The organism is Halomonas cupida, assembly GCF_900142755.1.
GTDB classification, from domain to species: Bacteria; Pseudomonadota; Gammaproteobacteria; order Pseudomonadales; family Halomonadaceae; genus Halomonas; species Halomonas cupida.
The window spans coordinates 450,166-495,421 of sequence record NZ_FRCA01000002.1 but is presented as its reverse complement, the minus strand read 5'-3'; the positions used below and the strand labels follow the sequence as shown (position 1 = coordinate 495,421).

Annotated in this window: 37 protein-coding genes (1 of these 37 cut by a window edge); 14 read left to right on the top strand and 23 right to left on the bottom strand. The window is 60.1% G+C overall.

The genetic code is table 11. The features are described from left to right. On the bottom strand, positions 1-292 hold a 292-nt coding region (locus BUE38_RS06335; RefSeq protein ID WP_143166211.1), incomplete at its 3' end, for a transposase. 269 nt (positions 293-561) lie between these two features. Between BUE38_RS06335 and BUE38_RS06330 the strand changes: the two genes are divergently transcribed. Both BUE38_RS06330 and BUE38_RS06325 read left to right on the top strand, forming a co-directional pair. After that, a complete protein-coding gene (locus BUE38_RS06330) occupies positions 562-2,460 on the top strand; it encodes a DUF294 nucleotidyltransferase-like domain-containing protein (RefSeq protein ID WP_073434150.1) in 1,899 nt (632 codons plus the stop codon). Positions 2,461-2,467: 7 nt separating this feature from the next. After that, on the top strand, positions 2,468-3,190 hold the full coding sequence (locus BUE38_RS06325) for a 3'-5' exonuclease (RefSeq protein ID WP_073434149.1): 723 nt from the start codon (positions 2,468-2,470) through the stop codon (positions 3,188-3,190). A gap of 399 nt (positions 3,191-3,589) precedes the next feature. Here BUE38_RS06325 and BUE38_RS06320 read toward each other — a convergent pair whose 3' ends face one another. The 7 genes from BUE38_RS06320 to BUE38_RS06290 form a co-directional block, all read right to left on the bottom strand. Continuing rightward, complete coding sequence (locus BUE38_RS06320; protein WP_073434148.1) at positions 3,590-5,248, bottom strand: BCCT family transporter; 1,659 nt, start codon at positions 5,246-5,248, stop codon at positions 3,590-3,592. A 411-nt stretch (positions 5,249-5,659) separates the two neighbouring features. Beyond that, the gene (locus BUE38_RS06315) at positions 5,660-6,799 is read right to left on the bottom strand and encodes a PQQ-dependent sugar dehydrogenase (protein ID WP_073434147.1); all 1,140 of its coding nucleotides are present in this window, start codon (positions 6,797-6,799) and stop codon (positions 5,660-5,662) included. Between the two features lie 15 nt (positions 6,800-6,814). Beyond that, on the bottom strand, positions 6,815-7,699 hold the full coding sequence (locus BUE38_RS06310) for an AEC family transporter (RefSeq protein WP_073434146.1): 885 nt from the start codon (positions 7,697-7,699) through the stop codon (positions 6,815-6,817). 93 nt (positions 7,700-7,792) lie between these two features. Continuing rightward, the gene (locus BUE38_RS06305; RefSeq protein ID WP_073434145.1) at positions 7,793-9,889 is read right to left on the bottom strand and encodes an FUSC family protein; all 2,097 of its coding nucleotides are present in this window, start codon (positions 9,887-9,889) and stop codon (positions 7,793-7,795) included. A gap of 3 nt (positions 9,890-9,892) precedes the next feature. Beyond that, positions 9,893-10,756, bottom strand: a complete 864-nt coding sequence (locus BUE38_RS06300; RefSeq protein ID WP_073434144.1) for an efflux RND transporter periplasmic adaptor subunit — start codon at positions 10,754-10,756, stop codon at positions 9,893-9,895. Positions 10,757-10,759: 3 nt separating this feature from the next. After that, on the bottom strand, positions 10,760-10,972 hold the full coding sequence (locus BUE38_RS06295) for a DUF1656 domain-containing protein (protein WP_073434143.1): 213 nt from the start codon (positions 10,970-10,972) through the stop codon (positions 10,760-10,762). 71 nt (positions 10,973-11,043) lie between these two features. Continuing rightward, the gene (locus tag BUE38_RS06290; RefSeq protein WP_073434142.1) at positions 11,044-12,012 is read right to left on the bottom strand and encodes a LysR family transcriptional regulator; all 969 of its coding nucleotides are present in this window, start codon (positions 12,010-12,012) and stop codon (positions 11,044-11,046) included. 311 nt (positions 12,013-12,323) lie between these two features. Here BUE38_RS06290 and BUE38_RS06285 point away from each other — a divergent pair, with 311 nt between their 5' ends. The 5 genes from BUE38_RS06285 to BUE38_RS06265 all read left to right on the top strand — a co-directional run bounded on the left by BUE38_RS06285 (position 12,324) and on the right by BUE38_RS06265 (position 18,404). Next, positions 12,324-14,294 (top strand): ligand-gated channel protein, encoded by a 1,971-nt coding sequence (locus BUE38_RS06285; protein ID WP_084541766.1) that lies wholly within the window; start codon positions 12,324-12,326, stop codon positions 14,292-14,294. A 137-nt stretch (positions 14,295-14,431) separates the two neighbouring features. After that, positions 14,432-15,367, top strand: coding sequence for an ABC transporter substrate-binding protein (locus BUE38_RS06280; RefSeq protein WP_073434141.1), 936 nt, complete (start codon positions 14,432-14,434; stop codon positions 15,365-15,367). Between the two features lie 26 nt (positions 15,368-15,393). Then, positions 15,394-16,365: a FecCD family ABC transporter permease gene (locus BUE38_RS06275; protein ID WP_073434213.1), complete on the top strand. Its 972-nt coding sequence runs from the start codon at positions 15,394-15,396 to the stop codon at positions 16,363-16,365. Positions 16,366-16,414: 49 nt separating this feature from the next. Next, positions 16,415-17,500 (top strand): FecCD family ABC transporter permease, encoded by a 1,086-nt coding sequence (locus tag BUE38_RS06270; RefSeq protein ID WP_073434212.1) that lies wholly within the window; start codon positions 16,415-16,417, stop codon positions 17,498-17,500. 67 nt (positions 17,501-17,567) lie between these two features. Next, on the top strand, positions 17,568-18,404 hold the full coding sequence (locus BUE38_RS06265; protein ID WP_084541764.1) for an ABC transporter ATP-binding protein: 837 nt from the start codon (positions 17,568-17,570) through the stop codon (positions 18,402-18,404). 75 nt (positions 18,405-18,479) lie between these two features. Here the strand turns inward: BUE38_RS06265 and BUE38_RS06260 are convergent, their stop codons facing one another. Continuing rightward, the gene (locus BUE38_RS06260; RefSeq protein WP_073434140.1) at positions 18,480-19,100 is read right to left on the bottom strand and encodes a PRC-barrel domain-containing protein; all 621 of its coding nucleotides are present in this window, start codon (positions 19,098-19,100) and stop codon (positions 18,480-18,482) included. A gap of 356 nt (positions 19,101-19,456) precedes the next feature. On the opposite strand from BUE38_RS06260, the gene BUE38_RS06255 reads away from it, so the two are divergent. After that, on the top strand, positions 19,457-21,172 hold the full coding sequence (locus BUE38_RS06255) for a multidrug ABC transporter permease/ATP-binding protein (protein ID WP_073434210.1): 1,716 nt from the start codon (positions 19,457-19,459) through the stop codon (positions 21,170-21,172). A gap of 300 nt (positions 21,173-21,472) precedes the next feature. Next, the gene (locus tag BUE38_RS06250) at positions 21,473-23,575 is read left to right on the top strand and encodes a TonB-dependent siderophore receptor (RefSeq protein ID WP_073434139.1); all 2,103 of its coding nucleotides are present in this window, start codon (positions 21,473-21,475) and stop codon (positions 23,573-23,575) included. 70 nt (positions 23,576-23,645) lie between these two features. Here BUE38_RS06250 and BUE38_RS06245 read toward each other — a convergent pair whose 3' ends face one another. The 4 genes from BUE38_RS06245 to BUE38_RS06230 all read right to left on the bottom strand — a co-directional run bounded on the left by BUE38_RS06245 (position 23,646) and on the right by BUE38_RS06230 (position 28,061). After that, on the bottom strand, positions 23,646-24,212 hold the full coding sequence (locus BUE38_RS06245; RefSeq protein WP_073434138.1) for a peptide-methionine (S)-S-oxide reductase: 567 nt from the start codon (positions 24,210-24,212) through the stop codon (positions 23,646-23,648). An 84-nt stretch (positions 24,213-24,296) separates the two neighbouring features. Next, a complete protein-coding gene (fhuB, locus tag BUE38_RS06240; protein ID WP_073434137.1) occupies positions 24,297-26,282 on the bottom strand; it encodes a Fe(3+)-hydroxamate ABC transporter permease FhuB in 1,986 nt (661 codons plus the stop codon). After that, on the bottom strand, positions 26,269-27,165 hold the full coding sequence (locus BUE38_RS06235) for an iron-siderophore ABC transporter substrate-binding protein (protein WP_084541781.1): 897 nt from the start codon (positions 27,163-27,165) through the stop codon (positions 26,269-26,271). The genes fhuB and BUE38_RS06235 overlap by 14 nt, the downstream gene beginning before the upstream one ends. 128 nt (positions 27,166-27,293) lie before the next feature. Next, complete coding sequence (locus BUE38_RS06230) at positions 27,294-28,061, bottom strand: ATP-binding cassette domain-containing protein (protein ID WP_073434136.1); 768 nt, start codon at positions 28,059-28,061, stop codon at positions 27,294-27,296. A gap of 443 nt (positions 28,062-28,504) precedes the next feature. Here BUE38_RS06230 and BUE38_RS06225 point away from each other — a divergent pair, with 443 nt between their 5' ends. Continuing rightward, a complete protein-coding gene (locus BUE38_RS06225) occupies positions 28,505-29,116 on the top strand; it encodes a superoxide dismutase (protein ID WP_073434135.1) in 612 nt (203 codons plus the stop codon). 140 nt (positions 29,117-29,256) lie between these two features. Next, on the top strand, positions 29,257-31,071 hold the full coding sequence (locus tag BUE38_RS06220; RefSeq protein WP_073434134.1) for an ABC transporter ATP-binding protein: 1,815 nt from the start codon (positions 29,257-29,259) through the stop codon (positions 31,069-31,071). A gap of 38 nt (positions 31,072-31,109) precedes the next feature. Here the strand turns inward: BUE38_RS06220 and BUE38_RS06215 are convergent, their stop codons facing one another. From BUE38_RS06215 to BUE38_RS06200, 4 genes are all read right to left on the bottom strand, one after another. Beyond that, positions 31,110-32,411 (bottom strand): TRAP transporter large permease, encoded by a 1,302-nt coding sequence (locus BUE38_RS06215; protein ID WP_073434133.1) that lies wholly within the window; start codon positions 32,409-32,411, stop codon positions 31,110-31,112. Positions 32,412-32,486: 75 nt separating this feature from the next. After that, the gene (locus BUE38_RS06210) at positions 32,487-33,047 is read right to left on the bottom strand and encodes a TRAP transporter small permease (RefSeq protein WP_073434132.1); all 561 of its coding nucleotides are present in this window, start codon (positions 33,045-33,047) and stop codon (positions 32,487-32,489) included. 114 nt (positions 33,048-33,161) lie between these two features. Beyond that, on the bottom strand, positions 33,162-34,145 hold the full coding sequence (locus BUE38_RS06205) for a TRAP transporter substrate-binding protein (protein WP_073434131.1): 984 nt from the start codon (positions 34,143-34,145) through the stop codon (positions 33,162-33,164). Positions 34,146-34,340: 195 nt separating this feature from the next. Next, a complete protein-coding gene (locus tag BUE38_RS06200; protein ID WP_073434130.1) occupies positions 34,341-34,778 on the bottom strand; it encodes a VOC family protein in 438 nt (145 codons plus the stop codon). 237 nt (positions 34,779-35,015) lie between these two features. On the opposite strand from BUE38_RS06200, the gene BUE38_RS06195 reads away from it, so the two are divergent. Genes BUE38_RS06195 through BUE38_RS06185 form a run of 3 tightly spaced genes read left to right on the top strand, consistent with a single transcriptional unit; the run spans position 35,016 to position 37,548 of the window. Next, positions 35,016-35,768 carry a 5-oxoprolinase subunit PxpA gene (locus BUE38_RS06195; protein WP_073434129.1) on the top strand — a complete coding sequence of 251 codons (753 nt, stop codon included), beginning with the start codon at positions 35,016-35,018 and terminating at the stop codon, positions 35,766-35,768. A gap of 11 nt (positions 35,769-35,779) precedes the next feature. Beyond that, positions 35,780-36,514: a 5-oxoprolinase subunit PxpB gene (gene pxpB, locus BUE38_RS06190; RefSeq protein ID WP_073434208.1), complete on the top strand. Its 735-nt coding sequence runs from the start codon at positions 35,780-35,782 to the stop codon at positions 36,512-36,514. Further along, positions 36,511-37,548, top strand: a complete 1,038-nt coding sequence (locus BUE38_RS06185; RefSeq protein WP_073434128.1) for a 5-oxoprolinase subunit C family protein — start codon at positions 36,511-36,513, stop codon at positions 37,546-37,548. Before pxpB ends, BUE38_RS06185 begins: the two co-directional genes overlap by 4 nt. Positions 37,549-37,585: 37 nt before the next feature. On the opposite strand, the gene BUE38_RS06180 is transcribed toward BUE38_RS06185, so the two are convergent. From BUE38_RS06180 to fhuF, 6 genes are all read right to left on the bottom strand, one after another. Beyond that, the gene (locus BUE38_RS06180; RefSeq protein ID WP_073434127.1) at positions 37,586-39,061 is read right to left on the bottom strand and encodes a helicase HerA-like domain-containing protein; all 1,476 of its coding nucleotides are present in this window, start codon (positions 39,059-39,061) and stop codon (positions 37,586-37,588) included. Positions 39,062-39,180: 119 nt separating this feature from the next. Next, entirely contained in the window at positions 39,181-41,184 is a 2,004-nt protein-coding gene (locus BUE38_RS06175; RefSeq protein ID WP_234986802.1) for a TonB-dependent siderophore receptor, read from the bottom strand. Between the two features lie 488 nt (positions 41,185-41,672). Further along, the gene (gene rnk / locus BUE38_RS06170) at positions 41,673-42,086 is read right to left on the bottom strand and encodes a nucleoside diphosphate kinase regulator (protein WP_073434126.1); all 414 of its coding nucleotides are present in this window, start codon (positions 42,084-42,086) and stop codon (positions 41,673-41,675) included. 126 nt (positions 42,087-42,212) lie between these two features. Beyond that, positions 42,213-43,565, bottom strand: a complete 1,353-nt coding sequence (gene gdhA, locus BUE38_RS06165; RefSeq protein WP_073434125.1) for an NADP-specific glutamate dehydrogenase — start codon at positions 43,563-43,565, stop codon at positions 42,213-42,215. Positions 43,566-43,828: 263 nt separating this feature from the next. Further along, positions 43,829-45,034: a helix-turn-helix transcriptional regulator gene (locus tag BUE38_RS06160; RefSeq protein WP_159438861.1), complete on the bottom strand. Its 1,206-nt coding sequence runs from the start codon at positions 45,032-45,034 to the stop codon at positions 43,829-43,831. A 4-nt stretch (positions 45,035-45,038) separates the two neighbouring features. Beyond that, on the bottom strand, positions 45,039-45,256 hold the final stretch of the coding sequence (gene fhuF, locus BUE38_RS06155) for a siderophore-iron reductase FhuF (RefSeq protein WP_073434124.1). The gene runs 610 nt beyond the window's last position; only the last 218 of its 828 coding nucleotides appear in the window; its start codon lies beyond the right edge, outside the window — the gene reads right to left on this strand; its stop codon occupies positions 45,039-45,041.

The following is a 45,256-nucleotide window of genomic DNA, read 5'->3' as shown; positions in this document are numbered from 1 at the left end:
CTTCGGCCTTTTTTAGGATATCGATCTCCAGTTCCTTGCGTTCCAACTGTTTCCGCAACTGGCGATTCTCCCGCTCCAGGTCTGCCAGACTCTTCGAGGCTCCCTGGTTGGGGACGGGCTTCTGGTCTTTCTTGTGAGTGGACACGTACTCTCTCCTCCATCGACCAAGGACACTGACGGGAACATCAAATTCAGCAGCGATGACAGCTTGAGGGGCGGTCGACTCCAGAGAGTACCGGACCACATGTAACTTGTATTCCGACGTATACCGCCGACGTGTACGTAGAAGCATGACACCTCACCTCATGATGGAAAGTGAGGTGTCCACAAAATCGGGGGCATAGCATGGGGGCGGGTTGAGTCAGTGCCGGTATCTCGGAATTGAGGTTTTGAGTTCATGGAAACCAACCTGCTGGCGTTTCGGCACAGAATGGCTCGTGGCTCGCAACTCGATGCTCGAAGCCCAATGTTCCCGTGCTTTACACCACTGCCCGGTGGCCCCAGACTCGAGAAAAGGGCCTGTAGTGCCCGTCAGAATGATCTGCCGCCTGGAGGACGACCATGGAAGTGGAGTTGCTGGAAATCAGCCAGCATCTGGGGCGTTTTGCGCCATTTGATGCCCTGTCCGAGGAGTTGCTCGACGAGGTGGCCAGCCACGTTGAGGTCAGTTACTTCAAGGCGGACACGATGATTCTCGAGCTCGATTCGATGCAGACGGATCTGTGTTACATCCGCAGCGGTGCCGTTGAAGTCACCCGCCGCAATGGCGAGTTGTACAACCTGCTGGGTGAGGGGGATATCTTTGGCCACTTCAGCCTGATGCGTAACCATAAGGTACGCTTCCCGGCCCGGGCCATGGAAGACTCGTTGATCTACTTCATTCCCGAGTCAATCTTCCACAAGCTCTGTGAAGCCAGCGACTCCTTTGCCGACTTTGTTGAAGTGGAGCGCCCACGTCTCGAATCCACGGTCGAGGGGCAGAGACGCGACAACGATATGATGGGCACTCGGGTGCGCAAGCTGGTCAACCGCTACCCGGTAATGATCGAAGCACGAGCTTCTGTGCAGAAGGCGGCACAACAGCTTTCCGAGTTCCAGGCGTCGGCCGTGCTGGTACTGGACGAGCCGGGGAGCAGTCCGCGCTACAGTATCAAGGACAGTGAAGGCAAAGCCTGGCAGGTCATCGGTATCCTCACCGATACTGATTTTCGCAAGCGCGTGGTGGCGGAAGGATTATCGCCGGATACTCCGGTAGGGGAAGTGGTGCGCCACCGACTCATCGCGATACAGTCAGATGAGTCGGTGCAGGAAGCCATGCTCTGCATGCTGCGCAACAATATCCATCATCTACCCGTGATGCACCGGCGCGCTCCGGTGGGGATAGTGCACTTGTCTGACATCATTCGGCATGAAACCCAGAGCAGTCTATACCTGGTCAGCAGTATCTTCGATCAGCCGTCTGCTGAATGTCTCGCCCGCCTGGCGCCCGACGTACAGGCCGCATTCGTGCGTATGGCCCAGGATGGAGCCGATTCCCAGACCGTCGGTAAGGCGCTGTCGACCATCGGTCGCAGCTTTACTCGCCGACTGCTGGAACTGGCCGAGGAAGAACTCGGACCTCCGCCTGTGCCGTACTGTTTCATGGCGCTCGGCTCCATGGCACGTAACGAGCAGAGTATCGTTACCGATCAGGACAATGCCCTGGTGATCTCGGATCGTTTCGATCCAGCGAAGCACGATGAGTATTTTCTCGAGCTTGCCAAGCGGGTCAGCGATGGTCTGGCTACCTGTGGCTACAGCTATTGCAAGGGCGACATCATGGCCACCAATCAGCGCTGGAGACAGCCGTTGGCGGTTTGGAAGCAGTATTTTCGTGACTGGATCGAGCAGCCGTCACCCGAAGGGTTGCTGCACAGCTCGATCTTCTTCGATCTGGATCCGGTCTGTGGCGAAAACTCGCTGGTCGAAGAGCTTCAGGACCAGGTCGCCGAGATGGCGCCGCGGAACAAACGTTTTCTTGCTGCGATGGCACGCAACGCCCTGAACCGCACCCCGCCTCTGGGGTTCTTCCGTACCTTTGTCATGGAGAAAGACGGCAAGCGCAACAACTCGATCAACCTCAAGCGGCGGGGCACGGCGCCGATGGTCGACCTGATCCGCATCCACGCGCTGGCGTGTGGTTCGCGTGCCCAGAACAGTTTCGACCGTCTTGATGATATCGATCGCACCCAGTTGCTGGCACCGGGCGTCAGCGACAAGCTGCGTTATGCACTGGAGTTTCTGTCGATGTCACGTATTCGCCATCAGGTTATCGACCTCGAGCAGGAGCAGGAACCGGACAACAACATCGAGCCGGAGAATGTCTCGCGAAGCGAGCGTCATCATCTCAAGGACGCCTTCCAGACGCTGAGCAACGCCCAGAAGTTTCTCAAGTTCCGCTATCCATTCAGCAACAGGTAGAGGCGTCATGCCGCTGATTCGCCCGAAGACACGCTCTGCTTCCGACTGGCACGATTATCTCGTCCAACGGCGTCAGCAGACACAGGTCTCGGCGCTGGAGGATTTCTTTGCCGGTGCTGATCTATCGCCCATTCTGCCCATCGAGGAAGCGCCCATGATGGCGCTGGACCTGGAGACTACCGGACTTGACCCGAAGCGTAGCGAGATTGTGTCGATCGGCATGGTGCCGTTCTCGCTGTCGCGGATTCGAGTTTCCGAGCGGCGCTATTGGGTGGTGCGGCCACGACGCAGCCTGGACGCTAGATCGGTGACCTTTCACCACATCACCCATGCCGATATCGAAGGGGCGCCGCGCCTCGACGAGGTGCTCGAGGATGTCATGCGCGCCATGGCCGGACACCTGTTGGTGGTGCATTATCGCCATATCGAAAGGGCCTTTCTCGATGCGGCAACCCGGAAGGCCTGGCGGGAGTCGGTGAGCTTCCCGGTGATCGACACCATGTCACTGGAAGCCCGTATCCACCGTCAATCCTGGCTGGCGCGCCTGAGGCGCTGGTCAGGACGGCCACCAGCGTCAATTCGTCTCCACGATAGCCGTACCCGCTATGGCCTACCGCACTATCATGGCCACCATGCGCTCAACGATGCTCTGGCGACGGCGGAACTGCTGCAGGCCCAGGTGGCCAGCCATTATGCCCCGGAAACACCGATCGGGATGCTGTGGAGCTGAAGCTCCACTCCAGCCATGAGTGGCGAGCTGCGAGCGACGAGCACGGTAATGCAGAGTCGTGTGAACTGCTCGTAGCTCGAGTCTCGTAGCTTGTGGCTTGCGCAAGCTGCAAATACCTTCGAGGGTCGAGTTGGGTGAATCGCACTTCCCACCTCCCTGTGGGACGCGAGCGACGAACGGCAAGTACGCTACGCTCGAGCTTGAACCCCTGGCGCCACGAAAGACACGGAGTTGCCGGTTTGGCACTGAGCCGCTCGAGGCTTGAAGCTCGCGTGGGGTTATCCGTGATCCAGGGAGCGGCACTGGACAGCTCGTAGCTCGACGCTCGTAGCTTACGGCTTCCACCCATAAAAAAACCCACAGGCCTCAACCTGTGGGTTTTTCATGCGCGGTTGGTGCTTACACCGCCCTGGGCTCACTCATCAGTCCCTTGATGATGGCGTAGCAGGCCACCAGCAGGACAAGGGTGAACGGCAGACCGGTCGAGACCGAGGCCGCCTGCAGCGCAGTCAGGCCACCACCCAGTAGCAGGGCAATGGCGATGGCGCCTTCGATGATCGCCCAGAAGATGCGCTGTGGCTTGGGCGCATCCACCTTGCCACCAGACGTGATCGAATCGATGACCAGTGAACCGGAGTCCGAGGAAGTCACGAAGAACACGATCACCAGCACGATTCCGATGAAGGAGGTGATGCTGGCCAGAGGCAGTTGCCCCAGCATGGCGAACAGCTTGAGCTCCAGGGCAGCATCCTGTACGCCGGTAAAGCCATTGCTGATGAACTGATCGATGGCGGTACCGCCGAAGGAGGTCATCCACAGCACGGATACCAGTGTCGGTACCAGCAGCACGGCGATCAGGAACTCACGCACGGTGCGGCCACGGCTGACACGAGCAATGAACATGCCGACGAACGGTGACCAGGAAATCCACCACGCCCAGTAGAAGGCAGTCCAGCCCTGGCTGAAGTTGGCATCTTCACGGCCGAAGGGGTTGGACAGTGCGGGTAGTTCCTTGGCGTAGTTGAGCAGGTTCTGGAAGAACCCGGTGGCGATGGCCAGAGTCGGACCAACGACGATCACGAAGGCCAACAACAGGAACGCCAGTACCATATTGATCTGGGATAGGCGCTGGACGCCTTTCTCGACCCCCATCACGACCGAAATCAAGGCGATAGCGGTGATACCGCAGATCAACAGCACCATGGTGGTGTTGTCGCTGGGGGTGTCGAACAGGTAATTGAGACCTGCCGCAGCCTGGGAGGCCCCCAAACCCAATGAGGTAGACAAGCCGAACAGGGTGGCGAATACCGCAAGGATGTCGATGACATGACCCGGCCAGCCCCAGACACGCTCACCCAGAATCGGGTAGAACACCGAGCGCATGGTGAGGGGCAATCCCTTGTTGTAGGCGAAGATTGCCAGTGACAGGCCGACGATGGCGTAGGCTGCCCAGGGGTGCAAGCCCCAGTGGAAGATCGTCGCCGCCATGCCCAGAGAGATGGCTGCCTGCTCATCACCTGCGGCGCCGCCCAGCGGAGCCCAGTCGGTACGCATGCCATTTTCCATGGTCGTACCACTGAGAGCCGTCGAGAAGTGGGTCATTGGCTCGGATACGCCGTAGAACATCAGGCCGATGCCCATACCCGCCGCGAACAGCATCGCGAACCAGCCGGCATAGCTGAAGTCAGGGTCGGCATTGGCACCACCGATACGCACCTTGCCCAGTGGCGAGATGATGATGCCCAGACACACCAGCACAAAGACATTGCCACCCAACAGGAATACCCAGGACAGGTTGCCGGTCAACCAGCTGAAGACACCGCTGAAGAACGGCTCTGCCTGTTCCTGCAGGGCCAGTGTCAGGATGACAAAAACCAGAATCAGAAGTGAGGAAATGGTGAAGACCTTGCCATGCAGGTCGACATCCAGGCCAAGCGCCTTGGTGGCGATATTATCCTGGCCAATTACGTAGTCGGTATCGATCAGGTTGGCTGGCCCATCCGGGGCCGGGACCCCCTCCGAAGCGGAGGAGTTACCTTGGGGCGCATTCTTGTCCATGGCGATCTCCCTTGCATTGCATTGTGAGTGTGTAAGTGGATTCTCGCTTTATTGGTGTCCGCTCAATGGGAGACATTGAACGTCCCTTGCTGCCTTCTATTGTGGTGGTTGAACTGCAGCCTGCCACTGATGGTGTCAACGCCAGTATTTCGGTAGCTGGCCGTTGTTATTATGTTAGACAGCTATTGTACATGGTAAAGCCCACGGTTCCGAATGAGGGCCGGAGAAGGGCATGTGGCCCGCAGTGTGGCGGGGCTGGCTTGAACAAGTGCCGCTGTGGAATGTTCAGCTTCTCGACATGATGGGAGCTGTTGGGCAAGCGTTGATAGGGCACAACTCGGTGTCAATTGAGGTATCAGATTTGGCGTGGCGGCACATTTACAGGTCGCAGTGAGAACAATTTTCGTGGCATTACTCCATGCTGATCGGGGCAAGGCGCAGCAGTTTTCCCGTGGCCTCATCGGTGAGCAGATAAATGGCGCCATCCGGCCCCAGGCGGACATCGCGGATGCGGCCGACTTCACCATCGAGCACGACTTCCTGTTGCTCAACCTGCTGGTCATGAAGGTCGAGGCGGACCAGCTGTTCACTGGATAAACCACCGGCGAGCAGGTCGCCCTGCCAGTCCGAAAACAGAGGGCTGGATACTTCCGTCAGTCCGGACGGTGCGAAACGCCCCTCGAATATATGTACCGGATCCTGCATTCCGGGAGCACTGGACTCACCAACCGGAAGAAAGGTGACATATTCACGACCGTGGCTGACCTCTGGCCAGCCGTAATTGGCGCCTGGATCAATCAGGTTGAGTTCATCGCCGGTACGAGGCCCGTGTTCGGTGGACCATAGGCTGCCATCCTCGGCCAGGGCCAGTCCCTGGGGATTGCGGTGGCCGATGGAATGGATGCCGGCAGCGGCTCCGGCCAGTGCTGCTGGTAGTGGATGGCCATTCTCGTCGAGGTGCACCAGGCTACCGGCATGATCGCTCGGGTCCTGAGCCCTGTCACGATCGCCACGCTCACCGATCGACATCAGCAGGGTGTCGTCATCGAGCCACAACAGGCGCCCACCATAATGACGACTGGAATCGGCAGGCTGGTTCTGGGTAAACAGATGCTCCATCGTGCCCAGTTGATGGCCGTCAAAGCGAACACGGGACAGGGAGGTGGCGTCGCCCTGGTCAACGGGACGTGCCCAGCTGAAATACAGCCAGTCATGCTCACCGTCACCAAACTTCGGGTGCAGGGCGATATCGAACAGGCCTCCCTGGCCTCGTGCTGAAACGTCAGGCATACCATCCAGCACTCTGGTTTGTCCCTCATCGACCACCAGCAGGCGGCCGCTGCGTTCGCTGACCAGCATGCGGCCATCGGCCAGAAACGCCAGCGACCAGGGGTGGGACAGGTTATCTGCGACGACGTCGATGGACAGGCGGTAATGCTGGGTCGCCACGGGCTCGCTGATATCGGCAATAGCCGTGATCGGAAGCCCGACTCCTGAAAGGAGAGCCGAGACCAGTATCAGCGCCGAGCGATGTAAAGAGAGCCGTGCCATGGTGGATCCCCCGTATCAGGTTCGGTTCATCAGCAGAGCCAGCAGGATGGGCAGATAGATCAGCGACAGCAGTGTCGAGCAGAACACCAGACTGGCGACATAGGCCGGTTCTCGCTGGGCCTTCTGAGCGAACAGGTAGTTGAAGACAGCGACTGGCATGCTCATCTGCAACACCAGTACTGCCAGGGCCATGGCCGGCAACTCGAGCCAGTGACCAATCACCCAGGCGACGCCCACTGCCGCCGGTATGCGAATCAGGCTGAAGCTGATACCCGAGCGCAGACTCCGGACCTGGATGCTGGCCAGCGAGACGCCCAGGGTTATCAGCATCAGCGGCACGGTAAAGCCCGAGATCAGGTCAACGCTGTTGTCCAGCCACAGCGGCAGCTCGGTATCGGTGAGCAGCAGCACCATGGCAATCAGGATGGCATAGACGGTTGGTGTCTTGACCAGAGATTTGAGCGGGTTGCCACGGCTGGCGAGCATGGTGCCGATCGTGAACTGGAACAGCGACACTGTGACCATTACGGTGATGCCGTAGGCAAAGCCAGCTTCACCGAAAGCGTAGAGCACTACCGGCAGGCCCATGTTGCCGGTGTTGGGATACATGGTCGGTGCCAACAGCACACGCCAGTCGCGACGCAGCAGTCTGGCCAGTGCGAATGACAGGGCTCCCATACTGATCAACACCAGGGCGGTGGCGAGCATGGTGCGCCCGAAGCTGGAGGCATCGATCTCTGCCCCGGACAGTGAGGCGATGACCAATGCCGGGGTGCCGATGTTGAAGACCAGGCGTGTCACGAAGGCCACGGGGTATTCCAGCCCGCGGCGAATCCAGATGAACCCGAGTCCCGCACCGGCCACGACCGGTGCCATGACAGCAATGAGTTCAGCAAGCATAGATCAGCGATCTCCTTGTGCGGGCACGAAGCCCGGGAGGTTGTTCCGCGAAACAGGACGAGCCACGGCAAGCGGTGTAGATGCCGTTTGGAGTCAGCCTGCGGTGGCCTCTTCGCTCTGCCGGGAGGCGAGCGGCTCGTTACGAGCGTTACGGGCGCGTTCCGATTGACGTTGCAGCGACAGCTCGAGGCGCTCGATCAGGCCCGATACCTGCAGGCGCTGATGGCCAGTGATGGAGGCATCATCGTCCAGTGCCTGGATCAGTTCGCGACCACACTCGGCGACGCGTTGCGGTGACTGCCCCCTGGCGCTGGCGGCGTAGTCATCGGCCAACGCCTGTGTCAGTTCGTGGCGAGCCTCGATGACCCGTCGCCCACCTACTTCCTGCAGGCGACGACGCAGGTGCATATTGGCGTAGCCGAGATCAAGGCCTGTCAGCCCGAGGCTGAACAGGTAACGGCGATCTTCCGGCAGCAGATGGTCATGGTGCGCCAGTTGCAGCAATCTGTCGGCCATTTTACCACTGAAGCGAGTTTCTGCCTCATGCAGAGGGTAGCTCTCCTGTCTCCGCAGGTCGTGAACGGTGGCCGCCACTAGACGATACTTGCGCAGCCCGGTGGGCAAGCCGGGAATCATGCGGAAGGCCATCACCACCACCGAGAGTCCAATCATGACTGCGATGGCGCGATTGGCAAAGCCATCGAAACTGAGATCCATGCCATTGCCGGGCATGGTCAACAGGATATTGCCGATGGTGAAGCCGAGGCAGTAGCCGGTCAGCCGTGGATTGCCGGCCCCCAGCAGACCGAGGAACAGCGGAGGGAAAAAGGCCAGTGCCAGCATGCCGAAGCCATGCGCCTGAGAGAGTAGGATATGGCCGAAGATGAAGGCGCTGGGGATCGCGAACAGCATGCCCTTGCCGAACATCGAGGCCACCAGCGCTGGATTCTCGCGGGTGGCGAACATGGCCGAGAACAGTGTGCCCAGCAACATGGCGGTCTGGCCGTTGTCCCAACTGGTCAACACCCAGAAGCTGGCCAACAGGGCAAAGATCAGGCCTGAGCGCAGAGCGTTGAGTGCTGCTGTCAGATGATCGCGGTGCCAGGCCAGTGACGGTGCCTTGAGTCGCTTTTGCGACGGAGTGTGCATGGCTTCACGAGCGTCGAGAATCACCAGTGCGTGGCCAAGGGCCTCGCGCAGGCCGATCAGCAGGCGAACACGCAGCGCAGCATCCGGATCGAGCTCGCTGCTCTGCTCGTTGGCGGTCTCATCCAGGCAGGCAAGGGCGCGGTGGCGTAGTTGCTGGAGCTGTTCACGTGCCTCTGCAACGCCGGAGCTCTCGGCAGATTGCTGCATGCCGTCGGCTATGTCCGCCACCAGAGAGCAGATTCGTTGTGGTAATCGCTCTCCGTGGTAGCGCAAAAGCTGTTGAAGCGCATAGAGGATCGCCATCAGACGCAAGGTACGTCGTGTCAGCACATGGCTGGCGCGAATACGCCCTTGACCCTCCGGTCCCTCATAGCGTGCCGCCTGACTGTCGGTCTCGAGCTGTGTCAGCGGGGCGAGGCTGTCGGTCAGGGTACTCTGCAGTGCACTGATATCAGTGCTGTTGTTCAAGCGCAGCGCGGCGTGCCGGAAGGCATGGTTGACCACATCATCGGCCAGTCCGGTGAGATGGTCACGGACCTGGGTCGGCCACAGCAGTGAGCTGACCAGGGTAGCGCACACAGCGCCCAGGGACAGCTCTGTCAGCCGCGCCACGGCAATGGTAAACAAACCATCCGGGGCACTGGCGGTGATGATGACGATCAACATGGCGGTGACCGCCGCCATCACACAGCCATAGGATGCATTGTTGCGGGTCACCGAGGCCGCATAGGTGCACAGCATGATCCACAGGGTCAGGGTGGCGAGTGCCGGGATCGGGGCCTGGACAAAGGCTGCCATGATGGCGATGCCGACCAGGCAGCCGAGGGCCGTGCCGGCCAATTGGCTCAACCCCTTCTCGAAGACCATGCCGCTCATCGGACGAATCTGCAGAAAGGCTGCCGAGATCAGTGCCCAGTAGGGGCGCTCCAGGTCAAACCAGAGCGCGAGGTACAACGCCAGCAGCATGGCCAGGGTCGCCTTGATGGCGAACTTGACGGCATCACCGGAAGGAGTCAGGTATGCCTGCCACCAGACCGACATGATCTACTCGGCATCCGGCGTGATGTGGACCGTAGCCGTCATACCGGCGCTCAGGTCGATAGACTCGGGATATTCGTCCAGCGCGATACGCACCGGGATGCGTTGGGCCAGGCGTACCCAACTGAAGGTCGGTTGCACCTGGGGCAGCAGTTGGCTGTTGGGCGTCTCATTGTCATTGGCGATGGCTCTGCCGATGCTTTCCACATGCCCGGCCAGTTCGATATCACCACTCATCAGTGTTACCCACGCCGGATCGCCGACCTTGAAGGCTGGGCGTTTGGTCTCTTCCATATAGGCGGTAACGTACCAGGAATCATCGCGGACCAGGGCCATGACCGCCGTGCCACGGTTGACGTAATTGCCTTCGGCCAGCTGCAGGTTGAGAACGTGGCCGGATACCGGTGCATCGATTTCCGTACGCTCCAGGTCCAACTGTGCACTGGCGAGGTCGCTGCGAGCTTCTGTCAGCGAGCCTGCGGCGACCTGGCGATTGATTTCCGAAGACTCACGACTCTCGGCACTGATCGCCTGATTGCTCAGGCGAGCTCTGCGGCCAGCCTCGTGTTCGCTCAACTGCAACTCGGCCTCGCGCTGCTCGACGATGGCGTTGGCATGATCCAGTTCTGCCTGATAGCGGGCCGCGTCGATGCGAAACAGCATCTGTCCGGCGGTGACATGCTGGTTATCGCGGATCGGTAGTTCCAGCACGCGGCCGGAGACATCGGGGGCGATGGTGATGATATCGGCAGAGACACGAGCATCGCGGGTCCAGGGGGTATAGAGGTAGTACTTCCACAACCAGAATCCGGCAGCGATGGCAGCCGCCGCGACGGCTGCGGTAATCAGCAGGCGAAGGGCTCGATGCATGGTTCAGACTCCAGACCTGGCACCGAGCCAGGCAATGGCGGCGGTACACAGTACAACCAGAGAGGTATCAAGCCAGGCTTCGTACCATAGTCGCGAGGAACCCAGTAGTCGGTACAGCACAAAGCGCAGAAGCAGTGCCACCACGATTCCTGCCATCAGGTACAGCAACAAGGGGCTGAAATAAACACCGCCGAGCGCGTATTCCCTTAGCGCCATCTGTGCTCTCCACTGCGTCAGTCGATATGGCTTTCAGCTTATCAGAGAGTCGACGATCTGCGTACGGGCGTTCAGGTACGACCACCGGATGCGGCGGCCTGGTGGCTTGTCTGAGACGTCTGCCGGTTGGCAGTGACAGACGTCTCCTGCCAGGCGTCGGGACGCGATTGGCGCAGGTGCTCCAGCAAGGCGGTGACCTTGCGGGGTTGGTGGCCGAATCCGTACAGCAACGTCACGTCCAGAGGCTTCAACTGCCAGTCTGCCAGGCAGCGCACCAGTTCTCCGGGGTGGGCTCGTTCTCGAGATTCGACAATCCAGCACGGCAGCACGCCCAGGCCGCCGCCACCGGCGATGGCATCGATATGCAACATGGGCTGATCGACCCGGAAACGGGAGCCGGGAGGGTGGAAGTTGACCTCGTCGCCATCCGGGTGACGGAGCACCAATCCATTGTCGGTTTCACCGATCATGTCGATCCACGCATGCCGCGTCAGCGCCTGGGGATGGTCAGGCTGGCCGTGGCGCCTCAGGTAATCGGGATGGGCATAGATCCCCCGTGCCAGACGTCCGATGACCTCCTGACGCAGTCCACCTTCACCCACTTCTCCCAACCACACACTGACGCCGCGAAACTCCGGATCACGCGGTGGGGTGGGGCGAGTATGTAGCGCCACACTGACCGCCGGATGTTGTTCCAGAAATTCGCGCATCGAATGTCCCAGCCAACTACGGGTCAGGGTGCGATGCGCCTCGAGCAGAATCTCACCGCTGACTTCTTCGCGCAGTGAGTCAAGAGCCCGCTGCCCTTCATCGGCTAGTTCGAGAATCTGTTGACTGATTACGTAGTAGCGATGGCCGGCTTCCGTGGGCAGTAGTTGATTGGCCTGGCGCTTGAGCAGGGGCTGGCCCAGACGCGACTCGAGCTGGCTTATGCGGCGGCTCAGGGTGGACTTGGCCAGTCCCAGCTCTGCAGCACTACGGGTCAGGCTGCCGGTTTCCATTACGCGATTGAAGGCGAGTAGTTCGTCAAGATCGGGCATCTGGCCTCCCGGAAGTGGGCGAGTCTGGGTCTGGCGAATCCATCAGCAGGTTCGCAGCATACCATTTTGTGGCTGTTAATGATTAGCATTTAAACGACTTGAGCCAGGAAAGGGGGTGTTTGTCGTTGCGTAACCCGCAACACGCTGTACCGCGACATAAGGGGAACTTTCATGAAAGAATCTAAATGAGAAAGATTAATATTTATAACATTCTCTGTGTCCACAATTACTGATTTGCCGAACCGAGCCTGCGCCGGCTGGCCCCGTGCAGCGAGTCGACTGGCAATATCGCCCAAGGAGGTCTTCGCCCCATGCCCCGCCCGATCCATCGCCCCTGGTTTACGGGAACCCTGTTGACCATGGCCAGTGCCACCGCCGCAACCTCTGCAACCGCTCAGCAGGCTGTCGAGCTGAATGATGTAGTGGTGACGGCCTCAGGCTTTGACCAGCAGGTCGTCGATGCTCCGGCGTCCATCAGTGTCATTACCCGCGAGGATCTGGAGAAGCGTTACTACCGCGATGTCACCGACGCCCTGCGCGATGTACCCGGTGTCATCGTCACCGGTGGGGGAGCCGGGGACAATGGGCATGACATCAGTATTCGCGGGATGCCGTCGCAATACACGCTGATTCTGGTCGATGGTCGCCCTCAGAATACTCGCGAGACACGTCCCAACGGCAGTGCCGGGTTCGAGCAGGACTGGCTGCCACCGTTGCAGTCCATCGAACGCATTGAAGTGGTGCGTGGCCCGATGTCGACGCTGTATGGCTCGGATGCCATCGGCGGGGTCATCAATGTCATCACCCGCAAGGTTGCCGACCAGTGGCACGGCAACCTGCAGCTCGATACGGTCATTCAGGAAGACAGCGCCTCCGGCAACAGTCGTCAGGCCAACTTCTACGCCTCGGGACCGCTGATCGAGAATCTGCTGGGGCTGCAGGTCTATGGCCAGGGGCAGTATCGCGAGGAGGACGATATCCTCAATGGCTACGAGGAGAAGAGTCTCGAGAGCCTCACCGCACGCCTGACCCTGACACCGACCCGTGATCATGACTTCTCTCTCGAGGCGGGAAGGACCTCCGAGGACCGTGAATCCCTGATGGGCAAGTCAGCACCTTCCGAAGGCTGCCGAGGTAGGTGTGAGGACAGTTTCGATGAGTTCACCCATGAGCACATTGCGCTGACGCACACCGGACGCTGGGGCTTCGGCACCAGTGAGACCTTCGTTCAGCGTGAAGTGGCGGAGAACCGTACTCGGGAGATGGAGATTACCAATACCACAGCGCGCAGTAGTCTGGTGATGCCGCTGGGGGCGCACATGGTGACGGTCGGGGCGAACTTTGAAGAAGAGGAGCTCGACGATCAGACCTCCAACAAGATCTCCGGTCGCACCAATGTGCGCAACAGCCAGTGGGCGCTGTTTGCCGAAGATGAATGGATGATCACCCAGGACTGGTCGCTGACTGGCGGGGTGCGCCTCGACGACGACGAGAACTATGGCAGCCAGGTCAGCCCGCGTCTCTACAGCGTGTGGCACATGGCGCCGAACTGGACACTCAAGGGCGGTGTCTCCACCGGCTATCGCTCGCCGAGTCTACGTGAGATCACGCCGGACTGGGGGCAGACCAGTCGCGGTGGCGATGTCTATGGCAACCCCGATCTCGAGCCGGAAACCTCACTCAACAAGGAACTGGCGGTGCTGTACACCGCCGACAACGGTCTGGCGGCCAGTGCCACGGTGTTCCACAACGACTTCGACGACAAGATCACTCGCGTGGCCTGTCCGACAGATGTATGCCCCGCTGGGCCCAACGACTACGGCTCCGATCCGACCTACCGTATCAACGTCGATGAGGCAGTGACTCAGGGCGTGGAGCTTTCGCTGTCGACGCCCATTGGCGAGTCACTGGAATTGTCGGCCAGCTATACCTACACCGACTCGGAGCAGAAGAGCGGCGAGTACGAAGGTGAGCCGCTGACGCAACTACCGAAGCACCAGGTCTCCGCCAGCCTGGATTGGGACGTCAGTGACCGCCTGGCCCAGTGGACCCGTGTGACCTACCGCGGCGAGGAAAGCCAACCGAATACTGGGCCTTCCTCCAGCAGTATCGTGGCGCCTTCCTACACCTTTGTTGACACCGGCATCGGCTACCAACTGACGGATGCCGCCCGGGTCAATGTCGGTATCTACAACCTGTTCGATGAAGACATTACCTATGACGAATACGGTTATGTCGACGATGGACGGCGGCTGTGGCTGGGCCTGAACGTCGACTTCTGATCGACGATCACGCAACGCAGCGTTCCGCAACACGCGACGATCTCCATCGCACAATACAATACGATCGAGATTGATTAAGATTACAGAAAACGACGAGCGCCATCAGTGGTCGCTCGCGTCTGAACCGGGAAATCCTCATGCTGAGTAAACGCAACCTGTTCTGCACCCTTGGGGTACTCGCCGGCGTCGCCCTGGGCAGCTCGGCGGCCATGGCTCGTAGCCTGGACACCGCCTTTGGCGAAGTAGAGGTCAATGACGATCCGCAGCGCGTCGTGACCCTGTACGAGGGAGCGCTGGATGCCTCCCTGGCGGCAGGGGTTACACCGCTGGGGGCGATTGCCACGCGGGGTGGCCAGCAGGTGGCCAATTACCTGCGCGATCAGGTGCCGGATATCCAGATGGTTGGTCTGGCCGGTGAAACCAACCTCGAGGCCGTGGTGGCCCTGTCGCCGGATCTGATCCTGGCGTCGCCGCGCCTGCCCGAGGCGCAGTATGCACTGCTTTCCCAGGTGGCTCCCACGGTGGTACCTCCGTCGTCGGGCTTCTCTCCCGATGCCTGGCGGGACGAGGCGCTGCTGTTTGGTGAAGCCCTGGGGCGTGAGCCGCAGATCAATGAGGCCCTCGCGGCTGTCGACCAGCGTGCCGAGGAGTTGAAGGCGCGCATCAATGCCGAAGGCCAGGCACCGAGTACCCACCTGGTGCGTTGGATGCCCCAGGGCCCGCTGGTCATGTCGACTAAGCTGTTCTCCACCGGGATGTTGAGTGCCGCTGGCTTTGCGGTCGAGGATAGCGGCCTGGTCGCTGACCAGCGACCACACAGTGACCCGCTGAGCCTCGAGGCGCTGCCCGAGATTGAAGGTGATTGGCTGTTCCTGGCCACGCTCAACGAGGACGGCCAGGAGGCGCTGGAAACGGCAAGCCAGAGCGAAGCCTTCCGACGCCTTGATGTGGTCCAGCGCGACCAGGTCGTAGCGGTGGATGGCCAGTTGTGGACAAGCGCCAGCGGTCCATTGGCCGCCCAGGCGGTGCTTGACGATATCGAGACGGCCGTTGAGAGCAATGCGACCCAGTGATGATCGATGAAAAACTGCGCCGCCCCATGCAGGCGGCGCTGATGCTGTTACTGGTGACCTGCGTCGCCAGCCTCTTGATCGGGGCTGGCGACGTTGGTGTGTGGCGGTCACTGATGGTGCTGTTCAGGGCCGAGGATGCCGATGCTGCCTTTACCGTATGGAGCCTGCGTCTGCCGCGGACTCTGGTCGGCCTGGCCGTCGGCATGGCGCTGGCGATATCCGGTGCGCTGTTGCAGGCGATATCGCGTAACCCACTCGCCGAGCCCGGCTTGCTGGGGGTCAGCGCCGGGAGTGCGTTGGCCGTCGCGATCATGCTGTCGCTGGGCGCCAGTATGATGGAGCTGCGCGTGGGCATGGCCCAGTTGGGGGCCTTGCTGGGTTGTGCCTGTGTGCTGAGCGTGACACGGTTGCGCGGCGTCGGTAATGACCCGATTCGTCTGGTGCTGGCGGGGGCGGCGTTCTCCAGCCTGCTGGCGGCTCTGACATCATTGCTGCTGCTGATGGATCAGCGCGCCGCAGATGAGATCCGTTTCTGGGTGGTCGGCAGCCTCGCCGGTCGACGTGTTGATGACCTGCTGGCAGTACTGCCGAGCATGGCGTTGGCCGGGCTGGTATTACTGGCACTGGTACGCCCGCTGTCGAGTCTGGCGTTGGGCGAGCGAGCCAGTGCCGGGCTGGGGCATCACCCCGGACGACTGCGGCTGTTGGCGGTCATCATCGTGGCGCTGCTGGTCGGCGGTGCAACAGCGATTGCTGGACCGATTGCCTTTGTCGGACTGGTCGTGCCTTTTCTGGCACGTTCACTGTGCGGACCGGACCTGCGCCGTACCCTGTGGCTGTGCCTGCCCCTTGGCCCCTTGCTGGTGCTGCTGGCCGATATCCTGTCGCGCTGTCTGGTTGCGCCCTCCGAGTTGCCACTTGGTGTGCTGACGGCGATCTGCGGTGCCCCGGTACTTATTGCAGTTGTGCGTGCTCGACGCCTACCCACCCTGTCCTGAATTGTGAGCCATGAGCCCTGAATCGATGATTGAGCGAAGTTCTTCCGCCATGCCCCAGTCAGGCTCTCGTCTTCCGTCAGACCACAGGTTGAAGGACAGGGTTACCGCGCCCCGAGGATACTGGTGGTGGCGCCAGGGTCGCTTCAGTGTGCTGATCGACCGCCGCGATGTCCTGGCTCTGTTGGTATTGCTGCTGGCGTTACTGGTGGCGAGTGGGACCTATCTGTGTCTGGGTAATGTACCGATCGCCCCAGCGGCGTTATGGCAGATGATCCTCGGCGAAGGCGAGGCCATGCCGCGTTTTGTGGTCGAGCAACTGCGTCTGCCGCGGCTGGTGGCTGCAGTAGCGACTGGTGCGGCCTTTGCTGTGGCTGGTTGTCTGATGCAGACTCTTGCCCGCAACCGTCTGGCGACCCCTGGCATCATCGGTATCGACAACGGCGCCACGGCCTTTGCCGTGGCCTCGGTGGTCGGGGTGGGGCTGAGTCTGGCTCCCTCGGCCATGGCGCTGGCCGGGGCGACGACTGCTGCGGTCATCACCTTTGGTCTGTCCGTGGGTGGTGGCGCTCGCGGCTATCGTTTCATTGTGGCAGGTATCGGTGTCGGTGCTGTGTTTGCCGCCCTGACCCAGTTGATGCTGGCGCGTTCGGCGATTGACCTGGCCAATGCCGCCTGGCCCTGGACGGTGGGCAGCCTCAACAGTCGTCCGCCCAACGCGACCCTGGTGCTGCTGATCGGGCTGGTGTTGGGGATGCCATTGTCACTGTGGCTGGCTCGTTCGCTTGGTTTGATGCGATTTTCCGACGCGGTGGCGATGAGTCTGGGCGTGCCCATGCGGCGGCGTCGCTTTCAGGTACTGGCGACGTCGGTGGTGCTGACGGGGCTTGCTGTGGCGGTGGCAGGACCAGTGGGCATGGTCAGCTTGATCGGCCCGGAAATTGCGCGCTCGCTGGGTTCGCCGCGTCAGGTGCCGGTTCTGGGCTCGGCGCTGGCCGGGGCGCTGGTGATGGTGCTGGCAGACCTGTGCGGCCGGTTGCTGCTCGCGCCGCTGGAACTTCCAGTGGGTATCGTCACGGCAGTGGTGGGAGGCCCCTGGTTGTTGTGGATTCTGCTGCGTTCTTCCGGGTCGAGATAACGCGATCAAGATACCCTTGGTCAAGATAACCCAGGGCCAGGATAACCCTAGTCAAGGTAATCAGAACATGAATAATCCCTCGAGTCTTGAAGCGCAGCCGTTGCCCGACAGCAACGTGCCTTGCCTGCCCTATGAGGTGGAGGCGCTGACGCTGCGGCACGGTCGCTATACCGTTATCGAGGAATTGCAGTTGGGCCTGCCCAGTGGCCAGTTGACCGCCATCGTCGGCCCCAATGGTTGCGGTAAGTCGACACTGCTGGCGGGCCTGGCGCGTCTACATGCACCAGCGGCGGGACGAGTGTTGCTTGATGGTCGCGATATTCGTGGATTGCCGTCGGCGGAGCTGGCCACCAGAGTTGCCTTGTTGCCTCAGGAAGCACTGGCGCCGGAAGGCTTGACCGTCACCGACTTGATTCGCTTCGGCCGCCAGCCACATCAGGCCTGGTGGCAACAGTGGAGTGAAGAGGATCAACGGGTGGTGGCCGAGGCGCTGGCAGCGGCAGGCCTGGAGAGTCTGGCCGATCGCAGTCTGGATACACTGTCTGGTGGTCAGCGGCAGCGAGCCTGGATTGCCATGACCATCGCCCAGCAGACGCCGGTCATCCTGCTCGATGAGCCGACTTCGGCACTGGATCTGGGACACCAGTTGGAGGTCTTTGAACTGCTGCGCAAGCTGGTCGGGGAGGGGCGCACCATTGTCATGGTGGTGCATGATCTGACCAGCGCCTGTCGCTATGCAGACCACCTGGTCGCGATGAGAGGCGGACAGATTGTGGCCGAGGGTAGTCCGGGCGAGGTCGTCACTTCACAACTGGTACGCGAGCTGTATGACGTCGATTGCACCCTGGTAGAGGATCCAGTGACCGGCAAGCCGTTGTTGGCCGGGCTGGGGCGCGTACAGTGATGAACCTGGTCAGATGAAACGCTACGAGCCCTCCAGAGGAGGGCTCGTAGATCAAGCCTGATCAAGCATCACGGCTCAGTTCGCGGTGTTTTCGGTGCTGTCTTCGCTCATGGAACTGTCTACGTTCTCGGCGTCGTCGGTGGATCCCTGAATCTTGTTACCGAGATCCTGCATGGTGCTGCCGGCGGAGTCCAGCGCATTGGAGGTGGCTTCCTTCGTTGCCTGCCATGCACTCTGGGCACCTTCCTGAGTGCTCTGCCAGGCCTGGTTCAGATCATTCTTGGTGTTGTTCCACCAGGTGTCGGTGTATTCCGGCTGCTCGCTGACCTGGTCCTGGTTGAGGTTCAGATAGACCTCGTACTCGATGTTGTCGAGGCTGTTGCCATTGTGCGTTTCGACACGGAAGTTACCGGTCTCGATGACATACAGGCGATGGCCGGCATTGAGCAGGCTTCCGCTCTCCACCACCAGTGCGGCCAGCTGCATGTCATTGTCGAACAATACATCCTCGACTTCAGCGGCTGCCTCTCCATGGTTATCGGCGGCAAAGACATCGGCGCCGATCAGCTCATCGGCGGAGTAAAGCCCTTGATGGGCGCCATCATCGGCGGCCATTGCGGCACCGTTGATGAAAAGACCGCTGATGAGCAGTGCGCTACCGATACTGCCGGAGGTGAGCTTGAGAGAAGTCTTCATGGGTGTGGCTCCTTGTTATCTGTATGGGGCCGCCTGTCATCGCTGACGGTAACGGCTTTCCCTGGCGTTTTTCCCTGGTGCTTTCCTTTTTAAGTACTTCCCTTTCCACATGGAATGAAGTCCCGCAAAAGGCATGCTGCAGTAGATACCATTACCTGTCGAGAGTTCCTCTCCCGCTGTGCGGTAGCGAGCTCCTTTCCCTGCTGGATTTCATGTCACGTCAGCAAGAGGATGAACAGGTGAGAAAGCTTTTCATTGCTGGTGGGCTGCGAGACAATGCTGCGCCGCATCTGTCATTGATCCGGATCACATCAGGCGCGCGGTGCAGAATGGTGCTGGTCTGACGAGGTATGCTCTTGGAATTGTTGTCTGTCGTCTATCGATACTACCGCTGGCCCTTCATTGGAGTGATGGTCCTCAGTCTGGCCAGTGCGGCGCTGGGCATCGGTGCCATTGCCTTCATCAACCGTCGACTGATCGAGAACGTGGGCGGTCCGATGGGAGTGTTGCCGGAGTTTCTCGGTGTCATCCTCGCGCTATTGGTGGTGACCCTCGCATCACAGTTGGCTCTGACCCTGCTTGGCCATCATTTCGTCTTCGGCCTGCGTGGACGCCTGGTGAAGCGTATCCTCGATACCGATATCGAACGCCTCGAGCGGTTGGGCAGCGCCGAACTGCTGACCAGCCTGTCCAGCGATGTACGCAATATCACCATTGCCTTCGTGAGACTACCGGAGCTGGTTCAGGGCATCATTCTGACGATCGGTTCGGCGCTCTATCTGGGCTGGTTATCGCCTTCGCTATTGCTGGTCACCTCCTTATGGGTGGCGATCACCATTATCGGTGGTTCGTTGCTGGTATCCAGGGTCTACCGACATCTCGCCCGGGTGCGTGAGGCTGAGGAGCGGCTGTATCGCGATTATGAGTCTGTCATCCATGGTCGCAAGGAACTGGCGCTTAATCGTGGCCGCGCACGCCGCCTGTTCGAGGAGTCCTTCATCGGCAACGCCCGGGACTACCGTGATCAGGTGGTGCGTGCCGATACCTACCATCTGAGTGCCGTCAACTGGTCGAACATCATGATGCTCGGTGCCATCGGCATCGTGTTCTTTCTTGCCAATGGCCTGGGCTGGGCGACCACTGGGGTGGCAGCCACCTACTCACTGACACTGCTGTTTCTGCGTACACCACTGCTTCAGGCGGTGGGGGCGCTGCCGACGCTGTTGAGCGCTCAGGTGGCCTTCAACAAATTGCACCAACTGCAACTCGCCGAGCATGACGACGCCTTCCATATACAGGAAGCCTTGCCGGGAGACTGGCAGACGTTGTCGCTGGAAAACGTGTGTTTCCAATATGGTACCAGTGATGTCGGCAGGGGAGTGGGTGGAGAAGTTGGTGGAGAAGTTGGTGGAAAAGCGGGCAGAGAAGGATTCCGTGTCGGCCCCATCGACCTGGTGTTGCGTCGTGGTGAACTGGTGTTCCTGATCGGCGGTAACGGCAGTGGCAAGTCGACGCTGGCGCGGTTGCTGACCGGGCTCTACCGTCCGGAGAGTGGTGAAATCCATCTCGATGGCAAGCCGGTAAGTGACGAACAGCTCTGCGCCTGGCGGCAGCGCTTTTCGGCGGTATTCACCGACTTCCATCAGTTCGACCAGTTGATCGGTCAGGACGGTGGTCAGGCTGATCCACGCCTGGTGGAGGATTGGCTCGAGTATCTTGCCATGCGCGAGAAACTCCATTTCGATGGGCAGCGAGTCACCAACCCGGAGTTATCCCAGGGGCAGCGCAAGCGCCTGGCGTTGTTGATGGCGGTAGCCGAGCAGCGCGACATTCTGTTGCTGGACGAGTGGGCGGCGGACCAGGATCCACAGTTTCGACGTGTCTTCTATCGCGATCTATTGCCACGCCTGCAGCAGATGGGCAAAACCATCCTCGCCATCAGCCATGACGATCACTACTTCCAGCATGCCGACCGTCTACTCGAGATGCGCAACGGCAAACTCTTCGAATTGACGGGAGCCCTCCGAGATGAAGTCAGTCTCGATGCGGTAGCGCGTCTGGACAAGATCTGAGTGTCGCGGAGCTACCCGGACAATTGTGCCTGATCAGGAAAAGGTATCTTGAGGCACCATTGTCAAACATCGTTGCTGCTTGCACCTGTTCAGGCTTTTGACGCTGAGTGTAACTATGTTACTGAAAATAAGGAATAATATTGGCGATTAAGGTTGAAAGGTAGGCAACATACGCCGGGCGGACAAGATTTTGCCTCGATTGCGTTTACAAATGTTAATGATTAGCATGCAGTCTGCATCTTCCGATATGCATTGACCTTGCCTGCTCCCATTACATTCGCAATCCGAGACAAGAACATCATGATCTGCTCATCTCCATTCCTGAAGTTGTCGCCACTGGCGGTGGCAGTTCGCTGTGGCCTGGGACTCTCCCTGGCTGGCCTTGCTCCTGCTGCTGTTGCCCAGTCCGAAGACGTCGCCGACGTCGATACCCAGACCATGGTGGTATCCGCCACGGCACTGAAGGTAGAGACTCCGGTACTGGAGACGCCTCGTTCGACATCTGTCGTGACACGGGGTGAACTTGATGACCATGCGGTCAACAAGTACGACGAGACCTTCCGGTATCGGAGTGGAGTGCTGTCTCAACCCTATGGCCAGGACAACAAGGCTGACTGGTTCTTCATTCGAGGCTTCGATGCCAACGGTTCTACCTATCAGGATGGCTTACGACAGTTCCGTGAAGGTGGGTATTTCTGGTGGAGTACCGAGCCATTCGGCCTGGAAAGTGTCGAGCTACTCAAGGGGCCAGCGTCGATTCTATACGGCGAGGCACCTCCTGGCGGCGTTATCAATGCTGTCAGCAAGCGCCCAACGGACGAACAGCAAAGCTTGATTGAGCTGCAGTATGGCACCAATGATCATGAACAGGTGGGCGTGGACACCTCGGGCCCGCTGACCGAGAGCGGAGATGTTCGTTATCGTGTGGTGGGGTTGTTCCGCTCTGAAGACGGTGAAATCAATGACACCGATAATGAGCGAGTGTACTGGGCTCCGAGTCTGGCCTGGGATATCAATGACGACACCACCATTACCTTCCTTGCGAGTTACCTCAAGGATCACGGTACGCCGACAAATGGCTTCAGGCTTCCGTATGGCACCGTCGACGATACGCCCTTTGGTCATGTGGATCCCGAGGATAATCTCGGTGAGCCGGATTACGAGCGCCAGGAGCATGAGCAGTGGGCATTGGGTTACGAGCTGACCCATCGCCTGAATGATAATTGGGACTTGTTGCAGAACCTGCGTTACAGCCAGCTCGACTTGCTTGAGCGAGATGTATATGTGTCCTATATGCAGGATGAACGCAATGCCGCGCGCGGCTTGACTTATCGTGATGGCGACTATGAAGCTTTTACTGTCGATAACCGAGCGATAGGTCGCTGGTACACGGATCGTACCGAGAATACGTTGCTGCTGGGGCTGGATTATCAGTACTTGGATATAAATTACGACAAGTACGATTTTGCTGGTTCTATTGGGCCTGTCGATATATTTGACCCACAGCATGGGAACTATGTGCCTGCGGATCGAAACGCCGGTACCGAGCACGAGGAGGGAAAAGAACAGGTTGGGGTGTATGCCCAGAACCAGTTACGCCTTGATGATCGCTGGATCTTCCTTGCTGGAGTTCGTCACGACAGTGTGGATATTACCAATCGCCAGAAAGGCGCCGGGAGCCAGGATAGTGATGCCAGTAACACGTCATTTTCCGCAGGTGTTATGTATCTCGGTGATTACGGAATCTCTCCATACCTGAGTTACAGTGAGTCATTTATCACGAACATCGGCAGTGACCCAGATGGCAATGCATATGCACCCAGTGAAGGCGAGCAGTGGGAGCTGGGGGTGAAATATGCGCCAGATTGGCTTGATGGGTATATGACGGCAGCTGTGTTTGACCTCAAGGAAAGCGACACGCTTTATACCAGTGGTGAGTCGAGCAATCGTCAGGGTGGTGAACGGCATTCGCGGGGTTTCGAGCTTGAGGGGATTGGTTATTTGACCGATAATCTCAAGCTGACAGCAGCCTACACCTATACGGATGTCCGCGTTGACATCGGCTCCGAAAGTGATCTCAAGGACCTGCGTGCCGGCCTGGTTCCGCGCAACCAGGCTTCGGTCTGGATGGATTATTCCTTCAATGGTGCATTGCACGGCCTCAATGTTGGAGGGGGCGTTCGTTATGTCGGCGAGTCGGTTGATAGCCCACAGTACTCTGACACCAAGGTAGACAACTACACTCTGGTTGATGCCAAGGTGCGTTACGACATCACTCCAAACTGGACGGCTCAAGTCAACGTCAATAACTTGACCGATGAGGACTATGTTGCTGGGTGCGATTACTGGTGCTACTACGGTGAGTCGCGCAGTGTGATCGGCAGTCTGACCTATCGTTTTTGACCACCGTTTCTGATCAGCGCTGACTGATGTATTTATCGCCCGGCTTGTGCCGGGCGATATTGTTTATGGCTTAGCGCTGTTCCGTGTCTTGGCGCTGTTTCCCTGAGGTATCAATCCCGGCCTGTTTCAGGCGCTGCTGGTCGGTCTGCTGGCTGAATTTCTGCAACAGCACACGCAGTTTGGGAGCTATCCAGCGTTCGCAGAAAGGGCGCTGGGGATTGCGGTAGAAGTAATCATGATACTGCTGCTCCGAGGGTCGGAAGGCCGCGAAGGGCAGTACCCGTGTCACCAGGGGCGCATCGAAGTCCGCCTGTCGTTCAGCGAGAATCCGCTGTGCGTCGATACTCTGTTGTTGATCGAAGACATATACCGCCGACCGATAGCGCTCGCGCCGGGAGTGTTCGGCAGTACAGTGATGGGTATGTAGATGGATCTCGACAAGCACCGCCAACGGGATATGTACCGGATCGAAGTGAACGATCACTGCCTCGGAGAAGTCCGTTTCAGCGTGATGTTCATCGTGGCTGGCGACGAACCCCTGCTCGACCTTCTCGACGCCAAGCAGGGACTGGAAGACTGCCTCCATGCACCAGTAACAGCTGCCGCCAAAGGCAATACGTTGATGGGATTCGTTCATCCAGGGAGACTCGGGTGATGGAGGTTCCATGGTGGCGGCTGTTCACTATCGGAGCAACGTTGTTTTTCGAGGCTGGAGGCTGCGTCAGCGCCTACTCAACCCCCACATGAAGTAACTGCCGCCGATGATCGATGCCATCAAGCCTGCCGGGATCTCCTGGGGGAACATCAACTGACGGCCCAGCCAGTCGGCGAAGACCATCAACAGTGCGCCCAGCAGGGCAGCGCCCAGCAGGTGGAAGCGGGCTCGCGACAGCCCGAGCATGCGGGTCATGTGCGGTGCCAGTAGACCGACGAACGACAGTGGCCCGACCACCAGAGTGGCACAGGCGGTCAACAGCGCCACCAGTGCCAGCAGGCCGAGGCGTGCACGCTCGACATCGATACCCAGGGCGCGAGAGGTTGCCGCTCCCAATGGCAGGATGTCCAGCCAGCGAGCCAGGGGCAGAGCCACCAGCGCCGCGATCAGAGCCAGACCGATGACCACCAGCGACGAACTGGAGTCGACGTAGTAGGTGGAACCGGACAGCCAGGCGATGACCTGCTGGCCACGAGGGTCGCCACCGGCCAGAGCGATGGCACGTACGCCATCGAATATAGCGGTAATGGCCACACCGCACAGCAGCAGACGCTCAGGCTGGAAGCCGCTGCGGCGGTTGAGCAACACCAGCACCAGCAGTGTGACAAGGGCGCCAAGTGTGCCAGCACTTACCAACAGCAGATTGCCGGGCCCCGGGACGATAAATACCGTGATCATCAGCGCGATGGCAGCGCCACCGCTGATGCCCAACAGTTCGGGGCTGGCCATGGGGTTGGCCGTGATTCGCTGGATCAGGGTGCCGGCAATGGCCAGCAGAATGCCACTGCCGGCGGCGGCCAGCAGGCGTGGCCAACGCCACTCCAGTACCTCGGGCATCAGCGTCAGCGACCACTGGGCATCGCCGTGCTCGGCGGTGTGTCCGGCCATCAAGGCGATCAACACAACGACCATCAGCGCCAGTCCAAAGGTCAGCAGTCGGCGCCATGGCAGCGGATGACGAGGCCCCAGTGACGGAGCTTGAACGGGAGGGCGGCCCTGGGTCAGGCGCAGGCGCGGGATCAGCCACAGCAACAAGGGGGCGCCAAGGATGGCGGTGGTGGCACCGGTGGGAATCAATGCCGCCGCCTGGCCAGCGAGCTTCTGCAGCAGCAGATCGGCCGTTGCCAGTAACAGGGCACCGATGATGATTGACCACCACAGGCGCTGGCCAAGTCGGCGAGCACCCGCCATACGGGCGATATTGGGGGCGGCGAGGCCGATAAAGCCAATCACACCAACGCTACCTACCACGGCACCGGTCAGGAATATCGCCACGCCAAGTCCGGACAGACGCAGGAAACGCAGTGACACGCCGAGACTGCGCGCACTGGCATCATCCAGCTCGAGCAATGCCAATGGACGCGTCAGCCAGATAGCGGCGGCACCTGCGATGACAAGGCGTGGCAGCAGGTAACTGACGTTGTCCCAGCCGTTCTGGGCCATGGAGCCGGCACCCCACACCAGCAGCCCCTTGAGCTCTTCCTGGTGAAACAGCAGCGTCACCACACTGATGGCACCGAAGTACAGGTTGACCACCAGCCCCGCCAGCACCACGACACCAGGCGTCAGGCGTCGCCAACTGAGCGCGAAAACCAGTGCCATGGCGGCAGCACCACCAGCCAGTGCCACCCACTCGCGGCCCAGAACCAGCAGGCCCGGAGCCAGCAGTGTGGCCATCATCAGTGCCAGATTGGCACCACTGGCGACGCCGAGGGTGGTCGGCGAGGCCAGCGGGTTACGCAGCACCTGCTGCATCAGCACGCCAGCCAGCCCCAGTCCTCCACCGGCCAACAGCGACATTGCCAGGCGTGGCCACCAGCTGTAATGCAGCACCAGCGATTCCGCGCCGGATGAACTCAGAGATACCAGGTTGTCCAGCGCAGCGCCGATACCGCCCAGCGAGGTCAACGTCAGCCAGCCACAGGTGAGGCATAGCACCAGCAGCAGCAGGGTGGTGCGGGCCGGTGTCAGCATGCGGTCAGTGGCCTGCATCGGCGCTTGCTCCTTCTGTGCTGTCCCTTTCTGTGCTTGCCTCTGCACTCTCGTTGGCGGTCTCGTTGGCGGTGATGGCACTCACCAGAGTTTCGGCAAAACGGGTTGCTGAAGGTAGGCTACCGAAGCTCCACACCGGGGGCAGGGTGAGGACATCACCGCGCTTCACACTGCCGAGGTGCTGCCACAGGCCACTGGCCTCCAGCGCCTCGCTGACACCTGCCGGTAGAGGCTCAACTACCACCAGTCGGGCCTCGTCGAGGGACGCCAGGTGCTCGATGCCCACCAGGGTGAAGCCCCAGGCATTGGTTGTCTCCTGCCAGGCGTTGTCCAGGCCGAGTTGTTCCATGACAGCCACGAACAGTGAGCCGGCACCGAACACGCGGACATGGCGGGCGTCCATGAACTGCACGGCAATCAGCGGCCTGGTGTCATGCGGGACAAGGGCTGAGAGCTCATCCATGCGTGCATCGGTAGCCGCAATCAGTTGTTCCGCTTCGGTCTGATGGCCGCTCAACTCACCCAACTGTCGCGTCAGGCTCTGCAACTCCGGCCACACCTCTGTACCAGGGGTATAGAGTGAGTAAGTCCTCACTGGGGCGATTTCCGACAGTAACGGTTCCAGGTTGCTGAACATGGGCGAGATGATGATCTCGTCCGGCTGCAGAGAGGCCAGCAGTTCCATGTTGGGTTGCGTGCGCAGCCCGAGGTCCGTGACGCTGTCGGGGACGTCTTCGCCCACCCAGGCAACATAATCATCGATCTGGGCCAGTGACTGGGGCGGTGCATCGAGTGCCACCAGCGTTTCGGCGAGGGTCCAGTCGAGACTGGCGATACGGGGTGTCGCCAGAGCGTTACCGATGGACAGAGCATCCGCCAGCATAATGACCACTGTCAGCCTGCCCACTATGAGAGGGAGCCGTGCGAGCGAAGAATGCGAGACCTTGTACATGGAGGGGTGGGCCAGAGTAGAGGAAATGCGAAACATGGGAGAGGACGGATCAGGCTCCATCAGTGAACCAGTGCCACCTGGTGCTGGCCACCCGGGTGCGGCATGACCTGCATGGGAATGCCGTAGATGTTCTCGAGCAGATCGCTGTGCATCAGCTTGTCCGGCCCACCTTCGGCAATGACCTTGCCGCTGTGCAGTGCCACTAGATGATCGCAGTAGCGCGATGCCATGTTGATGTCGTGCAGTACGATGATGACGCCGAGCCCCAGTTCATGGGTCAGAGTGCGCACCAGCGACATGACCTCGACCTGATGGGCAATATCCAGTGCTGCAAGGGGTTCATCGAGCAGCAGCAGGCGACTGCCCTGGGCCAGCAGCATGGCCAGCCAGACTCTGGTGCGTTCGCCGCCGGAAAGAGTGTCAACCAGACGGTCGGCAAAAGCCTCGGTATGGGTCAGCGCCATGGCGCGTTCGATATGTTCCGCGTCGTCACGGTTGGAGCGCCCGAGCAGTCCTTTCCACGGATAGCGACCGAAGCCGATCAGCTCACGGCAGGTCAGACTTTCGGCGCTGGGCAGATGCTGGGGGAGATAGGCGACTTCCCGGGCGAAGGCACGACGCCCCCAGTCCGAGAGGGGACGACCGTTGAAGCAGACGCGTCCGCTGCTGGCAGGCTGCTGTTGGGCAAGGAGCTTGAGTAGCGTCGACTTCCCGGAGCCGTTGTGTCCGATCAGGCCGTGAACCTTGCCGGCCTCGAATCCGAGGCTGGTGGGGTGCAACAAGGTTCTGCCCTGGACCGCGAAGGTCGCAGCCTGAAGTTCGAACATTCCGGGCTCCATATGGCGCTGCCGAAGAATCTCGACGGCAGGGTAACAGGAAAATAGATAGGAATGGTTATCAATTTTGCTCTGGTTGTCAATCCGCCGTGGCCGATGGCAGGGTCGCGCTGCGATACGGTGTATGCTTGAAATGTCCGGCACAGAAGTGACAAGGTAGAGAGATGAAATATGAGCGGCACAGCATATTGACGAACCAGGCAAGCAGCAGATAGAACAGGCGGATAGAATAGATGGATTGTTCAGGCTGCCTTGACCGGCGGTACCTGTCAGAGGTTTCCCGACAGCTGTAGCGAGAATGTCTTGTCTTTCCTATAGTGTCTTGTCTTTTCTGTAGATAGTATGTTTCCCGTTATCAAGCCAGCTGGCGGCCGGGGTTGAGTTCTTTTGCCCTCGCCACCAGAACAATATCCGACACGGAAGGAGGTATCACCATGGCACACACACTGCCCGATCTACCCTATGCCTACGACGCACTGGAACCCTCCATCGATGCGATGACCATGGAGATCCACTATTCGCGTCACCATCAGACCTACATCAACAACCTCAACGCTACCCTGGAAGGCACTGGCCTCGAGGACGTTCCGGTTGACGAACTGGTGGCCAACCTGGATCGCGTGCCGGCCGACAAGCGCCAGGCGGTGATCAACAACGGTGGCGGTCACTCCAACCACTCCTTCTTCTGGACCGTCATGTCGCCGAACGGTGGTGGCCAGCCGAAGGGCAAGGTGGCGGAAGCCATCGAAAGCGAACTGGGTGGCTTCGAGGCATTCAAGGAAGCCTTCACCAAGGCGGCCCTGACTCGCTTCGGTTCCGGCTGGGCGTGGCTGAGTGTCGACGCCAACGGCAAGCTGGTGGTCGAGAACTCTCTCAACCAGGACAGCCCGCTGATGAACGGCAACACGCCGGTGCTGGGTCTGGACGTGTGGGAGCACGCCTACTACCTGAAGTACCAGAACAAGCGTCCTGACTACATCGCCGCGTTCTTCAACGTGGTCGACTGGGACGAAGTCGAGCGTCGTTACCAGGCGGCCACTGCCTGAGCGATAGCCGACTGATACTGCTGCTGCAGTATCCTTCGTTGGCGGCTTGACCGCCTTGCGAACCGCGGCCCCGGAGACGGGGCCGCGGTTTGTCGTTGAGCCCGCTGATAACCATTCTCTTGCTCAGGAAGCTCCGCCCCATGTCCACTTCCGGGAGTCTTCAGGCGCTGGGACGCCTGCTGCGCTATGCCCGTGGCTATCGCCGAACCATCATTGCCGCGACCTGCTGTTCCGTCATCAACAAGCTGTTCGATATTGCGCCGGAAATCCTCATCGGTGTGGCCATAGATGTGGTGGTCAATCAGGAGCAGAGTTTCGTCGCACGGCTGGGCTTCGAGTCAGCGCACTCGCAGATCATCATGCTCGGCGTGCTGACCTTCCTGATCTGGGCGGGCGAATCGATCTTCGAATATCTCTATCAGATTCTATGGCGCAACCTGGCGCAGCGGCTGCAGTCCGACCTGCGCCAGGACGCCTATGAGCACGTCCAGCGTCTCGACATGGGCTTCTTCGAGAGCCACTCCAGTGGGACACTGGTGGCGACCATGAACGATGACGTGAACCAGCTCGAGCGCTTCCTCGATGGTGGCGCCAACTCCATGGTGCAGGTGGCCGTAACCGTGGTCGCGGTGGGCGCCGTCTTTGTGGTGTTGTCGCCGTTGATCGCGCTGCTGGCCTTTACGCCGATCCCATTGATCCTGTGGGGGGCCTTCGTTTTCCAGCGCAAGGCTGCTCCGCTGTATGCCGATGTGCGTGAGAAGGTCGGCGTGCTGTCCAGCCGTCTGTCGAACAACCTGCAGGGCATTGCCACCATCAAGAGCTTTACCGCTGAACACCGCGAGGCACAGCGTCTGCGTGAGGACAGCGAAGCCTATGTCGAAGCCAATCGTCAGGCGATACGCATCAGTTCAGCGTTCATTCCGGTGATTCGCATGGCCATCCTCACCGGCTTTCTGGCGACCTTTACGGTCGGTGGCATGATGGCCCTGCGTGGTGATCTCAACGTCGGCGCCTATGGCGTGCTGGTATTTCTTACCCAGCGGCTGCTGTGGCCATTGACCGGATTGGCTCAGGTCATCGACCTGTTCGAACGCGCCATGGCCAGCACCAGGCGCATCCTCGACCTGATCGCCACACCGATTCGTGTCAGCGATGACGGCGACCAGGCATTGCCGCAGCCGGTGCGCGGTGAAGTGAGTTTCCGTGCTGTCAGCTTCCACTATCCCGGTACCGGTACCGGTACCGGTGCCGGCATCGACGGGATCGATCTGCAGGTGGCGGCCGGCAGCACGCTGGCGCTGGTCGGTGCAACCGGCTCGGGCAAGTCGACGCTGATCAAGCTGTTGTTGCGCTTCCATGACCCGGATAGCGGTGACGTCTGTCTCGACGGAATGGAAATCAAGCAGTTGCGTCAGAGCGAGCTGCGCCAGGCGATTGGCCTGGTCAGTCAGGATGTGTATCTGTTCGAGGGCAGCATCCGTGACAACATCGCCTATGCGCGACCCGAGGCCAGCGATGACGAAGTGATCGCGGCGGCTCGCACCGCCGAGGCATGGGACTTCATCGAACGTCTGCCCGAGGGGCTGGAAACCCTGGTCGGCGAGCGGGGTGTGCGGCTCTCCGGTGGTCAGCGACAGCGTCTGTCATTGGCACGGGCATTGCTCAAGGACCCACCGATACTGGTGCTCGATGAAGCCACCAGCGCCGTCGACAACGAGACCGAAGCTGCCATCCAGCGCTCTCTGGCACGCATCGGCAGCGAACGTACCGTGATCATGATCGCCCACCGGCTTTCGACCATCGTGCACGCCGATAGCATCCTGGTGCTGGAGCATGGCCGGGTGGTCGAGCAGGGACGGCATGATGAGCTGCTGGCTCGAGATGGTCGCTACGCGGCCCAGTGGCGTGTGCAGACCGGGGAACTGGTCGAACCACAGGAGCTGCCACTGCAATAGGAACTGCGACCGGTTCCCTGCCGGGCCGAGGGCCCGGCTCAATTCATCGCCTGGGGCAGCCAGGTCGCGATGCCAGGGAAGGCATACATCAGGGCGATGGCCACCAGCATCAGCAGGAAGAAAGGAATGGTTGCCCGGGTGATGTACATGATGTCGCGTCCGGTCAGACTCTGGATCACGAACAGGTTGAAGCCGACCGGTGGCGTGATCTGCGACATCTCGACGACGATCACTAGATAGATACCGAACCAGATCAGGTCGAAACCAGCCACTTCGATAACCGGCATGATGATCGAGGTCACCAGCAGAATCAGCGAGATGCCATCGAGGAAGCAGCCAAGTACCAGCAGGAACAGCGTCAGCACCACCAGCAGGGCCATCGGCGACAATCCCAGGGCACCGATCTGCTCGGCGAGATCCATCGGCAACTGGGTGAAACTCATCGCCGAGGACAGAAAGGATGCGCCTGCGATGATGAAGGCGATCATGCAGGAGGTGCGCACGGCAGCGAACAGCGCTTCCTTGAAGGTATGCCAGCTGAAATGCCCGTTGAACCGAGCAATCAGCATCGACAGTACAACCCCGGAAGCCGCCGCTTCGGTGGGCGAGGCCAGGCCGCCGTAGATACTGCCAAGAATTCCACCGATCAGGGCCAGCAGGGGCAGCAGTTCCAGGCTGCCACGCAGTTTCGTGGTCAATGGCGTATGGCCTTCATGACGACCGGCCAGACCCTTGCGCTCACCGACCAGCACCGACCAGCCGATGACATAGGCCATGAACAGCCCCAGCAGCATGATGCCGGGTCCGACACCGGCGATGAACAGCCGCGAGATCGACTGCTCGGTGACCACGCCGTAGACGATCATCATGATCGAGGGTGGGATCAACAGGCCGAGCGTCGAGGCACTGGCCAGGGTACCGATGGCCAATTGTTCGTCGTAGTTGCGGCTCTTCAGCTCCGGCAACGTCATCTTGCCGACGGTGGCGCAGGTCGCCGCCGAGGACCCGCACACGGCGGCAAACAGACCACTACCGATGATATTGGAATGCAGCAGTCGGCCCGGCACGCGGCCCAACCAGGGCGAGAGTGCCCGGAACATGTTGTTGGCCAGTCCGGAGCGAAACAGGATCTCGCCCATCCAGACGAACATCGGCAGGGCGGTGAGATCCCAGCCATAACTGGCGCCCCAGAAATCCGAGGCCAGAATCGGCCCCGGTGCCAGCGGGAAGAACAGGCTCAGCACCAGCCAGCCGGTCCCCAGCAGAGCATAGGCGATCCAGACGCCGCTGCCGAGCAGCACGGCCAGGGCAACAAGGGTAACGATACTGATCACAAGCATGGGGTCAGGTCTCGCGGCAGCTCATTCATGGGCGTCAATATCCAGCGGTGCAATCAATGTCCAGCAGCGGTGTAATCAATGTCCAGCAGAGGTGTCGTCATCCGCTGGCTGGTAACTGGAAGGCGAGGTAAAGGCCGTTCTTGCGGTCATCCACAGTGCTTCCAGCAGGGCCAGGTTCATCAGTGCCATACCGATCAACAGCACCAGTTGGGGGATCCAGATCGGAATCGCCAGCAGGCCCGAGGAGACATCATTGAACTCAATGCTCTCCCGCATGAGCGCCCACAGCGAAACACACAACAGCAGGTTCAGCGCGGTGGCGACCAGTAGACAGAACAGCTCCGTGAAGGCCCGGATCGCTGCCGGTAGCCGTTGGATGACCAGCGACATACGGATATGGGCGTGATGGGTGAAGGTGTAGGCCATGCCGAGAAAGGTGGCGCCGACCAGCAGAAAGGAGGCCAGCTCGGAGACTCCCGTGACCTCGATGCCCAGCCGCGAGCTGCCGAACAGTACCAGCAGGGCATCGACCAGGCGGAACAGCACCTGTAGCGATACCAGCCCACAGATGGCCACCATCGATATGGCGGCACCAAGGCCGCCGAGGCGGTACAACGGCATGAGACGGAATGACATGGGGAAGCCCTCTCTACGAACGACTCACTACGAGCGACTGGCCAGGAGCGGAAGGCGACGACATCCTGCGCTCAGTCGCCAACCGCTCGTAGCTTGTGACTCACAGTCGATGGTTTACTGCAGCGAGGCGCGATATTTCTCGACCAGCTGTCTGGCGCCGGCGTCTGCGCGGCTTTCCCATTCCTCGAACAGCTCGTCACCAGCGGCCTGGAGGGCTCCGGCTACCGCTTCGTTGGGGGACGAAATGCTGATGCCGTGTTCGGTCAGCGCCTGGGTGCTACCGGCCGCGTCGGCCTTGCTGGCCTCCCAGCCTCGTTGCTCGGCGGCTTCTGCAGCATCGAGAACCGCTTGCTGGACATCCGCATCAAGGCTCTCGAAGGCTTGGCGGTTGACGAACACGATGTTCTTGGGAATCCACAGGTTGGCATCGCTGAAGTGACTGACATAGTCCCAGGCCGCCATGGATTCGCCGGTGGAGACCGAGGTGATCATGGCGTCAACGCGTCCTGTGGAGAAGGCGGTGGGGATGTCCGACTCTTCGGTTTCGGTGGGCAGGCCGCCGAGATTCTCGGTCAAACGCTGGGTATTGATGTTGGGAGCACGCACTCGCAGCCCCTGGAACTGGGCCGGGTCATTGAGCTCGAAATCGGTGTAGATACCCTGCGACGGCCAGGGAACCGCATATAGCGGCATCAACCCCTGATGGTCGAAGAGCATCTCCACCGCAGGCTTGCTGGCCTGCCACAGTTGCCAGGCTTCATCGTAGCTGCCGGCCAGTCCCGGTAGGGTATCCAGTTCGAAGACGGTGGACTCGTTGGAGAGAATCGACAGGAACACCTCGCCTGCCTGCACCGTGCCACGTCGCACCGACGGTTTGATCTCACCATGGCTGATCAGCGAGCCACCGGAGTGCACGTTGATATTGAGCTCGCCGCCAGTGGCCTCGCGGACATCTTCGGCAAACTGTTTGGTATTGACCGTATGGAAGCTGGCATCGCCGTAGGGCGTGGCCAGGTTCCAGTCCGCGGCGTTGGCGGACCCCGCGACAAGCGCAAGGGCGACGGCAGTGGCCAGAGATGTTGGCGTGGAAATCGTCATCGTCGAAAGCTCCTGTATTGTTGTTGGATATTGGCGTTACTGGATCTATTCCACCGGCCCCATGAGTCGAGAGGTGTCGCATCAACTCGGAGCAGCTGCCTTCAGCCCGGTGCAAAGGTTAGTTCAGCCTGGTGCAAGGGACAGTTGAAAGGCAACTCCACGCAGCAGCGGATGACGATACCCCTCAGCTTACCCTCATGCCTTCTTGAACAACTGCGTCTCCCGATCCTTGAAGGCCTTGAATTCCAGCGCATTGCCGGAGGGATCTTTGAAGAACATGGTGGCCTGTTCGCCGGGCTCGCCCTTGAAGCGGATATAGGGTTCGATCTCGAACTCGACGCCGTGAGACTTGAGCTTGTCGGCCAGCGCCTGCCAGGCAGCCATTTCCAGTACCACTCCGAAGTGGGGGACCGGTACGCCGTGGCCATCCACCGGATTCTTGTGAGCAGCGGCAGCCGCATCCTTGAGAGCCGGATTCAGGTGGCAGACAAACTGGTGGCCATAGAGATCGAAATCGACCCAGGCGTTGGAAGAGCGACCTTCCGGGCAACCGAGGAACTCACCGTAGAACTGGCGGGCTTCCTCGATATCACGGACCTGGATGGCAAGGTGGAAGGGATCGGATACGGCCATGAGGGTTCTCCTGTTATCGTGGCTTTGTTGGTCAGAGTCCCTGTGATTCTTTGCCCGGACTGCCATCGGCGTCAACGATTTATCCGAATTCACTCCAGCGCAACAGCGTTGGACGAGGGCCTGCCAACAGCGATAGATTCGTTATCAATGATTGAATTCGGCGATGATCGAGTCGAGCAATGGCTGTCCAGGCCAGTGCAACAACGAATCAAATACAACAACGATTGAGGATTTCCCATGACGATTCCGTTACTTAACTGTGATGTGGGCGAGAGTTTCGGCGCCTGGCAGATGGGGCGTGATGCCGATGTCATGGCCTTCATCGACTGCGCCAATATCGCCTGTGGTTTTCATGCCGGTGATCCGGACGTGATGCGCCGCACCGTCGGGTACGCGGTGGCCAATGACGTCCGTGTCGGTGCCCACCCTGCCTATCCCGACCTGGTCGGATTCGGCCGCCGTAGCCTGGCGGTCTCACCGCAGGAAGCCGAGAACCTGGTGCTCTATCAGATTGGTGCGCTGGATGCGGTGTGCCGGGCCGAAGGCACTCGGGTGAGCTATGTCAAACCCCATGGCGCCCTGTACAACGATATGGCACGGGACCTGACACTGCTGCGTGCCACCATGCGCGCGGTCAAGGCCTACGATCCCGAGTTGCCGTTATTGGTGATGTCCACGGCGGATACCGGCGCCCTTCGCGACCTGGCGCAGGAGGAGGGCATCACGCTGTGGTTCGAGGTCTTTGCCGACCGCGCCTATGACGGCGAAGGACGTCTGGTGTCTCGGCGCGAGCCGGATGCGGTCCACCATGATGAAGCCACCATCGTCCAGCAGGCCGTGACCCTGGCCCGGGGGGAAGCTCTCATCGCCCGTAATGGCCGGCCGCTGCAACTGGCTGCGGATACGCTCTGTGTTCACGGTGACAATGAAAGCTCGGTGGCCGCGGTTCGTGCCATTCGCGAGGCCTTTGATGCACTGGAGGGCGCGTGAGCAGGAGCCCGCTGATGCCACGGCTGGAAACCGTGGCTTTCGACTCACTGATCGTGCGTCTCTTCGACCGAATCGATGAAGCCCATATGCCCTGGGTACTGGCGGCGGTCGACAGCATCCGGGATGCTCTGGGCGAGCTGGCGCTGGAGGTGGTGCCGTCCTACACCACGGTGCTGGTGCAGATTGACATCAAGCAGTTGGCGCTGCCCGAGGCGCGTGCTCGTCTCTCTCAGGCACTGATGGGCCTGGAACCCCGCGACGGCGAGGCCGGTACGCTGCATGAGATTCCGGTGTGGTATGACGTCTCAGTCGGGCCGGAGCTGCCACTGGTTGCCGAGCGCCTCGGCACCGACATCAATGAAGTGATTCAACGACATACCGCGCGGGATTACAGCGTTTTCGCGCTGGGGTTTGCGCCGGGTTACGGCTTCATGGGGCTGATCGAGGAAGCCATGGCCACACCGCGCCTGAAGACACCACGCCAGAAGGTGGCGGCAGGCAGTGTCGGCATCGCCGATCGTCAGACTGCCATCTATCCTGCACCGTCGCCAGGCGGCTGGAATCTGCTGGGACGAACCGCCGTCAAGCTGTTCGATCGCCAGCGCGAGGGTTACACCCTGTTTCGTCCCGGCGATCGCGTGCGCTTCGTTGCCATCGATCGCGAAGCCTTCATGGCCCAGGGCGGAGATACCACGCCGCAGCCGGGCGTTGGCAGTGAGAGACCCAACGGGGAGGGCCGCTCATGACACTCAGGGTGGAACGTGCCGGTCCTCTGGCGCTGGTGGTGGATGGCGGGCGCCGGGGTGTGCGTCATCTGGGAGTCACCCAGGGCGGTGCCATGGACTGGATTTCATTGGGCTGGGCCAACTGGTTGCTGGGCAATGCCCCGGACGCCGCGGGTATCGAGGTCATGGTCGGGGGCCTGAGCCTGGTGGCCGAGGCAGACACCTTGCTGGCGCTGGCCGGAGCGGATCTGGCAGCCACCGTCGATGGCGCCCCGCTGACGTCAGGCCAGCGTTTTACCTTGAAGGCGGGGCAGACTCTGGCCTTTGGTGGACCGCAATCGGGGCTTAGAGCCTATCTCGCCATACCTGGCGGTGTGCTGGCCGACCCGGTGATGGGCAGTGTCACCAGCACGGTACGCGAAGGGCTGGGCGGGCTCGATGGCCAGGGCAGGACGTTGCAGGTGGCAGATCGTCTGGAGGGGGCGGATCGTCAGGCCAGGCAAGCCTCCCTGGCAAGGCCTGGTCAGTTACCGGAAGAGGCCCGGTCGACACTACCTGCCAGTGGTGTCACTGCTGGTGGTGTCGCTGCTGGTGGTGTCGCTGCTGGTGGTGTCGCTGCTGGTGAGGCCGTAGCTGGTGAGAACATAGCTGGTGAGAAGAACATCGTGCGTCTTGATCTGGTGCCGGGAGCGCAGATTCACGCCTTCAGTGGCACCAGTCTGTTCCGTGCCTTCGAGCAACAGTGGCAGGTTGATCAGCGCGCCGATCGGATGGGAATTCGTTTGACGGGAACGCCGCTGGACTGCGCCATGAGCGGCATGGTCTCGGAGGGCATTCCGTTGGGTGCGGTGCAGGTGCCACCGGATGGTCAGCCGATCATTCTGATGAACGACCGCCAGACCATCGGCGGCTACCCGCGACTGGGCGCCCTGACACCACAGTCCTGCGCACGTCTGGCGCAATGCATGCCCGGTGCCGCCGTGCGTCTGGCGCCGATGTCGCCTGAGCGTGCTCGGCACGAGTATCTGCAGCAACTGGCCATGTGGAAGATGTGAGCGGGGGCTGAGACTGAACCTGAGCCTGAACCAGCGTTCACTTCTTCAATAGCGAGCCCATGATGCCACGCAGTAGTTGCCGTCCCAGGCTGCTGCCCAGGGTGCGCGCCATGCTCTTGACGAAGGCTTCGGTGCTGCTCTGGCGGTTGCTCGAGCGGCGCCCACTCGACTTGCTGGTGCCTCCCTTTTTCTCGGCCTTGGCCTGCTGTTGAGCCTTCTCCTGCTCGGCCATGGCCTTTGCCGTGCGTTCAGCGAGAATCTCGTGGGCCGAACGTGGATCCACCGCATCCCGGTAGCGGCGCAGGTTGGGGTCATGAGCCAGTACTGCCTCGCGTTCCTCATCGGTGACCATACCCATGCGAGACTGGGGCGGGCGCACCAGCACGCGCTCCACCTGAGACGGGATGCCCTTGTCCATCAACGTGGACACCAGGGCCTCACCGACGCCGAGCTCGCTGATCGCAGTGACGGTGTCCAACTCGGGATTCTCCCGGAACGACTGGGCGGCGACGCGTACCGCCTTGCGCTCATTGGGGGTATAGGCACGCAGGGCGTGCTGGACCCGGTTGCCGAGCTGGGCCAGCACGGTTTCAGGGATGTCTGCGGGACTTTGGGTGACGAAGTACACGCCCACTCCCTTGGAGCGGATCAGGCGCACGACCTGTTCGATCTTTTCCAGCAGGGCCTTGGGTGCATCCTTGAACAGCAGATGAGCTTCGTCGAAGAAGAACACCATGATCGGTTTGTCGGGATCACCCAATTCCGGAAGCGTCTCGAACAGCTCCGACAGCAGCCACAACAGGAAGGTCGAGTAGACACGAGGATTCTGGATCAGCGTATCCGCCGCCAGCAGATTGATGATGCCGCGGCCGTCCCGCGTGGTCTGCATGAAGTCATCCAGCTGCAGCGCCGGCTCACCGAAGAAGGCTTCGCCACCTTCCCGTTCGAGCATCAGCAGGCGGCGCAGGATGGCATTGACCGATGATTTGGCCACGCCGTAACCCGCCCCCAGTTCCTTGCCGTGCTCGGCGAGGTATTCCAGCGTAGAGCGCAGATCTGCGAGGTCCACCAGCAGCATGCCCTCGCTGTCGGCGAACTCGAATACCAGCGTCATCACGCCTTCCTGAGTGTCATTGAGATCCATCAGGCGTGACAGCAGCTGCGGGCCCATTTCCGACACCGTGGTGCGCACCGGAGTCCCCTTCTTCGCAAACAGGTCCCAGTAGGCCACTGGATATCCACGGGCCTGGTAGTCATCGATGCCGATGGCCTGCAACCGTTCATCGACCTTGGGGTGCGCTTTACCAGCCTGGCTCATGCCTGAGATATCGCCCTTCACATCGGCTAGAAACACTGGCACGCCGAGGTCAGAAAAGCCCTCGGCCAGGCATTGCAGGGTCACCGTCTTGCCGGTACCGGTGGCGCCTGCCACCAGCCCGTGTCGGTTGGCGTAGCGTGGATTCAGATAGACCTTGCCGGCATCGCAGCCGCCAATCAGGATTCCCTGCGTCATGACTGCCCTCGAGTTCAGAAAAGCCCGGGCTGATCCGGGCAAACCGCCCATCGACATCATAGGCAGCTTGCGCGGGGTTTGTCATGGCAGGGTGCAGGGCGACACCGGCAGAAGCGGTATCAGAAGCGGTAGGACACCGTGGCTTCGACGCTGCGCTCCGCACCGAAGTAGCAGAACTCCAGCGAGTTGCACGAAGCGACATAGTCCTTGTCCAGCAGGTTGTTGACGTTGAGGCGTGCCGAGACACCCTGCAGGCCCACATTGCTGAAATCGTAGCCGAGGGTCGCATCGACCAGTGTGTAGTCCGGGACCTTCTCTGTATTGGCACGATCCGCCTGGATATCGGCGTTGTAGCGTACACCAAGGCCTGCGTTCAGACCGGCCAGGGCACCGCCCTTGAAATCACTGCCCTTGAAATCATAGTAGCCCCAGGCGCTGGCCATATGACGCGGCGAGTAGATGGCTTCATTGCCTTCCTCGGTGGGATCATCGCTCTTGCTGTAGGTGGCGTCGGTGAAGGTATAGCCCGCTTGCAGACTGAAGGCATCAGTGATCTGAGTACGTGCTTCCAGCTCGATGCCCTGGGACTCGATCTCGCCGATAGCGCGATAGTCGTCGGTTGGCTGCTCCTTGGTTGCCACGTTCTCCTGAGTGATGTGGAACAGGGCAATGGAGTAGTGGTCACGGGTGCCGGTGGGCTGGTACTTCAGGCCCGCCTCATACTGCTCGCCTTCCATCGGTTTGAGTAGATCGCCATTGGCATCGACGAAGCTGGTTGGTGTGAAGGCAGTGTTGTAGCTGATATAGGGAGACATGCCATTGTCGAAGGCATACAGCAGGCCGACACGACCACTGAACTGGGTATCGTCCAGCGTGCTGGCAGTATCAGAGTCGCGATCGGTGTTCTTGATATCCACCCAGTCATAGCGCCCGCCCAGGGTCAGGTGCCAGCGATCCCACTGCATCTGGTCCTGAAGGTAGATACCGGTCTGGTCGATCTCGTGACGCTCTCGAGTCGAGGCATACATGGCCGTCGGGTCAGCACCATAGCTCGGGTTGAAGGCGTCGATGTTGGGGAAGGCGCCGGACGGCCAGACCACATCATTGTCGCGGGTCTGGTAGTCGACGCCGAACAGCAGCAGATGGTCGAGGTCGCCGGTCGAGACATCCCACTCGAACTGGTTGTCGACGGTCAGCGCAGTGAGGTGCTCATCGGCGCCAGAGAAGTAACGAATCAACTCGTTATCGTTGGCCCAGCCATAGGCATAGACCTGATCCATATCGACATCGGCTTCCAGGTAGCGCAGCTTCTGACGCGCCGTCATGCCGCTGCCGAAGCGATGTTCGAACTCGTAGCCCAGCAGGGTCTGGTCGCGTTCGAACTTGTCGTAGTCGTCTTCGCCTTCATAGAAGGTATTGTCGATGTGCTTGCCGTTGTGGCTACTCACCGTGCCTTCATAGGGCAGACCCGCGTGGTAGCCACCCTCCGGTTGGTGGGAGAGGTACGCATACAGATTCAGGCTGGTGGCATCGGTGATGTCCCAGGTCAACTGAGGGGCGAAGAAGTAGCTCTCCTCCTCGACATGGTCGAACTGGGTATCCGCCGCACTGCCGCGCCCGGTGAGGCGGTAGGCCACACGCTTGTCCTCGCCCAGGGCGCCGGTGACGTCGAAGGCTGCCTCGCGCTGGTTGTTGGTACCGAACCCGAGGCGAATCTCTCCGCTATCCTCGAACTCCGGACGGCGGCTGGTCAGGGCCACGACACCGCCAGGAGACGCGCGACCATAGAGCACTGATGCCGGTCCCTTGACCACCTCAATGGACTCAAGGAACCAGGGGTCGATGGTCAATGAACTGAAGGCTGCACCATCGCCCATCACTTTCATGCCATCGAGGAAAGTGTTGTTGACGCTGCCATCCGAGAAACCGCGCAGCACGATGTAGTCGTAGCGGTTGGAGGCTCCGACCTGGTTGGTGTAGGCGCCCGGTGTGTAGTTGAGGGCACGCTGCACCGTCCGTGCTCCACGCTGATCGTATTCCTCGAAGGTGACCGTTGAAGTGGCTTGAGGCACTTCATTCATGGGCGTGTCGGTCTTGGTAGCCGCATCGCCCACCACGGTCATGGTGGTGAGGGTGGTGTCCTGGGCACTGTTGTTCTGGGTGTTGATGTTCCGGGAATTGGCGTCCTGCTGGTCCTGTGCCAGAGCGCTGGATGAGACGACTGCGGCGATCAGAGCCGCAGCGATGGTCCAGGGCAGTGATGGACGGTTTCTCGAAGGTCTGAACGTCAGCGCCAGCGGTTTGAGCGAGAAGGGGAGTCGGTTGGGGAGCATGGGATCGCGTTACCAGTCGATGTTATGGATCGCACCAGGGTGCGGCCGTATTTTGGTAATGCGAATTATTACATTTCGTAACTGGTTGGCGGTTATGCCGGGTGCCAAAGATGTTATGCCGGATGTCAAAGGTATCGTGCGGCAGGCCTGGTTGGTGGTAAGGCCAGGCTGAAGCGCGCCGCACTATGTACAGGGAAGCTCAACGGTGTGTGAGCCAGCGATGGCAGGTTGAGTCTGCGCATCGCCATTTCAGGCGGGGGTGACCTTATCGATGAGCCTTACCGATGAAACTGCTTCTCGCGCTCGGGTTGCCACAGGATGGCATCGACACGCAGTTTCACTGCTCCGTTGTTGGGCAGCGGCCAGTGGATGACGTCGCCCACCTTGAGGCCAATCAAACCGGCACCTATCGGCGCCATGACGGAAATAGCGTCGTCGACCGATTCCAGAGAGTGGGGATAGACGAGCGTACGAATCATCTGCCGACCGCGGGTCAGGTCAGTGAAGCGAATCCGGCTGTTCATGCTCACGATATTGTCTGGAATCATTTCCGGGTCGAGCACCGTGCCCCGCGCCAGTTCCTCATCCAGCAGTTCTGCAACGGCCCGTTCCTTGTCCGTGGCATCATCGATCAGGCGTTGCAGGCGCTCGGCATCGAGACGGTTGATGATGATAGGAGGACGTTGTTCCATTTTACTCTCCTGGGAAAGCAATTGAATCCATGAAATAATTTTACGCTAGCCAATAAAAACAGCCCTTCCCGATAAAGAAGGACTGTTTGATACCGCCAGTCTATGCGATCTGTAAAAGGAAAGCGACTACATAACACCCTGCTCAATCATGGCATCGGCAACCTTTTTGAAACCGGCGATGTTGGCACCAAGAACCAGATTGGTGGGATCGCCAAATTCTTCAGCAGTTGTCGCGCATTGCTGGTGAATATTGGCCATTATCTGTTGAAGTTTTTCATCGACTTTTTCAATTGGCCACTGTTCCATACCGCTGTTCTGTGCCATTTCCAGTTGGCTGGTGGCAACGCCACCTGCATTGGCGGCCTTGCCGGGGCCGTAGGCAATTTTCTCCTCAAGAAACAAGTCAACAGCCTGTTTGGTGGAGGGCATGTTGGCACCTTCGCTGATGCAATATACACCTTGAGAGAGCAGTGACCTGGCATCGGCTTCAGTGAGCTCGTTCTGGGTCGCACAGGGAAAGGCGACATCAGCGGCGATACGCCAAACGGCATGGCCATCCTGCGGATAGTCGCGAACAGAGATGTATTGAGCATCGGGGTGATCGTGCAGGTAATCCTCAAGCGATGTGCGCCGTACCTCCTTCAACTGCTTGAGCAGGTCAAGATCGATACCCTTCGGGTCGTACACGGTGCCACGGGAGTCACTGCACGTCACGGGCAGCGCATCCAGCTCGTAGAGCTTCTCGATGGCATAGATGGCAACATTCCCCGCTCCCGATACCAGGCAGGTCTTGCCTTTCAGGCCGTCCCCACGAGCGGCCAGCATGTTCTGGGCAAAATAGACGGCACCGTAGCCGGTGGCTTCCTTACGACCGAAGGAACCTCCCCAATTCAGCCCCTTGCCGGTGAGTACACCTTCGTAGCGACCGGTGAGCCGTTTGTATTGACCGAATAGATACCCGATCTCCCGGCTGCCGACGCCGATGTCACCTGCTGGTACATCACAGGTCGGCCCGATATGACGATGCAATTCAGTCATGAAGGCCTGACAGAAGCGCATGATCTCATTGTCGGACTTTCCCTTGGGATCAAAATCCGATCCGCCTTTACCACCACCGATGGGAAGGCCCGTAAGTGCATTCTTGAAGATCTGCTCGAATCCAAGAAACTTGATCGTGCCGGATGTCACACTGGGATGAAACCGAAGTCCACCTTTATAGGGGCCAAGTGAGGAGTTGAACTGAACACGATAACCCTTGTTGACATGTATGCGTCCGGCGTCATCCACCCAGCTGATACGAAACAGAATCTGGCGCTCCGGTTCGACGATACGTTCGATAATGCTGTGATCGTGATAGTGAGGAAAACGCTCGATAAGAGGACGAAGACATTCCAGTACTTCTTCGGCTGCCTGATAGAACTCTGCCTGGGCTGGGCTGCTGTGTTTCAGGCGGGCAAGGGTGTCGTGAACGTAGGGCATAGGGGGAGTATACCGTTGCAATGATAAAGGTAATTGGCTGGCCAGCCCATGCCACTATTTAACGGCTATGATGATTTTGTGCATACCCTATGCAGCTTTGTAATGGGCAGGAAAACACGTAAAAATAGACGAAAGTAGTAGCCGGTGTGGTCTTGAAGTCGAATAGTAGGGATTCTTTACTTACGATATTTAAACGATTGGGCTGGTCGAGAATCAATGAAAGGGGGGCTATCGGCAAGGCCCAAGTGTGATTTCGGCCAGGCTCAGGCGTGATTTCGGCAAAGCCCGGAGGGCTGGTCGGCGGCATGCGGAAGGATCGTACTGGGACAGACGCCAAAGCGACGGCGGAAGGCGGTGGAGAAGTTGCTGGTATGGCCGTAGCCGCTTTCATAGGCGGCCAGCTGCACGCTGTGGCCATCGCGCAGTAACTCATGGGCGAGTTGCAGACGACACTCACGGAGATAGTCGAACACCGAGGTGCCGAAATGGCGCTGAAACTTGGTACGCAGGCTGCTGGGGCTCATCGATGCCATCTCGGCGAGTTGCTTGAGATGGTAGGGCTGGGCGGGGTTGTCGCGCAGGTGACGGCGGACTTGCTCCAGTCGGCGACGTTCGTCCGGAGAGAAACGGCCCTGCTTGCTGTGGGTCTGCGGCAACCCCAATGCCAGCATCTGCAGTGCCAGTGCCTCCAGCATCATCTGGCGTTGAGCGTGGGAAGGTTGTGGTTTCAGGGCCTGCTCGATGGCGGGAGCCAGGAATCCCGGTAGTGGCCAGACATGCAGCTGGGGGCGGTCGGCGCGCAGCGGTTCGATCAGACCATGTCGTTGAGCGAGGGCATGGATGGCATCGTCGTCCAGGGCCAGATTGAGTGTGCGCAGGCGTTGCTCTGCAGGCTGATGAACACGTAGGGCGGCCTCCTCGGCGAGGCGGGCACTCAAGGCATTGCCGGCTTCCATGCGCTGCTGATGACCGCCGATCTCGATCTGGATGGCGCCTTCCAGCACCACACAGACAAACAGTGGCGAGGCCATGGTCGAGCAGGAATCGTAGGCATGCAGGACTTCGACGTCGGAAAATGTCAATTGCCAGCCGGGTGTCAGTGTCTCTTCGAAGACTCGCCCCTTGAGCACCGCCTGGCTGCAACGCGGGTGGCAGGGAACGCTATTAACATGGCAATCAAATAGCTCATCCTGATCGATTTGATTGTCGTCCGCACCACACTGGCGCAGATGCGTGGATCTGCTGGTGTGGTGCGGTCTCGCGTCGGCCTGATGGCCGACGGCGGCACGTCCCTGTGCCGCCATTAACCCAACATGAAAGCATGCCGGGTTAATACCACCGGCAAAACGATAATCGATACCGTGTCGTTCACCGTAGCTGAGGAAGTCGGCGACGGTGATCAGGTTCGAGGTATCGGCGACCAGTTCGGGCAGCCCGCCGGCGAGGGGGCGAGATCCGGAGGCAGTCATGGTCTCAGTTCCCGGAAGCGGCCAGACACGTTTCATCGGTAGTGCTGTTCGTCGGCGCCTCGCGGCGTGGCGCGAACTTCTGCACCACGGCGGCACGTTTGGCCGCCCTGGTGGACGCCGTGGCTTCCAGCGGACAGTTGCCACAGTATTCGCAATCATCCAGTCGGTAGCGCAGACAGCACAGACGTCGTGTGCGATGACGCTCTCCCGTCTCGTTCTCGA

Coding starts and splice junctions, on each gene's coding strand:
- BUE38_RS06330 (WP_073434150.1), top strand. CDS start 562: ATGGAAGTGGAGTTGCTGGAAATCAGCCAGCATCTGGGGCGTTTTGCG.
- BUE38_RS06325 (WP_073434149.1), top strand. CDS start 2,468: ATGCCGCTGATTCGCCCGAAGACACGCTCTGCTTCCGACTGGCACGAT.
- BUE38_RS06320 (WP_073434148.1), bottom strand. CDS start 5,248: ATGGACAAGAATGCGCCCCAAGGTAACTCCTCCGCTTCGGAGGGGGTC.
- BUE38_RS06315 (WP_073434147.1), bottom strand. CDS start 6,799: ATGGCACGGCTCTCTTTACATCGCTCGGCGCTGATACTGGTCTCGGCT.
- BUE38_RS06310 (WP_073434146.1), bottom strand. CDS start 7,699: ATGCTTGCTGAACTCATTGCTGTCATGGCACCGGTCGTGGCCGGTGCG.
- BUE38_RS06305 (WP_073434145.1), bottom strand. CDS start 9,889: ATGTCGGTCTGGTGGCAGGCATACCTGACTCCTTCCGGTGATGCCGTC.
- BUE38_RS06300 (WP_073434144.1), bottom strand. CDS start 10,756: ATGCATCGAGCCCTTCGCCTGCTGATTACCGCAGCCGTCGCGGCGGCT.
- BUE38_RS06295 (WP_073434143.1), bottom strand. CDS start 10,972: ATGGCGCTAAGGGAATACGCGCTCGGCGGTGTTTATTTCAGCCCCTTG.
- BUE38_RS06290 (WP_073434142.1), bottom strand. CDS start 12,012: ATGCCCGATCTTGACGAACTACTCGCCTTCAATCGCGTAATGGAAACC.
- BUE38_RS06285 (WP_084541766.1), top strand. CDS start 12,324: ATGCCCCGCCCGATCCATCGCCCCTGGTTTACGGGAACCCTGTTGACC.
- BUE38_RS06280 (WP_073434141.1), top strand. CDS start 14,432: ATGCTGAGTAAACGCAACCTGTTCTGCACCCTTGGGGTACTCGCCGGC.
- BUE38_RS06275 (WP_073434213.1), top strand. CDS start 15,394: ATGCAGGCGGCGCTGATGCTGTTACTGGTGACCTGCGTCGCCAGCCTC.
- BUE38_RS06270 (WP_073434212.1), top strand. CDS start 16,415: ATGCCCCAGTCAGGCTCTCGTCTTCCGTCAGACCACAGGTTGAAGGAC.
- BUE38_RS06265 (WP_084541764.1), top strand. CDS start 17,568: ATGAATAATCCCTCGAGTCTTGAAGCGCAGCCGTTGCCCGACAGCAAC.
- BUE38_RS06260 (WP_073434140.1), bottom strand. CDS start 19,100: ATGAAGACTTCTCTCAAGCTCACCTCCGGCAGTATCGGTAGCGCACTG.
- BUE38_RS06250 (WP_073434139.1), top strand. CDS start 21,473: ATGATCTGCTCATCTCCATTCCTGAAGTTGTCGCCACTGGCGGTGGCA.
- BUE38_RS06245 (WP_073434138.1), bottom strand. CDS start 24,212: ATGAACGAATCCCATCAACGTATTGCCTTTGGCGGCAGCTGTTACTGG.
- fhuB (WP_073434137.1), bottom strand. CDS start 26,282: ATGCAGGCCACTGACCGCATGCTGACACCGGCCCGCACCACCCTGCTG.
- BUE38_RS06235 (WP_084541781.1), bottom strand. CDS start 27,165: ATGCTGGCGGATGCTCTGTCCATCGGTAACGCTCTGGCGACACCCCGT.
- BUE38_RS06230 (WP_073434136.1), bottom strand. CDS start 28,061: ATGTTCGAACTTCAGGCTGCGACCTTCGCGGTCCAGGGCAGAACCTTG.
- BUE38_RS06225 (WP_073434135.1), top strand. CDS start 28,505: ATGGCACACACACTGCCCGATCTACCCTATGCCTACGACGCACTGGAA.
- BUE38_RS06220 (WP_073434134.1), top strand. CDS start 29,257: ATGTCCACTTCCGGGAGTCTTCAGGCGCTGGGACGCCTGCTGCGCTAT.
- BUE38_RS06215 (WP_073434133.1), bottom strand. CDS start 32,411: ATGCTTGTGATCAGTATCGTTACCCTTGTTGCCCTGGCCGTGCTGCTC.
- BUE38_RS06210 (WP_073434132.1), bottom strand. CDS start 33,047: ATGTCATTCCGTCTCATGCCGTTGTACCGCCTCGGCGGCCTTGGTGCC.
- BUE38_RS06205 (WP_073434131.1), bottom strand. CDS start 34,145: ATGACGATTTCCACGCCAACATCTCTGGCCACTGCCGTCGCCCTTGCG.
- BUE38_RS06200 (WP_073434130.1), bottom strand. CDS start 34,778: ATGGCCGTATCCGATCCCTTCCACCTTGCCATCCAGGTCCGTGATATC.
- BUE38_RS06195 (WP_073434129.1), top strand. CDS start 35,016: ATGACGATTCCGTTACTTAACTGTGATGTGGGCGAGAGTTTCGGCGCC.
- BUE38_RS06185 (WP_073434128.1), top strand. CDS start 36,511: ATGACACTCAGGGTGGAACGTGCCGGTCCTCTGGCGCTGGTGGTGGAT.
- BUE38_RS06180 (WP_073434127.1), bottom strand. CDS start 39,061: ATGACGCAGGGAATCCTGATTGGCGGCTGCGATGCCGGCAAGGTCTAT.
- BUE38_RS06175 (WP_234986802.1), bottom strand. CDS start 41,184: ATGACCGTGGTGGGCGATGCGGCTACCAAGACCGACACGCCCATGAAT.
- rnk (WP_073434126.1), bottom strand. CDS start 42,086: ATGGAACAACGTCCTCCTATCATCATCAACCGTCTCGATGCCGAGCGC.
- gdhA (WP_073434125.1), bottom strand. CDS start 43,565: ATGCCCTACGTTCACGACACCCTTGCCCGCCTGAAACACAGCAGCCCA.
- BUE38_RS06160 (WP_159438861.1), bottom strand. CDS start 45,034: ATGACTGCCTCCGGATCTCGCCCCCTCGCCGGCGGGCTGCCCGAACTG.